The sequence below is a fragment of the Sporosarcina sp. YIM B06819 genome, from assembly GCF_033485175.1.
Taxonomy (GTDB): domain Bacteria; phylum Bacillota; class Bacilli; order Bacillales_A; family Planococcaceae; genus Sporosarcina.
The window spans coordinates 1-57,671 of the sequence record NZ_JAWLIQ010000009.1; the positions used below are offsets into that span (position 1 = coordinate 1).

Genomic DNA, 57,671 nt, shown 5'->3' on the forward strand with positions numbered 1-57,671 from the left:
ACTTCTTTGTACCAACCATCGAATGTGTAACCCACTTTTGTTGGTGCTGTTGGTGCTGTGATTGCTGTGTTGTAGTTTGTTGTTTTATCACTTACTGCGCTTCCGCCTTGGGAATCAAATGTGACCGTGTAATTATTGATTGTCCATTTTGCGTAAAGCGTTGTTGCCGATGTTACTGTATCTTCTGTGAAATCCCATGCATTCGTCAGTCCTACTTCTTTGTACCAACCATCGAATGTGTAACCCGCTTTTGTTGGTACTGTTGGTGCTGTGATTGCTGTATTATAGATTGCTGTTTTGCTTTCTACTACGCTACCGCCTTGAGCATCAAAAATAACAACCATTTCGTCATTATTAATTGAAAACGTTAAAGTAGTTTCGGCTCCAGCTGGTGCACCTGTTTCCGCATTGGCTGCGATTCTTACTCTCACCGTTTTATTTCCACTTAAATCTGGTGGAGTTGACGAATTATATACCGTCCATACTCCTCCATCGATTTGATATTCCATCGTAGCGTCAATGCCTACAATCATGTTCGTCACATCATCCGCGGTTACACTTGGGGCGGATGGAGTGATTGGTCCTTCAACGTAAGGAATGTCATTTATGTTTTTCGATTTGCTATCATTGCTAATTTGGACACCACCAGTTGTATTGCTTAATTCGATTAAATAAGTATTTTGGGGGACCGTAATCGATTGATTTGTCTCTCCATCATTAATAACGAGTGTGCCCGAAGCAAGTATATTACCATTCTCATCTTTAGCCTGCCAGTCGACAGATACAGTTCCATCGCTTCCATCTTTTCTTAGAATATGAATATCGTACCCATCATCAACAGTTTCTTTTGTTGTAACTTCTAAAACTCCTGCTTGAACAGCATGATCATTTAAGCTTCCCGCTTTAATAAATACGTTTGAGTCTAAAAATCCGTCAAAACCATCAGCAATCGCTAGTTTGATATGATTCATTATTCCTGGATTAACCGCTACGGAAACCGACATAACAACCGTAAGGCCATCCATTTGTGTATTCAAGTGGGCATCATCGTTGTTTATAAAATACTTCGGATTTTTTGCATTTATACCCAATGGATATCCACCATTCACTGTATTAATCGAAACAGAAGTATTTGTTTCGGGAAGTAGAGCAGCATTCTGACCATTTACAAAAAAGGCAAAAACATCGTTAAATTCACTGTTCGCATTTTCATTATATTCCTCAGATGAAAATACATATTGAAAGGAAATATGATCGCCCAATGGAACAAAGTCAAATTCCAATATGGCTGCATCATAAGTTCCCAAACCATTGGTAATACTGCCCAAGTTTGCATCTCCAGGAACCCCATTAACCGTAGATTTACCCACACTATTATTTGGTCCAATCACATCCGCAGCCTTACCTGTACTAAGGATAATCCCTTCCTCGAAGCCAATAATATCTTTACCTCCACTAAACTCTCCAAAGGCGTGAGCAGCGCCAGTTAATGTAATATTCGAGACTTCTACTCCTTGTCCCAAAATTTTACTAGCTAACTCCTCTTTAGTTTTTCCAGTTCCGACAACTAACCCGCTTTCTTCCGCATAACTCAATGCGCTAAATTGAAAAGAAGATAGGATCATTGCTAGAATAATTGCAAAGATTTTTATTCGATAGGCTATCGTTTTCATCTAATCAGCTCCAAATTCATTATTATTAAATCGCTAACCTTTAGCTTGCTGATCTATCGATACAATTGATTGCAGTGTCTATCAAAGTGCTATCCGCCCCAATCTTTTTTATCATTAACAGATATTGACCGTAGAAGTAGATGAAAGCAACTGAAATACGCTTCACTGTGAAAGTAACTTTTGAATCAAATTCGGGAATACAGTATTCTTTTTTGTAATATTTCGACTTTTCAGGGTTAATCAATACACTTGGTTGATCTATTTATATGATAGTTTGTAGTCCTTTATAAAAAAGGGTTCTACATCAAAATGTAAGTCCCCCATTATTACTAACACCTTACTCTTTTTTTCCATTGACGAACACATGATAACCTTTGCTTCTCTGTTGTCCATTTTAGTAAGATTATTTCCATCGTTACTAAATCCGGGCATAGTTTTCATATTTCCTAGCAGAACTTTTCCCAATTTTCGCTTCCCACCATGCTTCTATATGCCCGACACCCACCCCTAAGATTCGACTTTTTTTCTAGTAGATACATAGAGCTCAAAATGAAATGGTTTGATCTCTATCACTATGGTTCTTGATTCGCACTCCATAATTTCCTCCTATAAAGTAATTTTCAATAAATTTACTTTCATCGAAAAAGCTACTCGCGAAACTTGTAGTTTTTTGACCTTTCCTATCTTTTTTTATCATATAATAGAACAATAGAACTACACAATAATAATTTTCTATTTTCAAGTTATTTTTTTCTTAACCTACATTCATACCATAGATTTTTATACTATTATTTATTTATTTATTTATTTATTTATGCGCCATTATTATAGCAATTAACCAGTTCCTCACTAATTTTCCTAATATGAAAAATCCTTGGTTATACATTTGTAATTCACGAGCAATTCGAAGATAAAACACGAAATAATAGACCATAAAATCACCGCATCTTGGGGTTTCGTTTGTTTGGATGGATTTTTTGACTTGATTCACCTATTAACGATAGACTATTTAAAGAGAAGGAGGCGTTTTTTTGAAACCACATCTAATTGTCCTTGATCTTGACGGGACATTACTCACTGACGAAAAAATCATTTCCGATAAAACCGCGCTCACGCTGAAAAAGGCTGAGGAGCAGGGCCATCATGTGATGATTGCAACCGGTAGGCCTTACCGTGCTAGTGAAGTCTATTACCGTCAACTTGGACTTCAAACGCCAATTGTCAATTTTAATGGCGCATTTGTTCACCACCCTGATAATCAATCTTGGCAAACGATTCATGAGACGATTTCACTGCCAGTCGTCAAAGAAGTAGTGGATGCCCTACAGCAATTTCCAATCCGAAACATCGTTGCAGAAGTCATGGATGATGTTTACATGCATTACCATGATGAAAAACTACTCGACATTTTTAGTTATGGTAATCCACATATTATGAAAGGAGATATCCGCAATCATTTGCAAGTCAATCCAACAAGCTTGCTTATCCAAGCAGAAGAACAGTCCGTCGATGCCATTCGCCGTCACCTTGGTGAAGTACATGCAGAAGTCATTGACCATCGACGCTGGGGCGCTCCTTGGCATGTCATTGAAGTCATTCGACACGGCTTACATAAAGCAGTCGGGATTTCACATGTTGCTAAATGGATGGACATCCCACAAGAACGGATTATCGCATTTGGCGATGAAGATAATGACCTTGAAATGATTGACTATGCAGGTGTTGGTGTTGCAATGGGTAACGCTATTGATCGCTTAAAATCGATTGCGGATGAAGTAACCGCTACGAATAACGAAGATGGTATTGCGCAGGTGCTTCAAGAGAGGTTACACTTGGGCTAACAACAATTATCCATTGGAGGGATTTTTATGAGAATTTTTGCGGATAGTGCTTGTGATCTACCCAAATCATTTTTTCAAGATAATGATGTAACACTTTTTCCATTGCATGTCCTCATTGATGACAACGAATATGAAGACATCTTAGCTATTAAACCAAAAGAAGTATACGATGCTATCCGGAATGGCAAACAGCCAAAAACCTCACAAGTTTCTCCAGAATTATTTCTTGAAAAGTGGCAAGAACTTGCGGCGTCTGGTGAAGAAGGTATCTATATCGCCTTTTCGTCTGAATTATCAGGAACACATGACACAGCCGTCATGATTAGCAAGCAAGTACTAGAAACAAATCCCGCCATGAATCTCGTCATTTTAGATTCAAAATGCGCTTCGCTAGGCTACGGTCTTCTTGTGAAGGAGGCGGTTCGTCTACGTGAAGCAGGGGAAGATCTCCAGTCTATCGAGGAAAAAATCCGCTTCATGGCGGAGCATATGGAGCATTTATTCACTGTGGAAGATTTGGACTATATGGCACGTGGTGGACGCGTGTCAAAAGCGAGCGCGTTCATCGGTGGGTTGCTCAATATTAAACCACTTCTTCACGTTGAAGCAGGTAAACTTGTGCCAATTGAAAAACACCGTGGTCGCAAAAAAGTATTGCGCCGCATGACGGAGCTAATGGCAGAACGCGGCGATCACCTAGCTGAACAAACGATTGCCATTAGCCATGCGGATGATGAAAATATTGCACTTGAACTGCAAGGCTTGGTGGATGAATTATTCCGTCCCAAAAAGATTGAAGTTCATATGATTGGCTCTACCATTGGTGCCCACACAGGCCCCGGTACAGTCGCCATCTTTTTCTTGAATAAACAACCTTAATTAAAAAAACACCAGAGCCATTGGGCATTCTGGTGTTTTTTCTATTATTTTGCGTTATCTTCTTTTCTACCTCGCTTACCCCTTTTCCAAACCATAAAGAGGAAGCCAAGGAAAGTGACGTAGATTAAAATCGATGCGATTAAATATGGGATATTAAAGCCTGTATCTTCATCAGCAATATAGATTTCAGCTACTTCACGTTCAAGTACGACACGGAACATGCCATCTTTACTTTCGCGTACTAAATCGTTATCGAGTACACCACGTAATTTTTTATTGGCACCGATAACTTCTTTCGGGATAGCGAAATTCGATGTCTGCGTCGTATTATTCAAAGCAATAATCCACGTTTCTTTATCAGACGAACGTTTAAATACGGAAAATCCATCTTCATTATACAAAATTTCAAAATCACCACTGCGGAATGTTTCAGATTGGTTGCGTAATTTGTTCAAATCACCAATGTACTCCACTAATTCCTGGTCAATCTTATAATTCATAAGCGGGTGACTTTCTGGAGCAGCCTTACCATTTACCGCAATTTCAGTCCCGTAAGGCACAAGGGGCGTCCCCGGCATGCTAAATAGAGCTGTCGCCGCTAGTTTCCACCTTGTAGGCGGGAACATTCTTGCCTCTACAATATCGTATGTGTAACGCGGTCCCGTTAAATCATCGAATTGAACTAATCCTTTGGTAGACATATCGGTGAATAGCGATAAGGAAGCGGCATCTGCATCAGGTGTTACAAATGATTTTCTCAAAGCATTCATCTTGTCCATATTTAGCGAACCATCAAAGTTTGCATCACTCGCTTCATTCGTCAACACATAGGCATCAGGATTTACTGCTTTGACAGCCTCAATCACTTCATTGACAAAAGCTGTATCGAATTTCTCAATCTTCGTTAAGCGGATACCATCCAATTTATAAGTTTCTACAAAATCTACAACTGCCTCTTTTAGCGCTTGCTGCACGGCTACATCCGAATGATCCCAATCGATTGTTCCATCAGTAGCAGGGATTGCCTCAAACTTCCCTTCTTGCGCCCATACATGATTGGCACTGACGCCTGCAAATGGGAAGTCAGCAATAACGGCAATATCCCTTTTGTGGACGGCTTTGATCATCTCACTAAATTCCTTGTCCGTACCAAAATGCGGCTCAAGCTTTGTATAATCAAGCACCTTGCTACCATCATAGGATTCCGTCGCAAATACCGGACCAAGTGAAATAACCGTAAAGCCCATTGCAGCAATATGCTCTAATCGTGTACCAATACCGGTAAAATCTCCACCGTTGAATGCACTTAAATTCTGTGTATCGACATTATAATCGTTAAGCCCGTCACCGTTGTTATAACGATCGACCAGCAAATCATATATACTTTCGTCCTCTATTGTCCGTTCTGCCTGTGCAAAAACCCCAGCTGGAAATAGGGTAGATACAAGAAGCAGTGAAGTCACAACTAATCCAAACCATTTCTTCACTCTCACAAAAAAAGCCTCCTCCAAAAAAATCCGTGTCATCCGCTGCACAAAATAAGCTGTCACCCTTCACTTTACCAAACGAAACACCGGACTGCCATAGTTTCAAATTGAATTTGAAAACCTTCATCTTTAAATAGGTCTATATTGTGAATAAATTTTTAGAAGCCTGAACAATAAGCGAAGCGCACAAAGCCTAGACAATGAAAAACCTGCTGGCTCATTAACCAGCAGGTTTCATTGTTCATACATATCGTCATCTTGCATGGAGGTCTTTCTTCTCGAAAGAACGAAGACGGAGATGGCAAAGAGTGCCATCAGCATCAACACAACGATAAGTAAAATCGGCCCGATACTCGTTTCCATCCTCTTGCCTCCCTTATTTTATCATGCGAAGAAATTAAATCCGATGCCAATTGAAAATCCGAGGAATAGTGTTGCTAACACGAAGACGAAAAACAGGATCCAAAATACTTTGACGCTTTTGTTTTTTGCAGAACGAACAAGAACCATTTCCATCATGCCAATTGTTAGCAGTCCGAGTAAGAACTTAACGCCGTAAAGCGCTGCGTTGATACTAGAGTATTTCATAAATAACAAGAATCCAGATAGTATGATTAACACGTAAAATAGACGTGTCACCATATGAGCGATTTTTTTACCTTTTGTTCCACTTTCCAATCCTGACGTTACAATGAAAATAATAATTCCTGCAACCCATGTGAGAATATGAAAATGTGTTGTACTTGCTAATACTTCCAAAATAGTCACCTCATTATAATATTGTACCTAAATAATCGTACCATAATATAAATCGACTGGGTAGAAATCTGGCTTATGGGAGATATGTAGTTGGGGATTGCTTGAAATTCCTATGGCAAGTTATGTTTGCAATTAGAATCGTGGAGTTGCAATTACAGATCTCTGAACCACTTCGGAGCTTAGAGGATACATCTGTAATGCGCCTTCGCTAGATTATATGGATGATAACTTGGACAAAGGACAAACCTTGATACAAATCGTATTCTTCGAATTGTGCAGTGCCTGCCCCACGCTCCAGTCGAAAGGTGCAAGTAGAATAGTAGAGTTGCAACAAGTCTAGCTTGGGCATTTAACACTGTAAAAAATAGTGCCAGACACTCGCTAATCTCGCGAATGCCTGACACCTAATTCTATAATCAATTAAACGTATTCACCAACGTACCAATTCCCTCAATCGAAATTTTCACAGTATCACCTTTTTTCAAAAACGTCGGTGGCGTCATTCCTTTACCTACGCCAGCAGGTGTACCTGTTAAGATGACATCCCCCGGTTCAAGTGTTACAAAACGAGAAATTTCCGCAATGAGGTCATCAATTTTAAAAATCATAGAAGCTGTATTACCATTCTGTCTAACTGCGTCATTGACTTTCGTTACAATAGATAAGTTATGTGCATGTGGGATTTCATTTTTCGTCACAATATAAGGTCCCATTGGACAAGAACCATCTAAGCTCTTACCAAGGAAAAATTGACCGTGAGCGGCTTGGACGTCCCGTGCTGTCACGTCATTAGCGATTGTGTAACCGAAAACGTAATCATATGCCAGCTGTTTCGGGATATTACGTCCCTTCTTACCGATGACAACTGCCAATTCTCCTTCGTAATCCAAGCTATCTGTTACATCTTCATGAATTGGTAAATCTTGCTCATCCGCTGCGATGGCAGTTGGGGATTTTGTGAATATCATCAGCTTTTCAGGTGGTGCTTCCGCGCCCATTTCTGCTGCATGTTCTGCGTAGTTTTTGCCGACACACAGGACATTTTTAGGTGTTCTTGGAATTGGCGCCAACCATTCGATAGCTGTAAATGCATATTTAAAGCGACTAGGATTATCATCTGTTCGTGCTTGTTCCGCAAGTTTTCTGACTCGTTCAACAAAATCCAATCCATGCGCGATTCCTTCTGTAATGGTTTGTGGAAAATCGGTGTCTCCGTACGCTTGTGCGATAGCTAACATATCCCATACCGCATCTTCCTTCTTCACCTTCGGACCAAATAATGTCTGACCCTCGTAACGGAACGACAATAGTTTCATCTGCTAACCCATCCCTTCAGTAAGTGTTTCCCTTATCCTTTATTGTTACGACAAGCGATGACCTTTTCCCTCTTTATTCGTCAATTTTTTTCCGTATGTTGCTTTTCGCCACAGCCATTCAAGTGGCCCCATGCTAAATTTCATAAACCACAATTCCGCAAAGATGACTTGGATAATAAATACACCTAGCGCAATCCAGACACCCGTTTCCAAGTCGATTTTTCCATACATGCCAAAACCGTAAGAATAGAAGATGGTAGTCGCAACAATCGATTGCGTAATGTACGTTGTTAGCGACATTCTGCCCGCCTTAGAAACAGGGCGGAAAACCGTACGGAATAACGGGATTTGGCTGAGTAGCAATAACAGACCGACATAGCCTGCAGCCAAGATAGGTCCTCCAAATACTGATTGCAGCATTTGTGCAGCCAAAGTCGGTTCCCCCGTAAATGGAACGGCCTTCAACCAAAGTCCAGCCGCCAATGCCATTACAGTAATAACTACGATACGCCCTTTCATCTCCCCGGCACGTTCAAATACTTTCCACTTTGACAGGCCTGCCCCTATCATAAGGAGTGGCAAAATCATAACGACTGCCAAAAATACGCCTAAGAAACCAAACGGAAGCCATTCTACAAAACGGAAGCTAAATATTTCCCCATAAGAACCAAGACCATAAGCGCTAATCGCCAGCTCAATTTGCTGGATATCTGCATAGCCTGACAGCACTGAGTTTGGGCTCGCCTTTTCTAAATAACTGGTCCCTGCATAAAAGATAGCATTGGGAATGATATACAAAATAGCTGCAATCGGCAAAATCCACTTTTTAGGGATTTTAACAACCGCTATCATGATAAAGCCCATCGCCGCATAGGTGAACAACACATCCCCCGACCAAATGAGCAATGCATGAATCAATCCAAAACCGAGCAAAATCGCTAGCCGACGCGCCATCATCGGCGCAAAAGCTGACCCATTCGCTAAAGTCTTTTCATATTGCATATTCAGCCCATAACCAAATAACATCGCAAAAATCGGGTAAAAACTACCTTCTACAAAAATATCAATCACCTTAAATGTCGCTGCATCACTTGGACTACTAAACCAAGTGTACGGATCCATATACAAATAAGGTGATTGGAAATGAATCATATTCGCTATAAACACGCCTAGCAATGCAAAGCCTCTTAGTAAATCGAGTACTTCCACACGATTGCCAAGTGTTGTTGGTGTTACATTCAAATTTATTCCTCCTGAATTATGACAGTCCTTTGCCCATCAAATAAATAAAGGACCATTTCTTTAATATCGATTTTTAAAATCGCTTCAATTGCTTTTTTATACAAATTCAACTGGATACCGTAACGCTGCTGCATCTCAGCATCCACTTCTTCATCAGAGCTAAAGCGTTCGCGAACTTTATCGGTTTTATAATCCAGTAAAACCCAACCATCCTGATCTTCGAATAAACAATCCGCGATACCTTGTAAAATTTGGAAGTCGCCATCTGCATCACTATGCGCATAGGTAAATGGCAATTCACGCGACACCTGCTTGGCATGTTGCAATCTTGAAGCAATTGGTAGCTGGAAGAAATGTGCAACAGATTGGATATCGACCTTCTTCGCCTCTTCAGCCGTCAGCAACTGGCGCTCCGCCAATTCCATAACCAATTGCTCGATATCTGCAGCCGTACATGCTGTTCCGATATCAACATGCTGCATAATGGTATGCATAGCCGTCCCGATTTCCGCGGCAGACAATGCCCGCGACTGCATGAATGCTGGACGCTCATGCAAGTAGGCCATACTTACTTCATCACTTTTCACAACAGCTGTATCATCTGCCTGTTGCTCAAGAATGGCCAAACGCTTCAATTCACTCACCGTTTGCTTAGATTTTTTCGAAATGGAAGCCTCGAAAAGATACTTTGCATCAAAACGACGTTTCACTTCCGCTAGTAAATCAGCATCCACTTCTTCATTCGGCAGAATATCCAGCGGTACTTCAGTCTCCTTGCCCACGTCCTCTTCTTCCGAAAACAATGAAGAAACCGGTAACGCATCAATGCGCCAAACAGATGGATCATCCATTAATTGTCCACCTGGAATAGCGCCAAACTTCGCGAATGCCTGATGTCTCGCAACAGCCGGACCAATCCACTCCAAATAACCATTCGCTCGTGACCGTGTATATTCCGGCAACATTAGCTCGGGATCTATTAACTGTGCATCCTGCCATTTGCCAATCGATATCTCAATATCCTTGACGGACGCAATGATTTCAAGATGTTCCTTGGCCCGCGTCATCGCAACATAGAGTACGCGCATCTCTTCCGAACGCATTTCAAGTTCTTTCTGTTCTTTCATCGCCAAAAATGGCAACGACGTATACGTTATGCGATTATCTGGGTCAATGGCTTTCACCGCAAGCCCGAAATGTTGGTCAAACAAATATGGTTCATTGAAATCCATCTTATTAAATTTTCGTCCCGCCCCAGCGATGAACACATACGGGAACTCCAATCCTTTCGATGAATGAATCGTCATAATACGCACGACATTTTCCTTGTCGCTCATCGAACGGGCAGCACCCAGATCATCTCCCCGCTTCGTCATCCGATCCACAAAACGCAAGAAACGGAATAATCCACGGAACGACGTTTTTTCATAATCAATGGAACGATCATGCAGTGCACGTAAATTGGCTTGGCGTTGTTTGCCATTCGGCATCGCACCGACCATTTCATAATAATGGGTATCTGCATAGACCTGCCAAATTAATTCGGACAAAGAACCGCGTCGTGCCAAGTTACGCCACTCTTCAAACTGAATGAAAAAGCGCTGTAATTTCTCCTGCGTGTCACTCGCCATCCCGGCGCCACCTGTCCTCACAAAACGCTTCAATGCTTCAAAAAACGGCTCGTTTTTCCCAGCCATGCGAATTTGCGCCAACTCATTTTCCGTCATGCCAATAAATGGCGCACGCAGTACAGAAGCCAGCGGAATATCCTGATACGGATTGTCGATGACACGCAAGGTGTTCAACATAATCATCACTTCAAGTGCATCGAAATAACCGCGCGACAATTCCGCGTAAATTGGAATACCCGCCAACTTAAACTCTTCCGCAATTTCACCCGACCACGTCATCGACCGCATTAAAATAACAATATCTCGGTATTCTAGTGGACGTTTTTCACCACTAAATGCATCGGCTACTTCAGCACCTGACGCTAATAAATCTTGAATTCGTTTAATCATGAAGCGTGCTTCTGCTTGCGAACTTTTTAAGCTTTGCCCGACTTCCTCTGACTCTTCTTCCTCTTCATCATACAGCAGCGTCAAGCCTGCCGTTACAGCCTTATCCGGATACTTCGCTCCATATTTCAGCGCCGCTGCATCATCATAATCGATTTCCCCAACACGCGCGCCCATCACTTGTGCAAAGATGAAATTTGTGGCATCGAGTACTTCTTTTCGACTGCGGAAATTGGCGTTCAAATCGATTTTCAAGCCTTGATCGCCGTCATTCTCGGTAAATCGATTATATTTCCCGAGAAATAACATCGGTTCTGCCAGACGAAAACGGTAAATCGACTGCTTCACATCGCCCACCATAAATAGATTACCGTCTTGCTCACCACCGCGTTTAATGAGCTGAATAATCGTCTCCTGCAACAAGTTCACATCTTGATACTCATCGACTAGCACTTCCTCAAAACGCTTGCGGTAATCCTCAGCGATATCAGATGCGACTAGCTGACCATGTTGTTGCTGCGATAAAATACGCAATGCGTAATGCTCCAAGTCAGAGAAATCGACAATGCCTCGGTCAATTTTCAACTGCTCGTAACGTTGACCGAAGTCGACAACTAGTTCAATCAACGTATGCATCGTCGGTGCCATCAAGCGAATTTCATCCAGCAAACGGGCAGGCGTTCTGGTGAAATAGGATTCTTTCACTGTGTTAATGATCTTTTTCACCGCATCACGCAGCGCTTTCGCTCGTTTCGCCAGTTCTTCATCACACGAATCTTTGCGAATGGTACCCGCCTTTGCCCACTTCAACGAGCCGAAAAACTCATAGGTTTCCTGCCATGTACTTTCTGACATGCGTCGCATGGCTTCATGTATCCACAACAAATCAGCTTCCGCCGTAGCGGCAAGTGGTTCTGGTCCATCGGGCATCAGTGCAATCTGTTTCATATCGCCCGTCAATGCCGCCGCTTCCTCCAGTGAATGGCGGATAGCCAACTTGAGAGGTTCCATAAAGGGTAAATCGTCAATCGTAGTCGTCTCATCAATGTCATATTGCTGTGGAATGAGACGTAACCATTGTTCCGGCGACGGGTGGACGCGGGAATAGTCGTACAGCCGGTCAATGAGCGTTTCAATCGATTGATCGTTACGATCCGACGTAAAACTATCCGCCAACCTGTACATCGCATCAGGATTCTCTGCGCCATACGCTTCCTCTAATACATCTCCTATCGTATCATCACGCAATAATGCCGCTTCCGTACTATCAGCAATGCGGAAGCCAGGGTCAATATCGAGTAAATAAGCATACTGTCTTACGACATTTAAACAGAATGAATGCAAGGTAGAAATCTGTGCTTTATTCAATAAATTCAACTGCCTGCGCAAATGAACAGACCCCGGTCTTTCAGCGATCGCTTCTTCTAATGCCTCCGCCATACGATGTCGCATTTCCGCAGCAGAAGCGTTCGTAAACGTCACAACTAGCAGTTCATCAACGTCAATCGGATTTTTTTCATCCAAAACTTTTTCAATCATTCGGGTGATCAATACTTTCGTCTTGCCCGAACCGGCCGCAGCGGAAACAAGAATATCCTTGCCCTTAGCCCAAATGGCTTTCCACTGGGCATCCGTAAATGTCAGTCCCTCAGGTTTCACGGGTATGTGCATCGTCAGTGACCTCCTTACGCATTTTTTCAAGTGACGATTCAGTATCCATTTCGGCATACGCTCGGTGTTGCTGTGCTGGATCTGTTGGATCGAATTGACAAACGGAACGATACGAACAAAATTGGCAAGGCATCTTATCTCGTAATTTATAGGGATAAACACGCGTGTCCCCCGCCAGCATGGCATCTCCTGCCTTCTGGTGACGCGTTCGCACATAAGAGCGCATCATCTGTAAATCATCAGAAGACAATACTTTTGACGTTTTCGCAAAGGTACCATCCGTTTTAATAGAAGCCGGCACGATGGCAGATGACCTACCAATATCCGCATCCATGCCGATAACCACTTCCTGATTATCCAGCAAATAGCCTCTCATCTTATACGATTTTGCAATTTCGGCTTCCAGTAGCGCAGGTGTTAATTCAGAACCAGAACGAATCATTGGATTATGGATATGCATATAGAGCACCCCTGCTGGATCCGCGTGGAATCCGAGCCATTCATCGGCATTCTCAAGCGCCACGTCTAGGTACGTCATCATTTGTAGCGACAAGCCATAATACACTTCCGTCAAATCAAGGCTACGTGCCGATGATTTATAATCAACAACGCGCACATAGTTTTTGCCGCCAATTTCCGAGGCATCCACCCGGTCAATGCGACCGCGTAATTTCATCGAATCACCATGGCGTAAAGGAATTTCAAGCGCTGGCAATTGTTCGCCCGGTCCAAATCCTGCTTCAATGGCAACAGGTCTAAACACTGTCGCTTTTGCCTGCGTACTCAACGAATAAATCGTGCGCTGGATGATATGCATCAGCTTGCGCTTAATATAAACATAACGGCTCGTTGACAATAAAATCCGATTGAAAAAATACGGTGAAATATCTTCCACTGCCGCCCTCGCCAGCTGCCAGCACTCTTCGCGCGACAACTCTGCCCATGATTTCCCCAGACGCATCGTTTCATCAGACACCCATTTCAGCGCCGCGTGGAATAAATCCCCGATAGCCGGTGCCTCCAATGTGAATTCGGTGCGTTCACGCAAGCCCAAGCCAAATGACGCATAGTGCTGGAACGGACAACTATAATATGACTCAATACGTGACACACTGGAAACAAATGATTCCCCGTACAATCCGGTCGTCAACTCAGGACGTAGACGCTCGGTTTCGTTCTTAGCATTCATCGGACGAATAATATGACTAAATACGGAAGACCAATACGGATCTTCCTCGTAATAGGCCATGACTGCACGCCATTCGCGTTCCACGACACCGGTGCTTTGTGCTTCTTTTAATTTCATCGAAGCATACGGCAATGCCGCACGGGGATGGCTAATATAATCAAATGGATCTGCTTCAAGCGGTAATTCCGATGGATCTGTTACCGCAAATATCGTGTGTGTACCCGGCAATAGCTGTTGGATTCTTGCGCTATATAATGAAGGAAGGAGAGCTTTCCCTTCTTCATCCGCAACCGGATAAGATACAAAGAGTTTTTCGCGTGGCGAGGTAAATGCCCGGTAAGCCATATATGTTTCGTCCATCAATTTCATTTTCGAAGTCGGTGCCAGCTCAAAGCCAATATCCGTAAACCACTCACGGTCCGCATCGGATAACAATCCTTCATTATCAACACGCTTTGGCATAACGCCATCATTGACCCCAACGACAAATACCGCATCGATATCCATTAAATTAGACACTTCGACATTCGACACCGTCACTTGATCAAGCGCCGGCGGAATGCGAGCAAATTCGAGCGAATCGAAGCCTTCATCTAAAATACGCGCAGCTTCCTTTGGATGCATATCTTTGTCGCCAAACATCAACACGAACTGATCGAGTACATTGATCCAGCCATTCCATGCCTGTTCATGCTCAGTTGCACGCAACAAACGTCCTGCCCGCTCTTCTTCAGCACGCAAATCGATAATTTTATCATACACATGCAGCTTTTCCATCAATAAAAACAATGCTTCTGCTACATCGCGACCACTTGTCGACCCCTTCAAGCGCTTGTCAAACGCAGCAAGCGGCTCGCGAATTTCATCGCGAATAACATGCAATTCCTTCTCCATCGCACGCTCTTCATCGGTTTGTACATCGCTATATAATTCCAACCCACGATACTTTTTCACGCGCCAACGGCTGTCATCGAACCAGCGCTGACCGTAGATTCCGTGCGCCAAAACGTAATTTTCCAGGCGATCTGCTCGGTCACGCCACAGCAGTTTATTTTCACGGTGCGGGAAAAAGAGATCCGTCTTTACCGCACGAAATACCGACTCATATGACCAACCCGACGTCACCGTTTCTAAAATAGAACGTGAAAATTCGATGAGTGGATGATGTAGCATCGGCTTTTTCTGGCTGATAAACACCGGTATGTCATACTGCGGAAAAATCGTTTCAATGAGCTCATCATATTTTTCAGGCTGGCGATATAAAATCGCAATATCCTTATAGCGTTTCCCCGCTAACATCAATGCCCTAATCTGACGTGCTACCGCACGAATTTCTGCACGACGATTCGCCGCTTCAATTAGCACAACATGGCCTTCCGACTGTTTAACTTGCGCTGGATAATGATCGAATTCCGCTTCAAAATGTTGAAGGTCGCCGTTGTGAAAACGTTGTGCTTGTGCGAGATGCACATCTTCTTCCACATCAACTGATTCTGCACGCGCTAATTCACGTAACTTTAGTGACGTCTTGACCGGATTATAAAAAAGTTCATGGTCTGCAAAGCCAGCGTGAGCACCTTCCATCGGCAATACAACTGTTACGTTCTTCGCATGCTTCATCAGTTCCGAAACGATTTCGTATTCCCTCGTCGTAAAGTTTTCAAAGCCATCCAAATAAATGTCAGCACCTTGTAACAGCTCCGAGTGGTTAATTTGCGCAGCAAGAAGGGCAAGATGGCCTTCACTATCGACAAAAGTTGTCCCCAGCTTGTCCTCAATCTTCGTCAGCAACAGCGATAAATCACTCGCTTTGTCGAGTAACGTACGCGGTGCATTGGCAGCTACTAGCTCGTCGTAAAGATTACCCATCGTTTGGTGATCCAAGCAATAGCGGCTAAACTCCTTCAACAAATCGCCAATCATTTCCGTAAATCCTCGTTTACTCGCCGCTTGGCGAAACAGCTTGAACTCGTCCCGATTATCTTCCAACACGCTGCGTACAAGCATCCGATAACCGAAGCCATCCACTTCCTTACGCGTAATGCCCCCCGTTTCCTGCAACACGCGCCATGCCAGCCGCTTAAACGTCAATACTTGCGCCCGGATGATCCCTTGTAAGCCATAATCGACAGCTAAGCTATGCTCCATCGCAAACGACATCTGATCAGGCACGATGACAATAATGGGTGCACCTACGGGATTTTGTTCGAGTTCCTTGGCGATTTCCTGCTTGATGAACGTCGTTTTTCCGGCACCTGATCGACCAGTTATAAAACGTAGTGACATGCTAGTCCCTCCTTTTTTATCAAAGATATATGTATACCTGTCAGCCTTTCCTTCTATTGTACAGAAAGTTTGGGGTGGTAGGTACTGATTACTTGATGGAATTTTAACTTCTTGTATGCAACGTTCTTGGGAAACTAGACAACGTTTTCACCAAACTAGACAACGTTCCATGAAGTAAACAACATAATCGAGGAGCTAGGCAACGTTTTACTCAAACTATGCAACGTTCTTGGGAAACTAAACAACGTTTCCACCTAACTAGACAACGTTCCATGAAGTAAACAACATAATCGCGGAGCTAGGCAACGTTTTACTCAAACTATGCAACGTTCTCGGGAAACTAGACAACGTTTTCACCAAACTAGACAACGTTCCATGAAGTAAACAACATAATCGAGGAGCTAGGCAACGTTTTACTCAAACTATCCAACGTTCTCGGGAAACTAAACAACGTTTCCACCAAACTAGACAACGTTCCATGAAGTAAACAACATAATCGCGGAGCTAGGCAACGTTTTACTCAAACTATGCAACGTTCTTGGGAAACTAGACAACGTTTTCACCAAACTAGACAACGTTCCATGAAGTAAACTATTCAACGTTCATAAACAACAAAAAAAGAGCGTAGTATGACTACTCGCTCTCTTCTTCCCTATCTGATTAGGTGACTAACCTACATCCGGCACCCGAAGTCCGGTAAGTGGATCACTTTTTTTAAGTTGCCCGCTAACGCCCAGCACCCGAAGTCTGGTAAGCATTTCACTTTTTTACGGTGCCTAATCATCACCGGCTACTGCTCACAGGAACTCCCTATATGTCCTGTTATCGATAGTATATGCAGCTTGACAGCAACTATATGCATTCATTGTCCATCAAATATAATTCGCTCGGGATGTGTATATAAGTTAAAGGACTGCTGGCGAATAAATCCGACAGTCGTAATCCCTAATTCTTCCGCTAATGTCAATGCTAACTCCGTAGGGGCCGACTTCGAAAGCACAATTCCACAGCCGATTTTTGCTACTTTCAATAAAATCTCTGATGAAATTCTACCGCTGAACACAATGACTTTATCCCGGACCGAAATTTGATGCTTCAAGCAATGACCATAAATTTTATCCAATGCATTATGTCTACCGATATCCATTCTTGACAATACAATTCCATTTGCATCACAAAGTGCAGCATTATGGACGCCACCTGTTTGGTGAAACATATCTGCCGTTTGATCCATCTGCTTCATCAAGAAAAAACAATCTTGTGGGGTCAATGTCACATGGGTTTCCGTCATCCTTTTGGCTGTCAGCGCATCATTCGCAAAAACAAAACCTTGTCGGCTCATGCCACAACAGGAGGTGATATAGCGTTTATTCAATAATTTTTCGTAGAATGGATACATTTTATCGGTTTCGATATGGACGATTCCTAATTCTTCCTGAACCAAAATATTTTTAATGTCCTTATACTTTGGAATGACACCTTCTGATGCCAAAAAACCGACCGCCATGTCCTCTATGTACTCCGGCGAGCAAACAATCGTTGCGAATTCCCGGTCGTTGATTTTAATCGTAACCGGATGTTCGACAACGACACGATCTTCTTTTTCCACAAACTGACCATTCATGTAACGAAAAACGGTCCGCTGTTTATCTTGTTCCATCATCCCTTCCTCCCTTATCCTCAATTGGTCTGTCGAATAGAAACACTGATACAGCAATGTCATCTTCCAATTTGATGTCTGAGAAAAGACGGACAAATTTTGCGCCGACGAGTTCTTCCATCCCCTCTGGTGGTGCCTTTTCATAAACTTGCTGAATCATTCGAGTTCGCGCAGTATGCACCATTTCTTTGCCTTCTGGCGTTCCTGCAATAAACTTTTCAGTCGGCGTCAAGTTGCCATACAGTGTGGAAATAATCATATTGTCCACGATAACCGTATGGATGCGTTCTGGCCCCTTACCGAATAAATCTTTGCGTAGCTTTCTGATAATATCATTAAAAGCATGAATTTTTTTCGACATAGATTAACTCCCCTTTTGACAGTACAATGAAATATTTCAATAGCTCAAAAATAGATTGTTTATTCAAACAAAATCAACTATACTAGTAACTAATGTTGGCATTGTGGTAGGTTCTGCCCCGATGTTATCGAGCGTAGATTAGAATTATGGATTGGTAATTTAACAAGTCCTGTTAGAAGACTATTCCACTATGAAAGTGCACTTGTCAAGTCGGTGTATTTTTTTCATAGTGGTTTTTTTATCGAAAAAAAGGAGGTGCCTCCGTGGCCATAAAGATTAACGGTGCCAGTTTTGACTTTGATGAAGGTAAAACGCTCATTGAAGTGATCAATCAATATCAATTTTCCCATCCGCAAATTTGTCATTTACCAGAAGTCGACCCGATTGAGACATGTGACACATGCATCGTCGAAGTGAATGGCGAACTGATGCGGGCATGTTCAACAAAGGCTGTGGCAGGGATGGAGGTTCAACTTTCTTCTAAGCGCGCCAAGGCAGCGCAAACAGAAGCAATGGACCGCATTCTTGAAAATCACCTGCTGTATTGTACTGTATGCGACAACAATAACGGCAACTGCAAAATACATAATACAGTGGATTTGATGGAAATTGAGCACCAAAAATACCCGTACGAACCAAAATGCTCGACAAATGAAGTTGATTTTACTCATCCATTTTATCGCTACGATCCGAACCAATGTATCGCTTGTGGCCAATGCGTAGAAGTATGTCAAAACTTACAAGTCAATGAAACCTTGTCCATCGATTGGGAAAGAGATCGGCCTATTGTGTTATGGGATGGCGGTGCGAAAATTAATGACTCTTCCTGTGTCGGCTGCGGTCAATGTGTTACGGCTTGTCCATGTAATGCGTTAATGGAAAAATCAATGCTTGGTGAAGCTGGCTTTATGACTGGACTAAAAGAGGAAATTCTAACGCCAATGATAGATCTTGTCAAAAACGTCGAGCCGGGATACAGCGGTATTATGGCGATTTCAGATGCGGAATCGGCAATGCGTGATACGCGGACGAAAAAAACGAAAACAGTTTGTACATTCTGTGGGGTTGGCTGTTCATTCGAAGTGTGGACAAAAGATCGTAAAATTTTAAAAATCCAACCGGTTTCCGATGCTCCCGTCAATGCGATTTCGACTTGTGTTAAAGGTAAATTTGGTTGGGATTTCGTCAACAGTGACAAAAGGTTAACGACACCTCTTATTCGCAAAGGAGATGCTTTTGTCGAAGCCTCATGGCAAGAAGCACTTGAACTTGTGGCGCTCAAACTTGGGACGATTAAAAAAGAGCATGGCAAAGATGCTGTTGGGATTATTTCCTCTTCAAAAATTACCAATGAAGAAAACTACGTCATCCAAAAGCTCGCTCGCCAAGTGTTTGAAACAAATAACGTCGATAATTGTTCACGCTATTGTCAGTCTCCAGCGACAGACGGATTGTTCCGTACAGTCGGTATGGGTGGAGATGCTGGAACCATTCAAGATATTGCTAAAGCAGGTCTTGTCATTATTATCGGAGCGAACCCGGCCGAAGGGCATCCCGTTCTCGCGACACGCGTCAAACGTGCACATAAGCTACATGGTCAAAAGCTTATTGTCGCTGATTTACGGAAAAATGAAATGGCCGAACGCTCTGATATCTTTATCAGTCCAAAGCAGGGTACGGACCAAGTATGGCTGATGGCAGTGACAAAATATATCATCGATCAGGGCTGGCATGATCAATCGTTTATTGATGACAACGTCCACTACTTAGAAGATTTCAAAGACGTTCTTTCAACATATACACTCGACTATGCTGAAAAAATCTGTAACGTATCCAAAGACATGCTGATTAAAACCGCTGAATTGATTCGCGATGCGGATGGCACTTGTATTTTATGGGGCATGGGAGTAACGCAAAACACAGGTGGCTCGGATACATCTGCCGCCATCTCCAACTTGCTGCTGGCAACGGGTAACTATCGTCGTCCTGGCGCTGGTGCCTATCCACTTCGTGGACATAATAACGTCCAAGGTGCTTGCGATATGGGAACTTTACCAGGCTGGCTGCCAGGTTATCAGCATGTCACAAACGATGCGGCGCGTCAGAAATTTGAACAGGCATACGGCGTGACAATCGGCGATAAGCCTGGGCTCGATAATATTCAAATGCTGCATTCCATCGATGAAGGTATTATGAAAGCAATGTATATTGTCGGTGAAGATATGGCGCTTGTCGATTCCAATGCCAACTATGTGCACGACGTATTAGCGAAGCTCGACTTCCTTGTTGTGCAAGATATTTTCTTTTCTAGAACAGCACAATATGCCGATGTCATTTTACCGGCTGTGCCATCGCTTGAAAAAGACGGTACCTTTACCAATACAGAAAGACGTGTACAACGCCTGTACCAAGCACTTCCAGAGCTTGGTGATGCCAAGGCAGACTGGTGGATTATTCAAGAAGTGGCGAACCGACTCGGTCAAAACTGGAACTACAGTCATCCAGGGGATATTTTTGCGGAGATGGCTAGTCTTTCGCCTCTGTTTAGTCAAGCCGACTATCGTGTGCTGGAAGATTGGGGTAGTTTCTTATGGGGCAATTTGGATGGCTCAAGCACGTCACTGCTCTATGTGGACGGTTTTAATTTCCCGGATAAAAAAGCGCGTTTCGCATTATCTGACTGGGTTGAACCTGTTGAATTCCCGGTCGAATATGATCTTCATATTAATAACGGGCGCTTGCTAGAGCATTTCCATGAAGGTAATCTAACGAATAAATCACAAGGTATTCAAGAGAAAGTGCCAGGAATTTTCGTTGAAGTGTCACCTGAACTTGCCAAAGAACGTGGCGTGTTAAGTGGTTCACTGGTCCGACTCGTCTCGCCATACGGTGCATTGAAACTGCCGGCACTCGTCACAGACCGAGTAAAGGACAACGAATTATTCTTGCCTATGAACTCAGTGGAAAAAGAATCGGCCATTAATTTCCTAACCGGACCTGCCGTCGATCAGCGCACGAATACACCGGCTTATAAACAGACGATGGTACGGATGGAAGTGCTTCAAAAGGACGGAAAAAACCCACTACCTGCTTCTAATCCGCGCAATAAAAAGCGCCACCCGCAAAACGGTGTGGAAGTGGAACGCAAATGGGCACGCCCTGGCTATGTACATTTAACTTAATTCAGCAGAAGCCCCCTGCTGAATTAAGTTATGCCTCCGGCGGATGTCACAAATTTTGGAAGGAATCAAAGATGGCAGTCTAAGTTCGCGACGTCAGAAAGTGCCTTAATTTCCGCAAAGTACGCAGAAATACGGCAAATCTAACCCTTCGCTGTTCGATTCGCAACGACTGCATGACCTACATCCTGTAGGCCTCAAGCGCAATTCAAAATTTGGACGCAATTACGCCAAGGCGTAATTGATTTAAATACGGGAAGGAAAGGTGATAATCAATGGCGATACCGATTACTTCTATTAAAAAGAAAGAATTGTCACCAGAAGAAATCAAACAGCAGAAATTAGCAGAACTACAAGCATTGATTGCTGAACAAGATCAGGCGCTCAATAAAATACTGGAGATCACTGGTGAGCTAGATGACGCTGGAATCTTCGACGCACTAAAAGCTATGGTGAAAGCGAAGGAAAGTCTCGCAAAAATTGCAGTTGACCAGGCTTCGCGGGAACCGGTCACCAACATCATCAACCATGTCTTAAAGGCATCCGGCGTCATGTCATCCATCGATCCTGCCGTGACAGAGAAGCTCGCCATCGGCATCAAAAAAGGGCTCGATGAAGCAGAATTGTACAGGGGTAATGGAGAGAAAGTGGGCGTTTATCAGTTTATGATGGCCTTAAATGACCCCGACATTAACCGTGCCGCCAAATTCGGACTCGATTTCCTTAAGGGGATGGGGAAAGAGCTTGGTAAGGAGTGAGTTTTTCGTAATCATCGGAGCAACCTAACTGGGTTGCTTCGATTTTTTGATTTTAAGAGAAACTCGACTACCGATATCGAAACTGAACTACCTTGGGGAAACTGGTCTACGAATATGGTGAACTGGACTACCTATTACCAAAACTGAACTACCTAATCAGTAAACTGAACTACCCCGGAGAAACTGGACAACGAATATAGAGAACTGGACTACCTATTACCAAAACTGAACTACCTTATCAGCAAACTGAACTACCTCGGGGAAACTGGACAACGAATATAGAGAACTGGACTACCTATTCCCAAAACTGAACTACTAACCACTCACTCAAACAAAAAACTATCCTAAATCATTTTCCAACTCGCGGAAAATAACAAAGGATAGCGATTAAGAGAACAACCTATCGTTTTTCATCCACATGATTGGCCACTGCCCGGAAATCAGCTTCCACTTTGGCATTCAAGCGATTTTCAAAGGCTTTTCCGACAAGCCATAACAAAATAATGATGAGCACAACAATTACCGTTCGAATGGGCTGCGTCAGCAACGCTTTTAAGTCATAGCCAATGAAACTAATCGTGAAAATCATCACCAGTTTTCCAGCCATCAATGTCATCAAATAATACGTTTTTCTCATATTCGATAACGCCGCAACGAGATTGACAAGAGCTGATGGCGTAAACGGAAAGCAAAGCAACAGAAACAATGGACCAAAACCACGACTATCCACCCATTTAATTAATTTCTGCACACGTGGTTTCTTCGTCAAAAATTCTAACAAACGATTGCGACCATATTTCCGGATAATCAAAAATACTGCATATGAACCGACAACGGTTCCCGCCCATGACAATATAAATCCATACCAAAGACCATACGCGCTCGCATTTGCGAAAACGAATACGAACAACGGAAGGAATGGTAAAAAAGATTCGACAAATGGCAATAACAGTCCAATGAACGGTCCTAATGCTTTATAGTTTTGTGCCAATTCAACAATTTTATCTACATCTAGCCATTCATTCATCCGAAACATCCTCACAAAAACATATTTCACCATCCACCATTATATCCAATCATCTGCACAATTAAATACAATTTCTTCATACTTAGAATTTCCCCTTATATATCCCCATTAAAACACAGAATTATAGTATAATCACAGGAAACCTTTAGAAGGATGTGACAATATGGAGAATAACCAATTTTCAGCCGGATTAAAAGCCGGCACCAGTATCGCCATCGGCTACTTCCCCGTTGCCCTCACATTTGGACTCCTTGCAAAAACAGCAGGTTTGTCCATCGTCGAAGCAACGGCGATGAGTATTTTCGTCTATGCCGGCGCGGCACAATACATGTCGCTTAGCTTAATTACATATGGCGTCGATCCTTTGTTAATTATTATGAATACATTTGTCGTTAACATTCGCCATTTTCTTATGACGGCTTCGCTGAATGAAAAGATGCAACCCGCCAAGAAGTGGGTCAAAGCGGTCTACGCTTTCGGTATTACGGACGAATCATTTTCCGTGCTCGCGACAAGTAAAAAAGGTAAGATTCCAACAGCCTTTGCATTTGGTGTTGCGCTCATCGCCTATGGGAGCTGGGTTATTTTCACCGGTATTGGGCATGTCATTGGCGCCAATCTACCGCTCTTTTTACAAGCTGCCATGTCCATCGCACTCTATGCCATGTTCATTGGACTGCTCGTCCCTTCTATGAAAGGCAACCGCAAAGTCGTCATGCTGGCAAGTCTGGCAGCTGTCGCGCATTGCCTACTCTATTTCATTGGTGTATCAACGGGTTGGTCCATTTTAATCGCAACATTAGTCTCTTCTATTTCAATCGAAATGGTTTACGCAAAACGTGGTAAAGCAACGATGGTTAGTCAAAAGGAGGGAGCTTGATGGGAGCAACTTATTGGTGGATGCTATTAGGCATGGCACTCGTGACATACATACCTCGTATGATTCCGTTGACGTTTTTGGATGGCAAAGAATTACCCCCAATCGTATCAGGTGTCTTGCGTAATATTCCTTATGCCGTCCTCGGCGCACTTATTTTCCCGGCCGTGTTATTCGTACAGGAAGGCAATCTATTATTTGGCCTCATTGGTGCAGGGGTTGCGTTTTTGATTGCGATTCTGGGAGGCGGCGTCATGCCCGTCGTTCTTGGTACAATTGGTGTGCTTGCTGTGTATAGTTTGTTTATGTAGGACAATAAAACCGCTCCCTTTAAAAAAGGAGCGGTTCTGTATTTTATTCACCTTTAGCATGTTGCCGGGCTTTATTCACCATACGGGTCGCATACCAGAAGCCTACCGTTAATGACAGCGCATCCGCCACGTACAACAGCCAATTATGCGTATAGCCCGCATAGACCGACGCTGCAATGAGTGCAACTGTCAAAATTAGGCCGACGATATGGTGAAAAGTCACCCGCGTAAAAAATATAACAAGAAGCCCAGGCATCAAAAGGGCTAGCATCAATTTTGTTTCAAATGAATCCATGGTAAACATTCCTTCCAAAGTACAAGCTTATCGTACGACGAGAAGACCCAATCGATGATGATCATGCCTGTAAATAACTTGTTGCATCAGCCGCACTTCTCCATTGCGGTCGATTACCTGCAAGCGACAGTGGGCCGCATTGACTTGAATGGCATCATATAGCTCTTTTTCGTTGTTCACTTGAAGACCATTGACAGAGCGGATGCACTCGCCAGGGACAAGCCCCATTTTCTCCCCTGGTGAATCTGGTAAAATACCCGCAATGACAACCCCCGCCGTATGAGGGGCAACCATAAACGCACCTTGCCGCTCACGAATCGATACAACAATGGAAATAAGCGCCCGCCCACTTACGCCAATCAATAGGGCCGTCCAACCTAAAATCGGTAGCCACATTGCTGTGAGGCCTACACAGATCACAATAATGCCCGTCCAACCGACTGCACGTCCTATTCTCGGAAATAATACATCTGGATACATCGAACGCGCCACTTGCGAAAATCCGATAACTAACGGAATCGGAAGAAAGCTGAACGCATTTCCGCCAAGCGTAAACTGTGGCCAATACGGTACGTAAGCCGAAATCATATCCCCTGGAATGACAAATACAATCGGCAACAGCCAAAGTCGCTTTACCTTAAATGCTGCCGCCTGAAGCCCGCGATTCGTCTCCATTAAATAGGGTGACGCATACTTCGCGGCATGGCGGCGAATGAGTAGCCCTTCCACCACTAGCAGCAACCCTGCAATAACCGGAATCGTGACGGCCAATTCACCAAGTAAGTCCACTTGTCCCGGACTCCAGCCACGAAATGTGAACGCGCCCGCATATTGCCCTATAAAATAAAGAGCGAAAAAAGCTGTTGCTACAACATAAATAGGCGAAGCAATTTTATAATAAAATGAAACAAGTCCAACAAATGCAACAGCAGAAAATAACACAAGCCACCCTGGATCAACCATCAACCCAGCCCCAGAAATCACTAGAGATAACACCAATGCATACAGCCATGACTCGGAAAGTAGTCGCTTCAACTCCGTCAGCCCCGGTAACAACCGGACTTTAAAGCTCCGACGCTCACGTTTCACGCGGAAATACCCCAAAGCAACAGCAATGACAAGCGCCCCAAGCAATAAAGGATTCAAGAAAAATAGTACAACCGCCTGTAACACATCAAACAGTATGTTCTCGGACACGAACCGTCACCATCCAATCTCCCATAACCTCTTTTCTCTTCATTGTATCAAAATATTGAAAAGAAATGTAAAAAGAATCTTTGAAACTGTAAGCGGGAGGTTGGGGACTGTCAAGGAAAGCCGAACTGTCAGGATAAATCTAGGAACTGTAAGGGGAAAGCAGGAAACTGCCAGCGCAAACTCACTAACGAAAAGCACAATCCCCATACAAAGAACTCCCAGCATCACGCCAGGAGTTCCACTTTTTAATTCTCCGTCACCTTATGATGGATATAACCGAGCGCCATTTGCAGCTGGTCATCATTTTGACGGTCCTTGCGGAATGCCTCCACATTGTCTTTCAATGCCGTGAAAAACACTCGATCCATACTTTCATCCGCTTTCACCTTCGCATCGACGCGGAAATCATGAACGGCACGCGCAGTTGATTCATCAAAATAGCCGTCTGCCCGACCGACACTATAACCAAGGCCCTCTAGCAATCGTTGTCCATACGCAATATCATCATGGAAATCCCCATCTTTATAAACTTCCGCAACAAGCCGAATATGCTCACTGAACAGTTTATTTTGGGCAACTTCAAGGTCCGTCTTCACGCCTTTACCGTGGATCCACTGTTCTTTCGGTGTCAGCCACTTATGGGTCGACAACTTCATCTCCCCGCCGTTCGATAATTCCGTGATATCCTGGACTGTCCCTTTGCCAAAGCTCGTCGTCCCTGTAATAAAGCCTCTATTTAAATCCTTCAACGCACCGCTCAACACTTCACTCGCCGATGCACTTCCTTTATCCTGCAACAAGACAACCGGCATTTTTCTCAATTGTTCATCATACGTATATTTCTCGGACTTCTCCGTCACAAGCGGCGTCAATGCCCCTTGCGCATTTTGCATATAGGCAAAAACCGTATCCTCTGGCAATAAACTGCCCGCAATGTCGCCGACCGTATGCAAATAGCCCCCGGGATTACCGCGCACGTCAATAATTAATGCCTGCGCACCCTCTTTAATAAGTTTATTGGTCGCTTTCTCCCACTCTTTCGCACTTTCTTCCGCAAATTTCGTCAGTGATATGTAACCAATCTTCTCGCCACGCACTTCCATGATTTCTGCGGATACCGTTTTCACCGGAATCGCATCGCGTACAACCGACACTTCAAGATGTTTATTCAAATCGGGTCTGTAAATCGTCATCTTCACCGTTGTCCCTTGCTTGCCCCGAATACGCTGAACAACATCCTGCAATGAATCACCATCCAAACGCTCACCGTCAATACGAACAATCTCGTCATAAGGTTGCAATCCAGCTTTTTCAGAAGGAGAACCCTTCACCGGTGCGACGATGATGAATTTCCCATTCGATCTCGTCACTTCTGCCCCAATGCCAATCCGCTCACCCGCAAGAGATTCCCGATGTGCTGCCGCCTCTTCCTGCGATAAATACGTCGAGTAAGGATCGCCAATCACATCCGCCATTCCGCGTAGCGCCCCTTCAATCAACTTATCCTGATCAACCGGATAAACCCCTTTTGCCTTAATCACATCGAGCGCCTCGTCTATGACTGGGAACGTACTCGCCGTCCCTGCCCCCTGCTCTCCATTCCCTGAACAACCATCCAGCAACAGAAATACACCTATTGCCATAACTGTTAAAATTACGAATAACAAAAACCGGCTTCTTTGCATAACGCAATGTCCCCTCCTCCGTCCACTATATGAACGGCAAAGCAACATTACGACAGCAGATAGCCGGCTTTCTTCATTTTAGATTATTCACAAGCTCTTTCAATTTCTTCTCATCCATCGGTCCAACAATTTTATGAGCGATGGTGCCATCTGTTCCAATCATATACGTCGTCGGAATCGTCATGACCTGGTACTGATCCATCACAATACCGTCCCTGTCCATCGGAATTGGGAACGTCAATCCATAGGCATCAATGAATTTTTCAACACCTTCAATGCCCATTTTCTCCGCAGTCGTCAAATTAACAGCAACAATTTCGACATTTTCTTTTGCTTTATTTTTCTTATAATACTTCTGCATATGCGGCATTTCCGCCTTACAAGGGCCACACCACGACGCCCAGAAATTCAAGACGACTTTCTTGCCCTTCAAATCCGACAGTTTCACAACATCACCTGCAAGCGTCGTCAACTCAAAATCAGGCGGCGTAGCACCCTTTTCCAATCCAGGCACCTCTTCAGTCGCAATCAAGTACTCATCAATCGGTTCCGTTTTATCCAAACTCGTCTTCACCATCATCACAACCATTGAACCTACCAACAATATCGCAATCGCATAGCCAATTATTTTCTTATTCACATCTGTTCCTCCGATCTACAACCATAACAATAATTCCTATTAGAACAGTCGTAATAAACGACGTACCCACAAGCCCCGCCGGCTGCCAGGCTGCTACAAAAGCATGTACTGCCATGAACAACCAGACAAATGGCAGGGACCCATCACCTTTTATCCAATAAAATAACGCAAACAATGCGAAAGCGACTACAGTCACCACCTGCACAACCAACTGTCCTTCATTCAACAAAACCATCATCACCTGAAACACTGCCTGAACAGCGACTGCGCCTGTAAAAAGGGCTTGAACTCCCTCTACGGTCAACCGTTCTTTTTTGCTATCCCATAAAACCTTACCAGCAACAAACGCAAGACCAAGGTAAAACCCAACAACCCCTCCATCGAAATAAATCAGCGACAGCGGCGACCGGATAACCGAGCTAACATCAGTAATGACAATACTTAATTTCCACACAATGATCAAATAAAAAAACGCGTCCGATAGGGCTTCTGCATATTTTTTCCCATAACGAACCCGGACTGCACTATATGCAACAACGAACGCCACAATGAGCGCAATCCAAGAAGACGAGACGGATACATTTCCTATCGTAAAATAATGTGTCACAAGCATAAATGTCCTGCCCCTTCTACTATGTATACCTTATATGCTAGTCGATATGAAGTTCAAAGGCGACTTTTTTGCCCCACCAACGAAAATAAAAAGGTCCGTCATCGTTAGACGGACCTTCTTTATCAAAATGACACATAACGTAATGGATTGACGGCACTTGGACCACTTGCCGTCCAGTTGCCAACATGGATTTCGAAATGTAAGTGTGGTCCTGTTGAACGGCCTGTATTGCCCATCGCGGCGATATACTGTCCTTTTTCAACTTCCGTACCTACACTCACACCAATGGAAGATAGATGTCCATAGACGGTTGTAAACGTCTGGCCTTCAATATAATGTGTCACCATGACAAGATTACCATATGAGCCTAGCGTCCCCGCATATGAAACAACGCCATCTGCAGCAGATACGATTGGTGTCCCAACCGAATTGGCAATATCCACACCACGGTGCTGACGACTTATGCCACCGAGCGAACGCCAAGCGAATGACGACGTAAATCGTCCATTTGCTGGTGTCGTCCAATTCCCACTCGACACAGCTGGAATGCTTTGACTTGCATTATTTTTCGCTGCAGCTTCTCGCCTCGCACGTTCTTCAGCAGCTTTCTTTTCTGCTGCCCGCTTCGCAACTTCAGCAAGCCTTTTTTGCTCTGTTGCAATTTTACGCTGAAGCTCCGCTTCTACCTCTACGACCTCATCAAGCTCAGTTTCAAGATGGTCCTTTTCATCTTTCAACTTTGCTTGCTCAATTTCCAACTGATCAATCAGCTTGTCCTTATCCTTCTTCTGCGACAATAAAGAAGCCTTCAAGCCTTCAAGCTCTGCCTTACTCACTTCTTGTTTGGCTAACTTTTGTTCAACAAGAACTTTGTCATTCTCCAATTGCTCAATGTCCTCAGCCTGCTGTTTCATAATTTTACGGTCAGCATCCATCAGCGTATTGACGGCAGAAAATCGGTCGATAAAGTCCGCGAAACTATTCGCACCAAGAAGAACATCTAAATAATTAACTTGTCCACCTTTGACTTGCATCGCACGAACGCGGTCTCGCAATACCTCATCGCGTTCTGCAATTTTCTTTTCAAGATTTGCAATCGAAACGCGTAACTCGTCAATCTCTACCGTTGTCTGATTGATTTGATCAATGACCCGGTTAATATTCGTATTCGTATCACTAATTTTGCCATTCAGCACCGAAATTTGTTTGAAAATTCTATCGATGGTCGATTCATTTACTTTAATTTCGGCTGTTTTTTGTTTGATACCTTTATTCAACTGATTTTTCTTCTGTCCCGCTTCTTTTTGCTCTTGCTTTAAATCACTCAACGGGCTTGCTAAAACACCCGCCCCACCTAAAATCGTGGACAGAAAAAGAATGGCGATTGTACTTGATAGCAACCACTTCGTTCTCATCAACTCCCCGTTCCCCTTTCTTTCTCTCTTAAACTTTAAGAAACTTACGAACCGACATAAAACTACCCCAAACACCAATAAAAATCCCCATGAATAAAATCAATCCATTCAGTTGGAGTATAAATGGTGTCGTATTCAATAACTGAAATAGTTCTCCCTTTAATTTCGGTTCCCAATATTCATATAGATTGTAATAAGATATGGAAATGAGAAGCATCGGGATGGCTGCGCCTAAAATACCAAGCCAAATCCCTTCCAATAAAAATGGAACACGAACAAAATTATTCGTTGCACCTACCAATTTCATAATTTCAATTTCTTTTCTTCTTGCAACGATTGTAATGCGAATTGTATTGGAAATCAGGAACATTGCCGTGAATAACAACGCCAATATTAAAACAAGACCTACGTTACGGCTCGCATTCAGTACTTTGAAAAGCTTTTCAACCTTATCTTCACCGTAGACAACTTCATATGTGTAATCATATGTATTAATTTTATTGGCAATTGCTGCAGTTTGCTGTGGATCCTGCGCTTTCACATACAATGCATCGCCGAGTGGATTACTTTGTTTATATAAACTCAGTTCATCTCCAAATGACTGAATCATCTTATCTAATTCTTCGTCTCTTGATGCATAAACGACTTCAAGGACGCCCGCTGTTGCACTAACTTTTTTTTGTAGCTCCTTAACCGCTGCTTCATCCGCCGCAGGGTCTGCAACTACTTTAATTTCAACATCATTTTCAATGCTATCTGCCAATTGATTTAGATTCATCATAATCACGATGAACACACCAACAAGTAAAAGTGTAACCGTTACGGCACTCACCGATGCAAACGTCATCCAGCTATTCCGGCGAAGGCTTTTTAAACTTTCGCGTATATGCCGTCCAAATGTTCTAGCCTTCATAACCGTAATCACCTCCGTATTCATCACGGGTGATTAGTCCGCCTTCCACAACGATGACACGATGCCTCATTGTGTTTACGATTTCCCTATTATGGGTGGCCATGACAATTGTCGTACCACGGGCATTAATCTGTTCGAAAATCCTCATGATCTCCCATGATGTTTCAGGGTCCAGGTTTCCTGTCGGCTCGTCCGCAATTACAACTTTTGGAACATTGACAATTGACCTTGCAATCGACACACGTTGCTGCTCTCCGCCTGATAATTCAGTCGGAAACATCCGCGCTTTTTGTGTTAGTCCTACTAGTGCAAGGACATCATTTACTTTTTTTCTAATTTGTGATGGCGATTCTTCAATTACTTCAAGGGCAAACGCCACATTCTCGTAAACATTCAATTTCGGTAATAGTTTAAAATCTTGGAAAACAACGCCTATCTGCCTACGTAAATAAGGCACACGCTTATTGCGCAATGTCGCCAAATTAATGCCATTGATGATGATATCTCCGCTTGTCGAAGTTTCTTCACGATACATCATTTTGATGAACGTCGACTTCCCGGCACCACTCGGCCCAACAACATAGACGAACTCGCCTCTGTTAATTTCAATATTAATGCCATTTGCTGCTACTACACCGTTCGGATACTTCTTGTATACATTTTTCATCACAATCATGTTAAGACCACCTGAAAAGTAATTTCCCTCTTTTTATCCAACATATTTATTATAGCATGAATAAACTATGTAAGCATTACAGTTGTGTATCAATTGAGCTTCGCAACCTGCCGGTAAATCCACAAACTCCCCTATAAATAAATAAACCGCTATCAGACATATATGCCTGATAGCGGTTTATCGTTTGACTTATTTTTTCTCAGCTAGCCATTTCGCAACAGCAGTTGCTTCTTCACCTTTAATAATTCCACCTGGCATTCCGCCTTGTCCTTTTTCAATGACTGCATGAATTTCAGCCTCAGACATACGTGCGCCAACATCATTTAGTGCAGGTGCATTCCCTTGTCCTTCAAGGTTACTACCATGACACGCGATACAGCTCTTGTTTACAATTGCTTCTGCGTCAGCAGTTGCAGTTTCTCCACCTGTATCCGGTGTTTTTTCTGCCTTATTGCCACCACATGCCCCAAGGACAAGTACAGCTCCAAATATGGCCGCTAAAAGTTTTCTCTTCATTTTCTTCCTCCTCAGTAAATTGATACATTGCATATATAAGTATACCAAAACTATCCGCGGATTCAAAAAACTTCCGCACTTGAAGGACCCATTTACAGCATAAAATCATGAGAAACGTAGCCAAATCAAGGGTTCATAAATTGTTCCAAATTTGTGAACACGATAATTTATCCTATAATGCAATAGTAAAACGCTTCTTTCATGCCTCTATCGTATACTATACCCTTTTTCACATTTCTAAACCGTTGTTCATTAAAAAAAGAAGCACACCGCAAAGTGTACTTCCCTTTTCATCTTGCTATTATGAAATGCGTGAACGTAAATACGCATTGATGAATAAATCGATTTCGCCATCCATCACTGCACCGACGTTACCTGTTTCCGCACTTGTTCGGTGATCTTTCACCATTGAATACGGATGGAAAACGTACGAGCGGATCTGGCTGCCCCAACCAATTTCCTTTTGATCGCCTCGGATTTCAAGAAGACGTGCTTCCTCTTCCTCAACTTTGATCTGGTAGATTTTCGCTTTCAATAAATTCAACGCACGCTCACGGTTTTTGATCTGTGAACGTTCCGTCTGACACGTTACAATCGCTCCCGTAGGTATATGCGTCATACGTACCGCGGAATCCGTTGTATTGACGTGCTGACCACCCGCACCACTTGAACGGTATGTGTCAATTTTAACATCCTCCATTTTGATTTCCACGTCAACGTCACCTTCAAATTCCGGCATGACTTCAATGGAAGAAAATGACGTATGACGGCGGCCTGATGAGTCGAACGGTGAAATTCGAACAAGGCGGTGAACACCTTTTTCTGCTTTCAAATAACCATAAGCATTATGCCCTTTTATGGACAACGTCACCGATTTAACGCCAGCTTCGTCACCCGCCTGGTAATCAAGCGTCTCGACTTTAAAGCCGCGATGCTCTGCCCAACGTGTATACATACGCAACAGCATAGATGCCCAGTCCTGAGACTCCGTACCACCTGCACCCGAATGCAATTCAAGAATCGCACTGTTTTTATCGAATTCATCACTTAACAGCATTTGCAATTCAAACGCCTCAAGCTTCATTTTGAATTCTTTCAACTCTGCGCCAAGCTCTTCTTGCATGTCCGCATCGAATTCTTCACGCAATAATTCGAGCGTCATTTCCAAGTTTTCTTGCTCATCCGTCAGCTCTGTATAGTCTCCAACAACGTCTTTTAACGCCTTCGATTCAGAAATTACCTTCTGCGCACTATCCTGATCATTCCAAAAATCTGGGTCCAGCATCATTTCATCAAACTCTTGAATTCGTGCCTCTTTGTTTTCTAAGTCAAAGAGACCCCCTAAAGTCCGCTAATTTCTTAGCTGATTTGTCAAGCTCATTACGTACATCGGATAATTCCATCATTATTAATTCCTCCTGAATTTGGGTTGCCCGGCCGCTTACACTTTGCCGTGACAGTTTTTATACTTCTTCCCGCTACCGCAAGTACATGGATCATTTCGTCCGATGCTTACTGAACGACGCACTGGTTTCTTTGTTACTTTTTCGCCATCCTCTTTCGGATTAACGGCCTGCGCTTTGACAACTTCTTCACGCTCAAGATTATTGCGGATTTCCGCCTTCATGACATACTTGGATGCATCTGCTTCAATGGACGACAGCATCTCCTCAAACATGGCAAATCCTTCAGACTGATATTCGCGCAACGGATCTGTTTGACCGTAGGCACGTAAATGTATCCCATGACGCAATTGGTCCATCGCATCAATATGGTCCATCCACTTCGAATCAATGGCACGAAGCAAGACAACTTTTTCGAATTCACGCATGCGCTCTTCCGACATTTCCGCTTCTTTCTCATCATAGCGCTCCATGACCGCCTGTTGAATGAATGCCGTCAACTCTTCCACCGATTTACCTTCCATATCCGCAACTGTCAAGCGATCTTCCGGCAATAAATTAGCCCCAAGGAAATCTTCAAGTCCTTTTAAGTTCCAATCCTCTTGACTTTCCTCCGTCGTATGAAGCGCAACCGATTGATCGACAATATTCATCAACATATTTTCCAATACTTCACGAATATTAGCTGACTCCAACACTTCGTTACGCTCTTTGTAGATGATTTCGCGTTGTTGACGCAACACATCATCATACTGCAACAAACGTTTCCGCGCATCGAAGTTATTGCCCTCTACCCGTTTCTGGGCAGATTCAACCGAACGAGACACCATCTTCGACTGAATCGGCGTCGTATCATCCATCCCAAGTTTCGTCATCATCGACTTCATTTGATCCGAACCAAAACGGCGCATCAATTCATCCTCAAGGGATAAATAGAACTGCGTCACACCCGGATCACCTTGACGACCAGAACGACCACGTAGCTGATTATCAATACGGCGTGACTCATGTCGTTCCGTACCGAGAACTGCAAGACCGCCAAGCTCCTGGACACCTTCACCCAATTTAATATCCGTACCACGTCCAGCCATATTCGTCGCAATCGTTACAGAGCCTTTTTGACCCGCTTCCAAAATAATTTCCGCTTCACGACTATGGTTTTTCGCATTCAACACATTATGTTTCACACCATACTTCGTCAAATACTTCGAAATGATTTCAGACGTTTCAATCGCCACTGTACCAACCAACACCGGCTGACCTTTCGCATTGCGTTCTTTAATATCTTCCGCAACCGCTTTGTACTTACCTTCCATTGTGGAATAAATCAAATCCGCACGGTCATCGCGCGCAATCGGACGATTTGTAGGAATCGCAATCACATTCATATTATAAATATTACGGAATTCCTCTTCCTCAGTTTTCGCTGTACCCGTCATACCGGAAAGCTTTTCATACATACGGAAGAAGTTCTGGAACGTAATCGTCGCAAGCGTCATCGTTTCATTCTGAACTTCAAGACCTTCTTTAGCCTCAATCGCTTGGTGTAGGCCATCGCTATAACGACGCCCTTTCATCAAACGCCCTGTGAATGAATCGACAATGATAACTTCGCCTTCTTGCACAACATAATCGACATCATTATGCATACTTGCATGCGCCTTCAACGATTGATTGATCGCATGATTCAACGTCACATGCTGCAAGTCAAACAAGTTGTCAATACTGAACGCCGCTTCCGCTTTCTCAATACCACTTTCTGTCAGGACAACACCTTTTGTCGACTCATCATATGAATAATCTTCTTCATTTTTGAGCGACCTTGTAAACATATTTGCCAAGCGATATAACTCAGCCGCCTTCGCTGCCTGCCCCGAAATGATTAGCGGTGTACGTGCTTCATCAATTAAAATTGAGTCAACCTCATCAATAACCGCGTAAAACAACGGGCGTTGCACTTTATGCTCATTATAAAGCACCATGTTATCACGCAAATAGTCGAAACCAAGCTCGTTATTCGTACTGTACGTAATGTCTGCACTGTACGCTTCGCGCTTCTCATCTTTCGATAAACTATTCAAGTTCAAACCGACTGTCATCCCTAAAAACTCATACAGTTGGCCCATTTCCACAGCATCACGACTGGCTAGGTATTCGTTAACCGTCACAACATGCGCGCCTTTACCAGCCAACGCATTCAAGTAAACGGACAGCGTGGAGGTCAACGTTTTCCCTTCACCTGTTTTCATCTCAGAAATATTACCTTCATGTAAAGCGGCCGCACCAATAATTTGCACACGGAATGGATACATGCCGAGCACGCGACGAGACGCCTCACGGACAACTGCAAATGCCTCCACTTGAAGATCATCCAGTGTTTCGCCTTTGACATAGCGCTCCTTGAATTCATCCGTCTTCGCAGTCAATTGATCATCCGTCAACTGCTCCATTTGTGTAGCAAGTTTTTCAACCTTGTCCGCAATCTTGTCGAGACGTTTCAAATCTCGTTTATTCATATCAAACACTTTATTCAATACGCCAAGCATTCAGGTCACATCCTCATTAGGTTCACTCTTCATTTTAACATTGTAAAATGCTAGGTGCAAATGGTCTAGTCCAAACTGTTTAAGGAGAATTTATTTTAAATGCTTGCGTGTGCTATTTTATGCGTGGGAATGCTTTTATGCGCGTGTGGCAAGCACGTTTGCACGTAAGCAAAAACCCCTAAGCAGCGTGCACTTAGGGGTTCAACTGATTCAATCATTTAATTTGTTTCGATTAAACCGTACTTACCATCTTTACGCTTATAAACAATATGTGTGCCGTCGGATTCTGCATCCGTGAAGATGAAGAAATTATGGCCAAGCATGTTCATTTGAAGGATAGCTTCTTCCTGGTCCATCGGCTTCAAATCGAATTGCTTTGTGCGAACGATTGGGAACTCATTGTCCTCATCGATTGCCACGTCTCCAATTTTATCTTCACTTTTATTGACAGATGCGAAGAATGCAGCGACGCCTTCGCGTTCGCGGAACTTACGATTTACTTTTGTTTTGTATTTACGAATTTGACGCTCGAGCTTATCGACAATTAAGTCAATAGCTGCATATAAATCGTTATGACGCTCTTCAGCGCGAAGTGTCAAATTTTTCATCGGAATTGTAATTTCCACTTTTGTTTGTTTGTCGTTATACACTTTTAAATTTACATTGGCTGTTGCAGTTGCGATTGTTTCTTCCGTAAAGTACCTTTCGAGTTTTTGAACCTTCTTCTCGACGTGTTCACGAATCGCCGGAGTCACCTCAATATTTTCACCGCGGATGTTGAAGTTTAACATATGAACTCCTCCTTTATTTGACCATATAGTACTCTTCTACATCTTCCCTTTAAAGTCCTTCTAAAAACATTATTAATTTTAAAAATTTGTCGATTTGTGACGAATCTGCATCATAACGCCGTTAAACTTCATTTAATTTTTTTCAGAACGCCTACGAAGCTTAAGTTCCTTCACAATTATTTGTTCCAACGTAGCATCTTCATCAAAATCAAAACCATACATATACCCGCCAGTATATGGCTTCCTCCATACAATTACGCCTAGAACTTCAATCACTTCTTCAAAAAGTGTGAATTTGACATGCAAGCGAACAGATCTATGCTCCACTGGAATATTAAACTTCGCAAAAATTTTTGCTCCGCCTGGACTAATATCGATGAGCTGACAGTCACCCGGGCTCGATTCTTCGCCTTGATCGTCATCGATAACAATCCTAAATTCTCCCTCTAGAGGATTGCCAAAAGTGTATCTAAAATATTCATTGCGTTTATACAGCATTGTTAACACCCCACTCTACGAAACTACAATCTATTTATTCTATTATATCAGAGAAGCCCTATATCATCGAACATCAGCCAAACGTTTTGTACGTCTCATCGTCCCATCCAACGTTGCCACAATTTGTGCATTATCCGCAACAGTTGTATGTATGGTCGCATTGACTTCTTCGAGTGAAGCACTTGATTCTGTCAACAAATTTGCAAACGTTCCCGTCATTTGTCCGATAGCTGTCGTGTCCTTCGTAATGGATGCCATCTTATTGTCAAATATTCCAAACTTTCGATAAAGATCACTTAATGTATTGTGCATCAGACCAATTTTCGCTTCAACATCGACCGTCAATGCCGCCTGCGTCACGAGTCTCCCTGTACTGCACGTCAAATTATCGCGTGAACGCTCATTCATGGCATTTACATCTGCCAAGTTGCCATTAATTTCAGTTAGCGTAACAGCTGTCAGTCCCGCAAGTTTGCGGATTTCATCGGCCACAACTGCAAATCCTTTGCCATTCTCTCCTGCTCTCGCTGCTTCAATGGATGCATTCAATGCAAGAAGATTCGTTTGCTCTGTAATCGTCGCAATTGACTTAGCGAGGCTATTGGTCTTGTCGATATTTTCCGTAAGCGTATCAAAAGAGCCATTCAAATCATCCAATAATGACTGTACTTCTTTCATACCACTGCGTAAATTTTGCATCAAATCAACGATTTCACCAGATTCCAGGCGCAATTGGGCTGTATCTTCATTCATCGTCTGCGTTTCCTTATGCATCTCGATGACGTCACCTTGCGTTCGCTCCGCATTATCAGCAATTTTTGCAATTTGCGATGCTTCCTGCTCGACTCCCGCTGCAACACTTTCCATAATTTCCAGCAATTCTTTCTGTGCTATCAAATGGCGCATGGCTGTCTCTCCAATTGCAGTCAAATCATCTGCAACCTGTTCAACATTCGCATTGAGCGTACGGTGCTTATTGGCTTCTTCAAGCGCATAAGTCGCCTGCTCCGCTGTGAATAAATCCACTTGCTCTTCTAACTTTTTCGTCTGTTTTATTTGGATGAAAAGTCCTACTCCCATCAAAACGAGAACAAGCACCAAACTGCCCTTACTATCTGCAATCTGCTCCTGAAAAGGATAATTCATAACAAATACACCTAAAACTGCAAGTGATAGCACAAATCCGTATGTCATAATCCTCATCGACAAATGCACGCTCGCAATGCCGGCGATAAAAAAGGCAATACCTGCTGTCGCAATCGAAGGTTCTCCAACGACACCATTCATGAGTGCCGCAAATGCCGTCAAACCAAGAACAATCCACGGAAACAAATTTTCAACAACAGCAACCTTTCTCGAAAGTACGTAAAACAACAACGTAATGACAACTGGTATCGCCATACTAACCGTCTTTAGCGTCCCCAGACCCATCGCAAAATAAAAAATCAATCCAATAAAACTCGAACCACCAAGCGTTACGAATAAAATGAAGTTCTTATTTGCAAATTCCTTCTGTCTAATCGTCTCTACATTGTTCATTCATGTTCCCCCTTAAGAATGGCTCAAAATTCGAACGGAGATACACCCAGTTTAACGCGATTTCCCCACCGCCTCACCTAGACAGACAGTAATCTCTTTTAAACAAAATAGCTCTCCTAGCACTAAACATGTCATAATCCTCATAAACACCAATATGTAAAATGTATCATTGATGAATCATCATTCATATGGGCGAAACTTACTAATTATTCAAATATTAATAACAAAAGCTCAGCGCGCCTGCTTAGATGCGACAGGTATAAGACGGATAAAGGAAGGCAGTTTAAAAACGCCGCGTCCTGCGGCAACAACTGCATGACCAACATCCTGTTGGCCCAAGAGGCGGTTTTGCCTCGTAGCCAATGTGGCTTATGACCCGAGCATCTGGCGCCCGAAGTCTAGACGTGTAATCGCTTTGTCATAACTTATCCACAGTACGAGAATTTTTTTCGTTTCCTAAGCTATAAAAAAACTCGATCAGAGAATTTATCTCCAATCGAGCTTCTATTACTGTTTCGTATCGTAAAACGTACCATCACGCGCTACATTGCTATAAGGATTAATGTAGTTTTTCATATGATCTTTTTTCGATTGGCTCTCTGAAAGATTCATCTTAATTTGTTTTGTAAACAACGCAAGCTTCTTCTCGACATCCACCTCTAGCGCGATGAGCTCATTACCAAATGCTTCTTCTTCGCTTGTAAACGGCGCAGCTATATGCGGTTGAAGCTTGTCCCGACTATCCAAGAAACCTTCAATACTCGAAATCACAGCATCTCGCTGTTCTTCTGAAGTCTCACTGGTCGTCAATGCTATCAATTTCTCTGTCACTTCACGCCAAGCAATCATCGCAGGCCGAATCATATTTCATCCACATTCGCATATTGCTTCTGCCGATTAATTTGAATAACCTGCTTCCACGTATCACGGAACTCTGTAATGATTGCGGATGCTTCATCGAATAGCGCACTATCATTTTTGATATTGCCATCAATGAGGCGGCTATTGGCAAACTCATAGAGAACTAGCATATTTTTAGCCACTGGATAAGACGTATCGAGCGTCAACATAAGTTCAGAAATAATGGCCTGTGCTTTTTGGACAGATTGGTTTTTTTCTTCAATATTGTTGTCATTCATCGCTCTTTTTGCCTGTTGAATAAATTTCAAACAGCCGTTGTAAAGCATGAGTGTGAGTTCGCCAGGAGTTGACGTGTTAACCGTATTGTTTTGATATTTTGCATAGGGATTGTTGATAGCCATTTATGATTTATCTCCTTTTATATAGGTAACTGCTGTAGTTATGAGTTACTAAACGCATTCATTAAGCTGACTGACTGTGAGTTTGCACGATTAATGGCGGTTTCCATTGCAGTGAATTGCTTCCAGTAACGGTTTTCCATCGCTTTCAAGCGTCCTTCAAAACGATCAATCTGGCTGTTCATATCTTTCAATGAGCGCCCTAGTGAAAATGAATCGTTTACAGACCCCACTTTACCTGCACGGTCAGCTATCGACTTTTGAGTATTATCGACTATTGTTCTTAGTTTACGTGCAAACCCTTGCTCGGCAACAGTCTTTCCGTCTTTTGAGAACAGCTCATGCACTTTATTCGGATCATCACTGATTGCTTTCTTTAATACAGTTTCATCAATAACAAGCTTACCATTAGCTGAATAATCATTGGAAGTTGTAATACCAAGACTTTTTAATGTATCGCTACCTACAGTCCCCATAAGCGCTGTCCTCATCTGCGTCAGCATACTGGAAATGGTGGAGTCATTCCGAAGCGTACCACTCTTCGCTTTTTCTTCCCACTGTTCGATATCCTTTTCCTTCATATCCTTTTTCTGTTCAGCTGAAAGGGGCTGGAAATCACGATATTTAGGCTCGCGGATTTGTTTGTTCAAACTTTCGATAAGTTTGTTGTACTCGTCTACGAATTTAACGACGGAGTCGAAGATTTTATCGGTGTCTGGTGCGGAACTGAAGGTAATAGGTGCTGCGTCTACTGCCGTTACCTGCTTTAAACTGAATTCAAATCCGTTGATTTGGAATGTGTTGGAAGAGCGCTCTGTTTTTAGTCCATTGATAGTGAATATTGCGTTTTGACCTGCGGTTCGATTGCTTGTAGCTAGGGAAATATCTGAACCATTGGCGATTGCAACACTTTCTATTTTGCTTCCTTCATCGTTATTTAGAATGTTGATGGTAAATTCCCCTGTATTTCCATCGTATTCTGCTTTCAGGCCCTTATTTGGTACATTGATTTGACTCTTCATTTCTTCCCAGGGATCAGCTGCATTCGCATCAAAACTTAGTACTTCGTCTACTCCATTTACACGAATTGTAATCTTCATTTCATTTATTTTAGATGGGTCTAATCCTGAAGTATCAAAAGACAGAGGTTCTCTAACTAATCCTAAAGACTCTCCCAAATCCCCCGACACTTCAATATTCCCCGCTCCGCTATTTTTAGCAGTCATAGAAATTTTGCCGGTGTGAGAATCAAAAAACGCACTTACGCCTGTTTCTTTATTAATTGTATCTAAAACCGTTTTTAATGTATCAGTCTCTTTGAACACTAATGGCTTTTTTTCTGTTGTCATCTTACCGTTTGCGTCGATTGTATTTATTAGTAACTCTGTTCCATTAATACCTAAGTCTTTTAGCGTTGAGTTTACCGATTGAATTACCTTTTTCGGTGGATCTCCAATTTCTTTCTCTTCAAACTTAATACTTTTACCGCCCTGCAAAGTTGCATTTTTCGCTAATTGATCAATTTTAAGCGTCCCCGAAAAATCACTAGTAGACCCCATATTCCTTATCGCTACATTATCAGGCGAAGAAACGCTCACCGTCTTCGCTGCAAATGAAGTGGATAATATCATCGTATCAAACGTCTTTTTACTGAAATCAAACAATTGGCGGTTTGTCGCACGGTAATCATCTAACTGCCATTCTAAGTATTGTTTTTTTTGAGTAATTTTATCGAGTGGTATACGGTGTGCCTTCATTAAATCACTTACCATTTTCTCCGTATCAAAACCAGAGGCTAGTCCGCTAATTCGCATTTTAAATCACGCCTTCCTTAAATTTTCCGATCGACAAGCATGCCGACAAATTCGCGCATAGCCGCATGGAAGTCCAACAGTTTTTTTGATGGAATTTCCCGAATGACTTCATCCGTTTTCGAATCGACAATCGTTACATAGTACTCATTGAGCTTGTCATGAAACTTGAAACGTAACTGCGTATTCGCACTTGCCAAAAATGTGTTCATGCTGTCCGTTAGTTGCTTGGCTTTGTCTGCTGGTAGCCGTTGTTCTTGGTCAGCTTGCGGCTGTGCTTTCTCCGCAACTGTTTGTACTTGCACTTCTGAGACTTCCATGTCTGGTACCGCTTTTTCTACAGAAATATTCGCTCGATGCATCGTGGTACTTCCATCTATACGTCCTACCATTCCTAAACCTCCCTGCTCTTCAGCACTTACTTATGATTTATATCGGCAAGGCTAAAAGGAAGTTAAGTCAATTGGGAATATAAAGTAGTAAACTGCTAACAAAACTATGGATACTACCTAATTCGTCTACACATAAATATTGTATTCAGAAATTTAGTACTTTTCACCTAGAGCTAAACAATTTGCTATAAAAACCGAAATACCCATAGTAAAGCTACTTTATGAAATTGAAAGAGAAGGTGCAAACTATACATGTTTAGATCCGTTAAAACAAAAATCATCCTGACAGTCTTGGTGTTATTTCTAATTGGAATCACTACGATGACTGCCATCAGCAGTACACAAGTCAAAAATACAACTGGGAAAAGCGCCACCGAATCCAGTGCCGCTCTCTTGACTGAAATTAGCTATTCTATTGAGAACTTCTTGGGTCAATACAACAAAGGCATTGGACAGCTATCCACGTCACCGACAATGACAAACTTCACAATCCCTAGTGAAATCAACCCCGTCCCTGCCCTTGAAAAAGAATTCAGCAATTTCCTCAGCTTCTATAAAGATGCCACATCTGTCTATTTCGCTCTTCCTACAAAGGAATTTGTCATTAGGCCACAAGCTGATCTCGGTAGTGATTTTAACCCAATCTCGCGAGAATGGTATCAAAATGCAATGGCACAACCAGACACTATTCAATGGTCTAAACCGTTCACTGACTCCGCAACAGGAGAATTGGTTATCGCGGTATCTAAAGCCGTTCAATCAAACGGCAAAATCATTGGCGTTCTCGGTCTTGACATTCAACTGACTGCATTAGCAAATGCAATAGAAGCTAGTGATGTTGGCTATGGCGGCTTCCCAATGGTACTCGATACGGAAGGTACTGTGATTGCCCACCCCTATAGCAACGGAGAGAATTTTATGAAAATGCCCTTCATCGCAGCCATGTACAAGGAAGGGAACGACACCAATATTTCCTACTACGGCTACGAAGGTGTAGATTATGTAAATGTTCATACGACATTGCCTGGCTTGGGTTGGAAGATTTCCGCAATCTATCAGGAAAAAAATATAAATGCGATAGCTACTAAATTACGTACCTCCATGATCGTTATTGCACTTGCCATATTGCTCGTTATCTTTGTCGCATTGTATTTCATCATTAGCCGTACCATTAAACCGCTCGGGCAATTAAACAAATTAATGGATTCTGTATCCAAAGGGGATTTAACCGTCCATTCCGATATTCAGTCGAAAGACGAAATTGGTGAGCTTGGCAATAACTTCAACACGATGATTGACAACATGAACGCCATTATCACTGTCGTCAACGACTCCGCCTCACATGTTCGTGCCAGTTCAGAAAACTTGAGTGTTGTTGCCGAAGAAACCAATGCCTCAAGCGAAGAAGTTGCAAATGCGGTAAGTGAAATTGCACTTGGCGCTTCCAGATCCGCCGAGGATGCGGAAATCGTCACGGAACGTGCCGATCTTCTCGGTCAACAAATTAACGACATAACCAGCAAAGCAGGTGTCATGTCTGATATCGCAACAAAAGCTGGTGTTATGAATACCAATGGACAAGGTCAAATGCAGCAGTTAAAGCGATCCTTTGGCGATTGGGAAACGAATTTACAATCCATGTCAGAGGTCATCGGTACGCTTGAAACAAAAGTAAAAGCAATCGGTGGCGTCATGGAAACCATCACCCAAATTTCATCACAAACGAATCTGCTAGCCTTAAACGCTAGCATTGAAGCTGCACGTGCCGGCGAGCACGGTAAAGGCTTCGCCGTCGTGGCTGATGAAGTGCGCAAGCTTGCTGAACAATCCGCACGCTCAACAGAACAAGTAAAAGTAACCGTTCAAGAACTGCAAGAAGAATCCAGACTCGTTACCCAGCAGATGAACGACACGCGTGTGAACTTCCAGCGTCAAGGAACTGTCGTTAACGACACGGAAAGGACTTTCGGAGAAATCTCTACTTTGATGGCAGATATGCAAGATTCCATTGACGCTGTCTATACAGAAATCCAGAAAGTTTCGGCTCACAAAGAGGATGTGTCAGCAACCATTCAAACAATGGCAGCCACTTCCCAAGAAACTGCAGCCGCTTGTGAAGAAGTTAGTGCCTCAACGGACGAACAACTTCGCGCTATCCAATCTGTAACAGATGCTGCTGAAATACTGACTGGCTTGAGTGAAGAATTGAGTTTAGCAGTGAATCGATTTACAGTTTAATAATCTAATAAACTTGCCATAGCATTATCGTGTCTGGCGGGTTTTTTTTCCGGTTAATTCGGGTACTGTACAATAACTAGCAATCTTTCCCTCTTCATTTTTTCTAAACAACTGAACAAATAGACCGAAATTCATATAGTAGAACTAATAAAAATAGAAAGCGTAGGTGCTGGTTTAATGTTCAAATCTATCAAAACAAAAATCATTTTGACGGTCATGTTACTGTTCCTAATCGGCGTCTCCATTATGACCGCAATTAGTAGTACACAAGTGAAAAGAAATACAGAAGACAATATCATTAGCTCTAGCGGCACGCTTGTTAATGAGATTGGCTTTGCCATTGAGAACTTCTTGGGACAATATGAAAAAGGGCTCACCCAATTATCTAGCTCCACTGAAGTAATTGAATTTGCCACAGTACGTGCAGACGTAGGCAATGATTCACAACAAGCTCTTCGTACTACATTCGAAAATTTCCTTGAACCTTTTGAGAACTCGTCAGCTGTCTATCTTTCATTACCAACTAAACAAACGATTATTATGCCGAACACAAATCTCGGCTCTGATTTCGATCCAACCACACGTGAATGGTACACCCAAGCAATTGCTAATCCCGACGTGGTGCAATGGACAAGTCCTTATATTGACCAAGCAACTGGAGAATTTGTCATTAGTGCTTCAAAAGCCGTACAATCCAATGGGCATATTCTCGGTGTTGTGGCACTCGATGTCCAACTTTCTGCATTAACCGATAAAATCTCAGCAAGTGAGATTGGCTATAACGGCTATCCTGCAGTATTCGATATGAAAGGAACAGCCATTGCCCATCCAACATTACAGGGAGAAAATTTAATGAATCTCCCTTTTATCGCTGAAATGTACAAAGATGATACTGAACGTGACGCTATTCATTATGTATATGAGAATGTCCCAAAAGTACTGATTTACTCTACTATCCCAAAATTCGGTTGGAAAGTATTAGCCGTCTATGACGCAAAAAATATAAACGCAATGGCAAATGATTTACGCATCTCAATGGTAACCGTTGCACTTATCACGTTGCTCGTTATTTTCGTCGCCTTGTATATTATAATTAGCCGGACCATCAAACCACTTGGCCACGTCAACACGCTCATGGATTCTGTCTCTCAAGGTGATTTGACCGTTCGCTCTAACATCAAAACAAAGGATGAAATCGGGGAGCTCGGTCGGAACTTCAACACGATGATTGACAATATGAACGCCATCATCACTGTCGTCAACGAATCCGCATCAAACGTTCGTGCCAGCTCCGAAAGCTTAAGTGCTGTCGCTGAAGAAACCAATGCATCTAGTGAAGAAGTTGCAAATGCGGTTAGTGAAATTGCGCATGGTGCATCAAGATCGGCCCAAGATGCAGAAATCGTCACAGAACGTGCAGATCTACTTGGTCAGCAAATTAACGAAATCACCAGTAAAGCTGGTGTCATGTCTGATATCGCAACCAAAGCAGGGGTTATGAATACCAACGGACAAGGCCAAATGAAGCAATTAAAACAATCATTCGAAGACTGGGAAACCAATTTACAATCCATGTCCGAAGTCATCAGCACACTTGAAACAAAAGTAAAAGCAATTGGCGGTGTCATGGAAACGATCACCGAGATTTCATCACAAACAAATCTACTAGCACTAAACGCCAGCATCGAAGCTGCACGTGCGGGTGAACACGGTAAAGGCTTCGCCGTCGTGGCTGATGAAGTACGGAAACTTGCTGAACAATCCGCACGCTCAACAGAAGAAGTCAAAATAACTGTCCAAGAACTGCAAGCAGAATCCAGACTCGTTACACAGCAAATGAACGACACGCGCGAAAACTTCCAACGTCAAGGAAGCGTCGTTAATGATACGGAAATCACTTTCGGAGAAATCTCGACATTGATGGCAGATATGCAAGATTCCATTGATGCCGTCTATACAGAAATTCAGCAAGTTTCGGCTCATAAAGAAGATGTGTCAGAAACCATTCAAACAATGGCAGCAACATCTCAAGAAACTGCCGCCGCTTGTGAAGAAGTTAGTGCCTCGACGGACGAACAACTTCGTGCGATTCAGTCTGTGACGGATGCAGCGGAGACACTGACGGAGCTGAGTGAGGAATTGAGTAATGCGGTGAATCGCTTTAAAGTTTAAAAATTGCTAATGCCCGTTTCTGACTTCGTGTCAGTAGCGGGTTTTATTTTTATTGTCAGATGAAGTTTCTTGACATGTTAATCGAATGAGTTTTTTATCATATGACGGTATTAAACTAATCGAAGTCAAATTTTTATCAACTCGGTTCCCTCTCCGTCAACCGCTATATTCCGCAGCACGCAGAAAAGAAAATGCAAGGGCTATCCCATATCTTTTGGCTCCAGGTCTACCCATTCCTATGGAAGATTCATGCCTAATCCCAATATCCTAATAAAACGCCTTTCTCCCCTATCTTTAGGGTAAGAATGGCGTTTGTCTGTTTTTCCTATTACTGTATTGTGCCTGTGCCTTTTTTATCGAAACTTCCAATCATTATTTGTAGGCTTTTGACATATACCATTTTTATTGCACATATACATTATAGAAACGCTACCTATCCTATTCATTTTTTGTAAGAATTACACCTCAAAGTCAGTTGATTTACAGAAAATGCACGACGTTTTTCTAGGTATTCCTAATTGAAGGGAGGTGAAAATCCATGACAACGTACCAAACACTAAGCTTACTCCTCCAGCTATCTAGTGGATGGATTGCCGCTATCACAGTGTTGTTGTCAGTCGTTTTTTTCTTTTCGAGAAAGAAGTAATTGTCTTCCCTCGGCAAAAGTGTGGACAATTACTTCTGCTCTCTCGGCTAACTGCTTTTTTTGCCCAATGATTTTCACGGTCGTACGCTGTGCAAAATCATCCCTGAATCTGTCATCCTGTTTACTGATGTAGGACTGATTGCTCAAACGCCCAATCCCTTTTTATTGTATGTTACGTTTTCTATTATATGATGATTTTTTAATAGAAGTGTAGAATCACTTTTCAAATTTGAATTGCATCCTAATTTAACTGATCATTACAATGGGTTGGGTCAATTAAGTACACCACGACTCTATCAATCAGTTACAGTCTCCTATAATATGCAGGAAGTACTAGTAATAGAAGCATTTCCTTTGGCATCTCTCCTACAGCAGTGATTACAGGCAAAAAACGTTCTTTCATCAGGACCCAGAATGGATAGGTAGCGAACAATACCATGAGGAGGTATAATGTGGAGAATTTTGCTCATGTAATTCCATATGATGTGATAGCTGAAATAGCGCAGGCCAATGAAGTTCCGGCAGGTGTAGATTTGATACAGGCACCAAAGATTTGGCATGAAACAAAAGGAAAAGGGATTACGGTAGCCGTCCTGGATACGGGTTGCGATCATGATCACCCCGATTTACAACAACGGATTATAGGCGGCCGAAATTTTACGGATGACGATGATAGCGATCCAACTACATTTCTCGATTACAATGGACATGGAACCCACGTTGCCGGCACAATCGCTGCCCAACAGGACAATAAAGGCGTAGTCGGCGTAGCGCCCGAGGCAAATTTGCTGATTGTAAAGGTATTGAATAGAAACGGCGCGGGCAAATATGAGTGGATTATCAGCGGCATCCATTACGCAATTGAACAAAAAGCGGATATTATCTCCATGTCGCTAGGGGGGCCAATCGATGCACCCGAACTTCACGAAGCGATCAAAAAAGCAATCGCTCACAATATCCTTGTCGTGTGCGCTGCCGGCAATGAAGGAGATAAAGACGAATCAACCGATGAATTCGCCTATCCAGGCTATTACAACGAAGTCATTTCCGTAGGTTCGATTAATGACAAACGGCACCCTTCCAGATTTAGCAACTCTCACAACGAAATTGATGTCGTCGCACCAGGTGAAGAAATTCTCTCAACGTATCTCAATGGAAAATATGCGAAACTAAGCGGAACTTCCATGGCGGCACCCCATGTTTCCGGAGCTCTGGCCCTTATCATAAATTTGGTCAATTATCGCTTCCAACGACCACTTTCAGAACCAGAACTCTATGCACAGCTGATCAAAAGAACTGTTCCACTAGGATTCTCACCAAAACTTGAAGGCAATGGAGTCGTTTATTTAACAGTTCTTGACCAATTGGTTAATGTTTTTGAGAGGGAAGTGAAATCATTCGTTTTGAGTGTACAGTGATGTAGATATGATGTGGGGTTAGATGGCTGTATGGCAATTAGATTGATCGAGTGCCTATGTGTGATGCTTTTATGTCAACCCAAACATACAACTAGAACACAGCCATATGTTGATTGGACTGTGTTCTAGTTTTTTTCATATGATGGTAGTGATTTTACTGAATAGTATTCCATATTGGCCAACTACACTTCTTACTGGCTTGGACAGTAATTCTTTCTATTACTAATTAAAACTGGATACACAGGTTTTCGGTTTCAATCTTCAATCGAAAAAGATACATCCAGCTATCATTTTTACACAAACTAAACACACCTACATAAGCAGTATAACTGTCACCTAGTATGAAATGGGCGATTGGCTAATACTCGTCCGACTGGACACCGGAGTGCGGTAGTTTTTTTCTTCCTCCACTCTAGCGAAGGGGTCTTAACCCACCTCTTTGAATTTCGGATAACCAATCAAAATCGCTATCACACAACAAATACCCATAAGAACCGGGTAAAATGAATACATCATAATGCTCACTGGTGAAATAGCTGCTAATCCCGCAGCTACGAGTAACTGTACACCATAAGGCAAAATGCCCTGCCAGCAACTAGAGAATGTATCCAGCAAACTTGCCGACTTGCGAGGATCTACACCATATTCATCAGCAATTCGCTTGACGACTGGCCCTGTAATAATAATGGCTATCGTATTATTGGCAGTTGCAATATCCGCCACACTCACTAAACCAGCAATGCCAAACTCAGCACCTTTTTTCGTTTTAATCTTACTGGTGATAACCCGTAATAAGTAATCGATTCCGCCATTATACTGAATAATCCCCACGATGCCACCAATTAATATAGAGACAATGGCCAAATCCTCCATTGCCATTACCCCTTCAGCAATCGCCTGCAAGAAGCTACTCAGCTGATAAGAGCCATCCATCAGCCCAATGACACCCGCAAAAATCGTGCCACCAACCAAAACCACTAATACATGAGCGCCTGACAATGCTGCCACTAACACAGCTAAATAGGGCAGGATTTTCACGAACTCATACGGATGATCACCAGCAAGCTCCGCTACATTGCCACTTGTCAAAATGCCAAGAAGAATCATCGTGACAATTGCACCCGGCAACACAATGAAGAAATTCACCTTAAACTTATCCTTCATTTTCGTGTTCTGCGTTCGCACCGCTGCAATCGTCGTATCCGAAATCATCGACAAGTTGTCGCCAAACATCGCACCACCAATCACCGTCGCCATAGCCAACGCCACCGGAATATCCGTTTGAGCCGCAATCCCCACACCAATCGGTGCCAAAGCCACAATCGTTCCCATTGATGTCCCCATCGAAATCGATATAAAACAACCAATGACAAACAAGCCGACCATCAACAAATTTGCAGGTAACAATGACAAGCCAAGGTTGACAGTCGATTCAACCGCCCCCATGCCTCTGGCAACACCCGCAAATGCACCCGCCAAAAGAAAGATCACAGCCATTAAAATAATATTCGGATGACCTGCACTCTTGGTAAAAATATCAACTTTTTCAATAAATGTTTCTTTCCGATTCATCATTAGCGCCACCGCCGAAGCAATGAGTATCGCAACGTTCAATGGCATATTCGAAAAGTCTTTTGTCACAATTCCTGAACCGATGAAAAGGAGTACGAAAACAAGTAACGGCAAGAATGCAATAAGACTTCCTTTTTTCACTTTATTGTTTGACATATTCAATCCTCAATTTCTTAATCTTAGTTAAAGATTATTTTCTTCAGTATGGGTAATACGTTTTTATGTTTAGACGTAAGCATATAAGTATAACATAAAAACCAGCCATTCCATCGAGATATGTACTCGGTGGATGGGCTGGTTTTCAGTTATAAGGATGCCCGACTATATGTCAGCTAGGTACTATTTAATGGCTCTTTTTAATTCGAATAATCAAATCTTACTCAATTCATCCACAAAAGCTGGTTTCCTTCTATAACTACTTCGAAGCTCATTCACAATTGCTTGCTGAAGCTGTTTTCCCACTATGTTTTCATACCGTCGAATCATTCGGCATACACCTTGATAGTCTTTGCGATTCGATGCACGATTGGCCGTCATTTCAATATGCTCCTTATACACCTGCTGGACCTCTTCTTTATAGACTCCTACCAAATCGCTAGCATACTGTTCAATACACTCTGAATATGCTCGCACAAACTCCATTAATTCATCTGTATCATTTTCTTCCTCAATCAGACTTTGAAACAGACTTCTCGATTGCCACCCTGAATGCTTTTGTAACTCTTGCTTTAATTGCCCATAAAATTGGTCTGAATCCTTGGCAAGCGCCTTCAATTCATGATAAAAATCAAAATCACCATTCATAAAAAGGTCTTTTGCTAATAATTTTTGTTCCCTTCTTAGCGATAGCGCTTTGTAAGCTTCATATCTAAATTTCTTCCACTTCGAGACTAATCCCGAATACTCCATATCAGACCGTTCTCCCGCTGCTGCCAGCTCGATGACCCGATTGTAATTCCCCTCAACTATACATCGTTGGATCAGCTCTTCCCTAAATGACGAATAATGCAGATGAGCCTGTATAAATTGATCCGCTTCCTCTTCCGTACCATATTGGTCAATCATTTCAAATAACAGTCGATTCAAGGCCTCATTACGGTAATGCTGATAACGCTGAGACGTATTTTCATCAATCAATGATTCAACTTTTCGACTTAGCGCTTCCCTGTACTTGCTGCTATCTGCAAAATTTGTACAGATTTTTAATAACGTAATTTGATAATCTTCCCATCCTTCAAAAACCGGATGCTCACATTGCTTGAGAAGTTTTTCAAAAAGCTCTTGCTTTTGTCCAACTTCCGAACCTAGTGCATTAGTAATCGTCATTTCAATCACTTCTAGCGTATCCTCCACTAAACAACCGATATCGCCATCAGAATCATCCGCATATTGAAATGCTTCAATCGCTTCCTCTACCAATAAAAAAGCAAGCCCTAGTGCTACAACTGCATCCGAACAGGCCTCAATTTGCACTAAGCACTCACTCAATTCGCTTGCAAAATCATTCGTTTCCCTGTAAGAAATAAAACCTTCTCTTCCCTTATATTTACTCACAATAGAATGAACCCAACTTTTAAAACTTGCCAACTCTTGCCCTGTTGTCTCTTTCGAATACGTAAGCATTAAACGACTTTTCAGGATTTTATCTTTTCCAGCTAACTCATCAATAATGTCGATTAACTGATCTTTCGATAAATTGTTAAGTACCTCAATTAAGCCGCTTTGCCCTTTCTCCATAACGTCCGATTCACTCGATGCGTCATCTAACATGTCTAATAGCTCGAAATAGACTGCAACTTCATGCTTACAAACTGGTCCATATGTATACGGACAATCACAATAAGAGGACAGAATGTCGCCATCATTGTTTAGTGTGACAAGCACCTCGTACTTATCTACTCCAACAACTTGAAAACAATATTCATGATCATGAAGTCCCACCGCCATAACATGCCCATCCATATAATACTCATGGCCTCTATCTACTATCTTTTGATCAATATAATGTTCAAAGTTTTGAAGATTCATTGCCGCCCCTCCCATTCTTTTGTAGAATTATGTTCATCATGTGATGGGTCATTATTACCTCTCAAGAATTAATGATCATTTGTTAGATTGTGTGAGTGACTGGCACCGAAACACAAATATTAATGAAGAACAGGATACAATTGTTTCTCTAGGGAGCTGAATTCCTCCTTTAACGCATGCAGCTCACGGTTCAACCGCTCACCTTCAATTGCCGTAAGCGTATGTTCTACAGCGTATTCAGCTATCCTTTTCATTTCATGGAGATTCACGTCCATCATGTCCAAGATACGAATCTGTTCCCGAGTCCACTGAAGCTGTTGTTCGAGGGATTCCTTCTGTTGTTGATTCTGATTCATTTTATTTCCTCCTCGCTACTAACTTCTTATATAAATGCAGGTGTGTCTAGGCACGGAGTATCAACACCTATCACGATTTAGAATTCAATGAGAAAATAGTTAAACTTCCTATTCTTTATATCGGTTCAAATTTGTGAGTTTCAAATGGGATTTACTGTGTTGATTTTGTTGCGATAAGAAGAGAAATTCGTGACCAGTGGGATGACCGGATTAGTAGAATCCCATCATTATATTTGCGGAAAATTATTAGGGGATAGAAATTGTGTGAGTGACTGTGCACCTAAACAGACTAGAACACAGCCATATGCTGAATAGACTGTGTTCTAGTTTTTTCATATGGTGGTTGTGTGAGTGCCAGGCTCCACACTTTAATTGACGGAATCGTTTCCGAGTTGTGCGAGTGACTAGCACCGAAATCCTGCTGAATTAACTCCGTACAAGCACAACCATATGTGCCAGAGTCGTATAACCATGTCCTTTCAAAAGGTTTTCAACATTTTTCAAATAAGCATTATTATGATCAATTGTCTTAGAATAGGATTGAACAAGCTTAATTACTAAGTCATTATTTAATCCATTGTGGTATTTGGCCATTCCGATCAAGTGCAACTTTATCATTGAAAAGTTAATAATAAGAATTGCGAAACTGTCTGTTACCGTTTTTTTGTCGAAAGGGAATAAATTCGTAAATACATAATTCACTAGGTAATTTTCTAGAATATACTCGTGTTTATCTATGAATGGTTTGTAATCTACTTCATACGCCTCTTTATAGCGTTGGTTGATATCATCCTCAAAAAATTCAATATCAATACCAAGCCCTTTAACCATCTCATTTAAGCAGTCTACATATCGCTGACTAGTTATCGAACTTGATAAACGGTATTCAAGAAGACTTTTACACATACTTACTTGAAACGAAATATTTCCAGGAAGCTGTTTAATAGAATCCAATAAACTTTCGTCGTCTATACTACTTTCAAACTCTTGCATCAACAATAATACCTTTTCACTTTTCCCTTCAGAACTAAGCTTATCGAACTTCCTATAGAATAGTCCTAGAATGATGAGTCGATTTTCAATCGATATGTTCCTATTCTGTAAGGTTCTGATAGTAAATATTCGTAGGTTCCAGAATAATTCCTGCTGTTCTTTTGACATCGAATGCTTTTTCAAAAAACCCTTCGTATTACTCGGCTCCACATCCTGGATGAAATCAATTCCTTTTTCATTCAAGAGGACCAGTCTTGCCACTTCAGGACATGACAATGTCGCGCTTTTTTCGACTACATTATCGACCAGATTCAAATTTCTTGGATACACAGCGCAAGTATTTGATAAAAAATCGGGACCCAATTCTTTTTGTATCTTGCATAAATGATCTTCATCTAACAGCGTGCAATCACCTGAGTTATTCATTTTTATCTTAGCGTATAAGTCATCTGAATTACCCGAGCGATTCCGTTTCACATTTTCATTTAAAAGTGTTTTCATTTCGGGATTTTTCGTACCTTTATATTTTTTATATGTCTCTTTATCAACAGTAACTTTCCACCCAGCACAACATGTATCCTCACAAGCTGACCCGATACATTGAAATTGGGTCATGTACTCGGGGAGTATGATTTCTCTTGTCTTTTCTATCATTTCTTCACACCTTCCAATTTTCCGAAAACAGTATGTACTACTTGTTGGTCATATTTTGTTGCGTTTATGGGATTTCTTCCAATCTTAAAAAACTAATTCGTGAAAAGTCACTTATCATGGAAATAAGATAATATTCTACACCCCCGCCACCAATTAATTAAGATATTCTCTAATTCCTTCTGCATCAATCGTCTTCCCAATCTCAACTTCCAACGCTTCAAAGGTCGAAATCAGGCCATCACGAATGATATCCCCAATCTGCTCATGATTTTCTTTTTCTACAGCTTGTCCAAGTTTCGCAAGTTCACCTTGCATTCCACCCGCTAGACTAACATAAGCTTCCCAATTTACCGGGCGCTCTTTACTTTCACCTATAGTCACTAACATGTCATTCAACCATTGTGCCCCCTCCAATAGCATTTCGAAACTTGCCCACGTTTCCTTTGTTGGGCTGTTCTGAAACTCTTGAGATAATGCTACAAGATCGGAATTAGCACGTCTCAAGTATTCTTCTGCCGAGTTAAGTACATCATTCATGAATTTCTTTTCTGACTTTGCGATGACTTCCAGTTTCGAGATTCGGTCCAAATTTAGGTTCAGATATTCTTCATGGTTTTCATAAACTTCAGTTCCATCTGCAATGAAATGGCTAAAGTTATCATCTGCCGCTATTAATTCCTTTATTTTCTCAATGACCTCGTCCGATGATGGATCTTTTTTCAATTCTATTTCCTGTTGCTCAATAACAAGTTTCATCTAGGTGTTCCTCCAATATTTTTTTTATAATGTGTGACGTTTCCATATCTTTTATATCGGTTCAATTATGAAATATTGAAATAGAATTTGTGGAAAATGAGTTGTTTGAGTGACTGTGCACTGAAATATCAAATTCAAATAGAGATTTATCGAGAGAAATCTGCTATATTTAGAATGAATGTTCCCTCGTAAGGAGTGAGTAAATTTTGACCGACTATCATAATTTCAATCATTTTATATGCGGAAAGTTATTGGGGGATGGTTGCATTACAAAGCAGAACGGGAGAAAACCACGATTTCAGTTCATGCATCGTACTGAGGATGTTGGATGGGCCACTTACTGTTATGAACAATTGAAAAATCACATCCCTCTGTCAGCCCCCACTTACCAGAAAGTGATGGACCAAAGGCTAAAGTGCGGATTTTCCGAAAGGTATATTGTGCAAGCAAGGACGGATGAGCTGATTACGGATTTGTATAGACTTTGGTATCCAAACGGAAAAAAGACGCTCCCTTTCAACTATATTGAACAATTTTTGGACGAAAAGGCTTTAGCCTGGTGGTATCAGGATGATGGCCACTTAAAAATAACTAGCGGAACTGTTTGTAAGATTATTTTGTCAACCGACAATTTCAGTACTGTGGAAAACGACATGCTGATTGAAATACTTTTCAACAAATTCAAACTACACTTTGTCAAGGATGGACAAAACCGTCTGCTCATCTATGACCAGTTTCAAATCATCTATTTTCTTAGCCTTGTATCACCATGGTTGCATGCAGCAATGAGTAGAAAAGCAATGCCCATACAACCATTACGCTCGATTGCAGCACGCACGACTATCTATTTGCCGGCGAAGTATGAGCTATCGAAGCCCACATCTGAAATTAATGAAAGACTGAACAAACTGCACACGTTATTTGACAGTTCGACAACAGAAGTGTGTCTCCAGACTATCTTTCCTTTGTTCAATCTAGAAAAAAAGGAGGTCGGAGATGTTAAGGAGTATCAAATTGTCATTGATGAAAAGCACAGAGAATCACTTGCACGAATACGCCAGCAGACTGGATTGTCGGTTAGTCAACTGGCTGAGTATTGTTTTAGGGCATGAAGAATACGATTGAGGATTGCTTTTGGTTCATAGATTATCAAAAAGATTTGGCAGCTAGTTTACTTTGGTGTCATTCAACTTTTTTGGAGTAGTTTGTCAATACCGGAAGTGGCGTTTACTTTAATCCTATTAGTCACAATTAAATTGTCGAAATAGTTTCCGAGTTGTGTGGATGACTGGCACTGAAACATGATGGACAATCCAATACGCTCCGAGGCAACAGAGATAAGTATTGACGAAAGACGGTGTCTTGGACTACACTTTTCATATGAAATGCTCCTTCATTTGTAGTGTAGGGAACTGATTTGGTTATCAGTATCTATTCTACAGAAGGAGCATTTTTTTGTATAATCATATAGACTATTATACTTATAAAGGTTTTAATTACTTTTTATTACTGTCATGCAAGGCTATTGGTCACCATAACTAAGCTTGTTGGATATTCTTTTGAGATATGATTGTATGAGACCCTGACACCTTTCATTTTGTCCGGATTACCTCGGTGAATTGTGTGAGTACCTGTCCCCCAAAATCATTGAGATATCTGTCCAAGCGCCTTAATAGCCATTACAAAGACATACTCTAAACATAGCGTGTATACCGGATAGATACTCAACCAACTTCCTCATATCTTCCGCAAGTTCCTTCAAAGGCATTTCTCTCATACCTTTATGCGCTTCAACTGCTTCTCCCGAATCTGGGTTTATAATAACAAAAAACGATGATGGCTTTTTAATGTCAATATGATTTTGAAGATCCTGTATTTCAATCTTTTTATTATAATTTTTTTCCGATTCCTTAGTGTTTTGAATTGATTCACCAAGATTAGAGTACCTGAAATACGTGCTACCATCATCATATTTCTTAATATGGTCAACTATCCTTCTATTATCAGGGTTTATAATCACTGATAGTTCCTGTGATGCTTCTTCTCTTAGCCTATATTCATGTTCTCTAACTAGTTTTTCTAAATATTCATATAACGTGGAAATAAAATGACTGC

45 protein-coding genes (1 of these 45 running past the window's edge) are annotated in these 57,671 nt (G+C 42.3%); 10 read left to right on the plus strand and 35 right to left on the minus strand.

The window, feature by feature from the left end:
- Positions 1-1,673: DUF4073 domain-containing protein (locus R2B72_RS07105; RefSeq protein ID WP_318615743.1), on the minus strand; the 1,673-nt coding region annotated here is incomplete at its 3' end.
- Positions 1,674-2,704: 1,031 nt separating this feature from the next.
- On the opposite strand from R2B72_RS07105, the gene R2B72_RS07110 reads away from it, so the two are divergent.
- The gene (locus R2B72_RS07110) at positions 2,705-3,514 is read left to right on the plus strand and encodes a Cof-type HAD-IIB family hydrolase (protein ID WP_318615744.1); all 810 of its coding nucleotides are present in this window, start codon (positions 2,705-2,707) and stop codon (positions 3,512-3,514) included.
- A gap of 27 nt (positions 3,515-3,541) precedes the next feature.
- Complete coding sequence (locus R2B72_RS07115; RefSeq protein ID WP_318615745.1) at positions 3,542-4,393, plus strand: DegV family protein; 852 nt, start codon at positions 3,542-3,544, stop codon at positions 4,391-4,393.
- A 44-nt stretch (positions 4,394-4,437) separates the two neighbouring features.
- Here R2B72_RS07115 and R2B72_RS07120 read toward each other — a convergent pair whose 3' ends face one another.
- The 9 genes from R2B72_RS07120 to R2B72_RS07160 all read right to left on the minus strand — a co-directional run bounded on the left by R2B72_RS07120 (position 4,438) and on the right by R2B72_RS07160 (position 18,382).
- A complete protein-coding gene (locus tag R2B72_RS07120) occupies positions 4,438-5,886 on the minus strand; it encodes an alpha-amylase family glycosyl hydrolase (protein WP_318615746.1) in 1,449 nt (482 codons plus the stop codon).
- A gap of 228 nt (positions 5,887-6,114) precedes the next feature.
- Positions 6,115-6,243: a hypothetical protein gene (locus R2B72_RS07125; RefSeq protein ID WP_318615747.1), complete on the minus strand. Its 129-nt coding sequence runs from the start codon at positions 6,241-6,243 to the stop codon at positions 6,115-6,117.
- Positions 6,244-6,264: 21 nt separating this feature from the next.
- Positions 6,265-6,648, minus strand: a complete 384-nt coding sequence (locus tag R2B72_RS07130) for a YisL family protein (RefSeq protein ID WP_318615748.1) — start codon at positions 6,646-6,648, stop codon at positions 6,265-6,267.
- Positions 6,649-7,055: 407 nt separating this feature from the next.
- Positions 7,056-7,955, minus strand: a complete 900-nt coding sequence (locus tag R2B72_RS07135) for a fumarylacetoacetate hydrolase family protein (protein ID WP_318615749.1) — start codon at positions 7,953-7,955, stop codon at positions 7,056-7,058.
- Positions 7,956-8,000: 45 nt separating this feature from the next.
- Complete coding sequence (locus R2B72_RS07140; RefSeq protein WP_318615750.1) at positions 8,001-9,197, minus strand: DUF418 domain-containing protein; 1,197 nt, start codon at positions 9,195-9,197, stop codon at positions 8,001-8,003.
- 2 nt (positions 9,198-9,199) lie between these two features.
- Complete coding sequence (addA, locus tag R2B72_RS07145) at positions 9,200-12,886, minus strand: helicase-exonuclease AddAB subunit AddA (protein ID WP_318615751.1); 3,687 nt, start codon at positions 12,884-12,886, stop codon at positions 9,200-9,202.
- Positions 12,864-16,361 (minus strand): helicase-exonuclease AddAB subunit AddB, encoded by a 3,498-nt coding sequence (gene addB, locus R2B72_RS07150; RefSeq protein ID WP_318615752.1) that lies wholly within the window; start codon positions 16,359-16,361, stop codon positions 12,864-12,866. Before addB ends, addA begins: the two co-directional genes overlap by 23 nt.
- Positions 16,362-17,223: 862 nt before the next feature.
- The gene (gene fdhD / locus R2B72_RS07155) at positions 17,224-18,021 is read right to left on the minus strand and encodes a formate dehydrogenase accessory sulfurtransferase FdhD (RefSeq protein ID WP_318615754.1); all 798 of its coding nucleotides are present in this window, start codon (positions 18,019-18,021) and stop codon (positions 17,224-17,226) included.
- Positions 18,008-18,382 carry a DUF2294 domain-containing protein gene (locus R2B72_RS07160; protein ID WP_318615755.1) on the minus strand — a complete coding sequence of 125 codons (375 nt, stop codon included), beginning with the start codon at positions 18,380-18,382 and terminating at the stop codon, positions 18,008-18,010. Before R2B72_RS07160 ends, fdhD begins: the two co-directional genes overlap by 14 nt.
- Before the next feature lie 263 nt (positions 18,383-18,645).
- Between R2B72_RS07160 and fdhF the strand changes: the two genes are divergently transcribed.
- Entirely contained in the window at positions 18,646-21,564 is a 2,919-nt protein-coding gene (gene fdhF, locus R2B72_RS07165) for a formate dehydrogenase subunit alpha (RefSeq protein WP_318615756.1), read from the plus strand.
- Between the two features lie 272 nt (positions 21,565-21,836).
- Positions 21,837-22,319 carry a DUF1641 domain-containing protein gene (locus tag R2B72_RS07170; RefSeq protein WP_318615757.1) on the plus strand — a complete coding sequence of 161 codons (483 nt, stop codon included), beginning with the start codon at positions 21,837-21,839 and terminating at the stop codon, positions 22,317-22,319.
- 400 nt (positions 22,320-22,719) lie between these two features.
- Here the strand turns inward: R2B72_RS07170 and R2B72_RS07175 are convergent, their stop codons facing one another.
- Entirely contained in the window at positions 22,720-23,346 is a 627-nt protein-coding gene (locus R2B72_RS07175) for a TVP38/TMEM64 family protein (RefSeq protein WP_318615758.1), read from the minus strand.
- 163 nt (positions 23,347-23,509) lie between these two features.
- Here R2B72_RS07175 and R2B72_RS07180 point away from each other — a divergent pair, with 163 nt between their 5' ends.
- Positions 23,510-24,226 (plus strand): AzlC family ABC transporter permease, encoded by a 717-nt coding sequence (locus tag R2B72_RS07180; protein WP_318615759.1) that lies wholly within the window; start codon positions 23,510-23,512, stop codon positions 24,224-24,226.
- Entirely contained in the window at positions 24,226-24,534 is a 309-nt protein-coding gene (locus tag R2B72_RS07185) for an AzlD domain-containing protein (RefSeq protein ID WP_318615760.1), read from the plus strand. The genes R2B72_RS07180 and R2B72_RS07185 overlap by 1 nt, the downstream gene beginning before the upstream one ends.
- A gap of 43 nt (positions 24,535-24,577) precedes the next feature.
- On the opposite strand, the gene R2B72_RS07190 is transcribed toward R2B72_RS07185, so the two are convergent.
- The 18 genes from R2B72_RS07190 to flaG form a co-directional block, all read right to left on the minus strand.
- Entirely contained in the window at positions 24,578-24,829 is a 252-nt protein-coding gene (locus tag R2B72_RS07190; protein WP_318615761.1) for a CsbA family protein, read from the minus strand.
- A 27-nt stretch (positions 24,830-24,856) separates the two neighbouring features.
- Positions 24,857-26,026 carry a PDZ domain-containing protein gene (locus R2B72_RS07195; RefSeq protein ID WP_318615763.1) on the minus strand — a complete coding sequence of 390 codons (1,170 nt, stop codon included), beginning with the start codon at positions 26,024-26,026 and terminating at the stop codon, positions 24,857-24,859.
- Between the two features lie 245 nt (positions 26,027-26,271).
- The gene (locus tag R2B72_RS07200; RefSeq protein WP_318615764.1) at positions 26,272-27,711 is read right to left on the minus strand and encodes a S41 family peptidase; all 1,440 of its coding nucleotides are present in this window, start codon (positions 27,709-27,711) and stop codon (positions 26,272-26,274) included.
- A 73-nt stretch (positions 27,712-27,784) separates the two neighbouring features.
- Positions 27,785-28,351: a TlpA disulfide reductase family protein gene (locus R2B72_RS07205; protein ID WP_318615765.1), complete on the minus strand. Its 567-nt coding sequence runs from the start codon at positions 28,349-28,351 to the stop codon at positions 27,785-27,787.
- Positions 28,344-28,964 (minus strand): hypothetical protein, encoded by a 621-nt coding sequence (locus tag R2B72_RS07210; protein ID WP_318615766.1) that lies wholly within the window; start codon positions 28,962-28,964, stop codon positions 28,344-28,346. Before R2B72_RS07210 ends, R2B72_RS07205 begins: the two co-directional genes overlap by 8 nt.
- Before the next feature lie 122 nt (positions 28,965-29,086).
- The gene (locus tag R2B72_RS07215; RefSeq protein ID WP_318615767.1) at positions 29,087-30,379 is read right to left on the minus strand and encodes a murein hydrolase activator EnvC family protein; all 1,293 of its coding nucleotides are present in this window, start codon (positions 30,377-30,379) and stop codon (positions 29,087-29,089) included.
- 28 nt (positions 30,380-30,407) lie between these two features.
- Entirely contained in the window at positions 30,408-31,292 is an 885-nt protein-coding gene (ftsX, locus tag R2B72_RS07220; RefSeq protein WP_318615768.1) for a permease-like cell division protein FtsX, read from the minus strand.
- A complete protein-coding gene (gene ftsE / locus R2B72_RS07225) occupies positions 31,282-31,968 on the minus strand; it encodes a cell division ATP-binding protein FtsE (protein ID WP_318615770.1) in 687 nt (228 codons plus the stop codon). The genes ftsX and ftsE overlap by 11 nt, the downstream gene beginning before the upstream one ends.
- A gap of 189 nt (positions 31,969-32,157) precedes the next feature.
- On the minus strand, positions 32,158-32,484 hold the full coding sequence (gene cccB, locus R2B72_RS07230) for a cytochrome c551 (RefSeq protein ID WP_318615771.1): 327 nt from the start codon (positions 32,482-32,484) through the stop codon (positions 32,158-32,160).
- A gap of 301 nt (positions 32,485-32,785) precedes the next feature.
- Positions 32,786-33,887 (minus strand): peptide chain release factor 2 gene (gene prfB / locus R2B72_RS07235; protein ID WP_318615888.1). Its coding sequence is split into 2 segments (ribosomal slippage): positions 32,786-33,814 and positions 33,816-33,887, totalling 1,101 coding nucleotides; the frame shifts between segments, so codons are not numbered across the junction.
- A 38-nt stretch (positions 33,888-33,925) separates the two neighbouring features.
- The gene (gene secA / locus R2B72_RS07240) at positions 33,926-36,433 is read right to left on the minus strand and encodes a preprotein translocase subunit SecA (RefSeq protein WP_318615772.1); all 2,508 of its coding nucleotides are present in this window, start codon (positions 36,431-36,433) and stop codon (positions 33,926-33,928) included.
- Positions 36,434-36,651: 218 nt separating this feature from the next.
- Positions 36,652-37,224 carry a ribosome hibernation-promoting factor, HPF/YfiA family gene (gene hpf, locus R2B72_RS07245; protein WP_318615773.1) on the minus strand — a complete coding sequence of 191 codons (573 nt, stop codon included), beginning with the start codon at positions 37,222-37,224 and terminating at the stop codon, positions 36,652-36,654.
- A 132-nt stretch (positions 37,225-37,356) separates the two neighbouring features.
- On the minus strand, positions 37,357-37,722 hold the full coding sequence (locus R2B72_RS07250) for a PilZ domain-containing protein (protein WP_318615774.1): 366 nt from the start codon (positions 37,720-37,722) through the stop codon (positions 37,357-37,359).
- Between the two features lie 63 nt (positions 37,723-37,785).
- A complete protein-coding gene (locus R2B72_RS07255; RefSeq protein WP_318615775.1) occupies positions 37,786-39,261 on the minus strand; it encodes a methyl-accepting chemotaxis protein in 1,476 nt (491 codons plus the stop codon).
- A 507-nt stretch (positions 39,262-39,768) separates the two neighbouring features.
- Positions 39,769-40,125 (minus strand): hypothetical protein, encoded by a 357-nt coding sequence (locus R2B72_RS07260; protein ID WP_318615776.1) that lies wholly within the window; start codon positions 40,123-40,125, stop codon positions 39,769-39,771.
- Positions 40,122-40,523: a flagellar export chaperone FliS gene (gene fliS / locus R2B72_RS07265; protein WP_318615777.1), complete on the minus strand. Its 402-nt coding sequence runs from the start codon at positions 40,521-40,523 to the stop codon at positions 40,122-40,124. Before fliS ends, R2B72_RS07260 begins: the two co-directional genes overlap by 4 nt.
- Positions 40,524-40,561: 38 nt before the next feature.
- Positions 40,562-42,334 carry a flagellar filament capping protein FliD gene (gene fliD / locus R2B72_RS07270; RefSeq protein ID WP_318615778.1) on the minus strand — a complete coding sequence of 591 codons (1,773 nt, stop codon included), beginning with the start codon at positions 42,332-42,334 and terminating at the stop codon, positions 40,562-40,564.
- Positions 42,335-42,351: 17 nt separating this feature from the next.
- The gene (flaG, locus tag R2B72_RS07275) at positions 42,352-42,723 is read right to left on the minus strand and encodes a flagellar protein FlaG (protein ID WP_318615780.1); all 372 of its coding nucleotides are present in this window, start codon (positions 42,721-42,723) and stop codon (positions 42,352-42,354) included.
- Between the two features lie 252 nt (positions 42,724-42,975).
- Here flaG and R2B72_RS07280 point away from each other — a divergent pair, with 252 nt between their 5' ends.
- The 3 genes from R2B72_RS07280 to R2B72_RS07290 all read left to right on the plus strand — a co-directional run bounded on the left by R2B72_RS07280 (position 42,976) and on the right by R2B72_RS07290 (position 49,197).
- A complete protein-coding gene (locus R2B72_RS07280; protein WP_318615781.1) occupies positions 42,976-44,961 on the plus strand; it encodes a methyl-accepting chemotaxis protein in 1,986 nt (661 codons plus the stop codon).
- A 177-nt stretch (positions 44,962-45,138) separates the two neighbouring features.
- The gene (locus tag R2B72_RS07285) at positions 45,139-47,133 is read left to right on the plus strand and encodes a methyl-accepting chemotaxis protein (protein ID WP_318615782.1); all 1,995 of its coding nucleotides are present in this window, start codon (positions 45,139-45,141) and stop codon (positions 47,131-47,133) included.
- A 1,098-nt stretch (positions 47,134-48,231) separates the two neighbouring features.
- Positions 48,232-49,197, plus strand: a complete 966-nt coding sequence (locus R2B72_RS07290) for a S8 family peptidase (RefSeq protein WP_318615784.1) — start codon at positions 48,232-48,234, stop codon at positions 49,195-49,197.
- A gap of 426 nt (positions 49,198-49,623) precedes the next feature.
- Here R2B72_RS07290 and R2B72_RS07295 read toward each other — a convergent pair whose 3' ends face one another.
- The 5 genes from R2B72_RS07295 to R2B72_RS07315 form a co-directional block, all read right to left on the minus strand.
- Positions 49,624-50,925 (minus strand): Na+/H+ antiporter NhaC family protein, encoded by a 1,302-nt coding sequence (locus R2B72_RS07295; protein WP_318615785.1) that lies wholly within the window; start codon positions 50,923-50,925, stop codon positions 49,624-49,626.
- Positions 50,926-51,138: 213 nt separating this feature from the next.
- Positions 51,139-52,797, minus strand: coding sequence for a hypothetical protein (locus tag R2B72_RS07300; RefSeq protein WP_318615786.1), 1,659 nt, complete (start codon positions 52,795-52,797; stop codon positions 51,139-51,141).
- Positions 52,798-52,916: 119 nt separating this feature from the next.
- Entirely contained in the window at positions 52,917-53,153 is a 237-nt protein-coding gene (locus tag R2B72_RS07305) for a hypothetical protein (protein WP_318615787.1), read from the minus strand.
- 426 nt (positions 53,154-53,579) lie between these two features.
- On the minus strand, positions 53,580-54,800 hold the full coding sequence (gene fliB / locus R2B72_RS07310) for a flagellin lysine-N-methylase (protein WP_318615788.1): 1,221 nt from the start codon (positions 54,798-54,800) through the stop codon (positions 53,580-53,582).
- Between the two features lie 153 nt (positions 54,801-54,953).
- The gene (locus tag R2B72_RS07315; RefSeq protein ID WP_318615789.1) at positions 54,954-55,556 is read right to left on the minus strand and encodes a hypothetical protein; all 603 of its coding nucleotides are present in this window, start codon (positions 55,554-55,556) and stop codon (positions 54,954-54,956) included.
- A 206-nt stretch (positions 55,557-55,762) separates the two neighbouring features.
- On the opposite strand from R2B72_RS07315, the gene R2B72_RS07320 reads away from it, so the two are divergent.
- The gene (locus R2B72_RS07320) at positions 55,763-56,668 is read left to right on the plus strand and encodes an endonuclease (RefSeq protein WP_318615790.1); all 906 of its coding nucleotides are present in this window, start codon (positions 55,763-55,765) and stop codon (positions 56,666-56,668) included.
- A 557-nt stretch (positions 56,669-57,225) separates the two neighbouring features.
- On the opposite strand, the gene R2B72_RS07325 is transcribed toward R2B72_RS07320, so the two are convergent.
- On the minus strand, positions 57,226-57,671 hold the 3' portion of the coding sequence (locus R2B72_RS07325) for a hypothetical protein (protein WP_318615791.1). The gene runs 304 nt beyond the window's last position; the window shows 446 of its 750 coding nt (coding positions 305-750); its start codon lies beyond the right edge, outside the window; the stop codon is at positions 57,226-57,228.

Excerpts from the sequence above, each read along its gene's own strand:
- R2B72_RS07210 (WP_318615766.1), bottom strand. The coding sequence starts at position 28,964 with ATGCTTGTGACACATTATTTTACGATAGGAAATGTATCCGTCTCGTCT.
- R2B72_RS07160 (WP_318615755.1), bottom strand. The coding sequence starts at position 18,382 with ATGTCGAAAAAAATTCATGCTTTTAATGATATTATCAGAAAGCTACGC.
- cccB (WP_318615771.1), bottom strand. The coding sequence starts at position 32,484 with ATGAAGAGAAAACTTTTAGCGGCCATATTTGGAGCTGTACTTGTCCTT.
- R2B72_RS07305 (WP_318615787.1), bottom strand. The coding sequence starts at position 53,153 with ATGAATCAGAATCAACAACAGAAGGAATCCCTCGAACAACAGCTTCAG.
- fliB (WP_318615788.1), bottom strand. The coding sequence starts at position 54,800 with ATGATAGAAAAGACAAGAGAAATCATACTCCCCGAGTACATGACCCAA.
- R2B72_RS07185 (WP_318615760.1), top strand. The coding sequence starts at position 24,226 with ATGGGAGCAACTTATTGGTGGATGCTATTAGGCATGGCACTCGTGACA.
- ftsE (WP_318615770.1), bottom strand. The coding sequence starts at position 31,968 with ATGATTGTGATGAAAAATGTATACAAGAAGTATCCGAACGGTGTAGTA.
- hpf (WP_318615773.1), bottom strand. The coding sequence starts at position 37,224 with ATGTTAAACTTCAACATCCGCGGTGAAAATATTGAGGTGACTCCGGCG.
- R2B72_RS07125 (WP_318615747.1), bottom strand. The coding sequence starts at position 6,243 with ATGGAAACGAGTATCGGGCCGATTTTACTTATCGTTGTGTTGATGCTG.
- R2B72_RS07115 (WP_318615745.1), top strand. The coding sequence starts at position 3,542 with ATGAGAATTTTTGCGGATAGTGCTTGTGATCTACCCAAATCATTTTTT.
- R2B72_RS07180 (WP_318615759.1), top strand. The coding sequence starts at position 23,510 with ATGGAGAATAACCAATTTTCAGCCGGATTAAAAGCCGGCACCAGTATC.
- R2B72_RS07255 (WP_318615775.1), bottom strand. The coding sequence starts at position 39,261 with ATGAACAATGTAGAGACGATTAGACAGAAGGAATTTGCAAATAAGAAC.
- R2B72_RS07300 (WP_318615786.1), bottom strand. The coding sequence starts at position 52,797 with ATGAATCTTCAAAACTTTGAACATTATATTGATCAAAAGATAGTAGAT.
- R2B72_RS07250 (WP_318615774.1), bottom strand. The coding sequence starts at position 37,722 with ATGCTGTATAAACGCAATGAATATTTTAGATACACTTTTGGCAATCCT.
- addA (WP_318615751.1), bottom strand. The coding sequence starts at position 12,886 with ATGCACATACCCGTGAAACCTGAGGGACTGACATTTACGGATGCCCAG.
- R2B72_RS07200 (WP_318615764.1), bottom strand. The coding sequence starts at position 27,711 with ATGCAAAGAAGCCGGTTTTTGTTATTCGTAATTTTAACAGTTATGGCA.
- R2B72_RS07135 (WP_318615749.1), bottom strand. The coding sequence starts at position 7,955 with ATGAAACTATTGTCGTTCCGTTACGAGGGTCAGACATTATTTGGTCCG.
- secA (WP_318615772.1), bottom strand. The coding sequence starts at position 36,433 with ATGCTTGGCGTATTGAATAAAGTGTTTGATATGAATAAACGAGATTTG.
- R2B72_RS07285 (WP_318615782.1), top strand. The coding sequence starts at position 45,139 with ATGTTCAAATCTATCAAAACAAAAATCATTTTGACGGTCATGTTACTG.
- fdhD (WP_318615754.1), bottom strand. The coding sequence starts at position 18,021 with ATGGAACAAGATAAACAGCGGACCGTTTTTCGTTACATGAATGGTCAG.
- R2B72_RS07170 (WP_318615757.1), top strand. The coding sequence starts at position 21,837 with ATGGCGATACCGATTACTTCTATTAAAAAGAAAGAATTGTCACCAGAA.
- R2B72_RS07295 (WP_318615785.1), bottom strand. The coding sequence starts at position 50,925 with ATGTCAAACAATAAAGTGAAAAAAGGAAGTCTTATTGCATTCTTGCCG.
- R2B72_RS07260 (WP_318615776.1), bottom strand. The coding sequence starts at position 40,125 with ATGATTCGGCCTGCGATGATTGCTTGGCGTGAAGTGACAGAGAAATTG.
- fliS (WP_318615777.1), bottom strand. The coding sequence starts at position 40,523 with ATGGCTATCAACAATCCCTATGCAAAATATCAAAACAATACGGTTAAC.
- ftsX (WP_318615768.1), bottom strand. The coding sequence starts at position 31,292 with ATGAAGGCTAGAACATTTGGACGGCATATACGCGAAAGTTTAAAAAGC.
- addB (WP_318615752.1), bottom strand. The coding sequence starts at position 16,361 with ATGTCACTACGTTTTATAACTGGTCGATCAGGTGCCGGAAAAACGACG.
- fliD (WP_318615778.1), bottom strand. The coding sequence starts at position 42,334 with ATGCGAATTAGCGGACTAGCCTCTGGTTTTGATACGGAGAAAATGGTA.
- flaG (WP_318615780.1), bottom strand. The coding sequence starts at position 42,723 with ATGGTAGGACGTATAGATGGAAGTACCACGATGCATCGAGCGAATATT.
- R2B72_RS07280 (WP_318615781.1), top strand. The coding sequence starts at position 42,976 with ATGTTTAGATCCGTTAAAACAAAAATCATCCTGACAGTCTTGGTGTTA.
- R2B72_RS07315 (WP_318615789.1), bottom strand. The coding sequence starts at position 55,556 with ATGAAACTTGTTATTGAGCAACAGGAAATAGAATTGAAAAAAGATCCA.
- R2B72_RS07175 (WP_318615758.1), bottom strand. The coding sequence starts at position 23,346 with ATGAATGAATGGCTAGATGTAGATAAAATTGTTGAATTGGCACAAAAC.
- R2B72_RS07215 (WP_318615767.1), bottom strand. The coding sequence starts at position 30,379 with ATGAGAACGAAGTGGTTGCTATCAAGTACAATCGCCATTCTTTTTCTG.
- R2B72_RS07190 (WP_318615761.1), bottom strand. The coding sequence starts at position 24,829 with ATGGATTCATTTGAAACAAAATTGATGCTAGCCCTTTTGATGCCTGGG.